57 protein-coding genes and 1 riboswitch (2 of these 58 cut by a window edge) are annotated in these 57,671 nt (G+C 48.2%); of the genes, 4 read left to right on the plus strand and 53 right to left on the minus strand.

Annotated elements, in window-relative coordinates:
• The 4 genes from ACSR9A_RS28740 to ACSR9A_RS28755 all read right to left on the minus strand — a co-directional run.
• A protein-coding gene (locus tag ACSR9A_RS28740; RefSeq protein ID WP_473761698.1) for a cation diffusion facilitator family transporter crosses the window boundary here: on the minus strand, window positions 1–436 show its 5' portion. Its footprint begins 494 nt before the window's first position; the window shows 436 of its 930 coding nt (coding positions 1–436); its start codon is at window positions 434–436; its stop codon lies beyond the left edge, outside the window.
• A gap of 20 nt (window positions 437–456) precedes the next feature.
• Window positions 457–1,377: a protein translocase subunit SecF gene (secF, locus tag ACSR9A_RS28745; RefSeq protein ID WP_473761701.1), complete on the minus strand. Its 921-nt coding sequence runs from the start codon at window positions 1,375–1,377 to the stop codon at window positions 457–459.
• On the minus strand, window positions 1,367–2,599 hold the full coding sequence (gene secD, locus ACSR9A_RS28750) for a protein translocase subunit SecD (RefSeq protein ID WP_341281784.1): 1,233 nt from the start codon (window positions 2,597–2,599) through the stop codon (window positions 1,367–1,369). Before secD ends, secF begins: the two co-directional genes overlap by 11 nt.
• 82 nt (window positions 2,600–2,681) lie before the next feature.
• Window positions 2,682–2,921 (minus strand): post-transcriptional regulator, encoded by a 240-nt coding sequence (locus ACSR9A_RS28755; RefSeq protein ID WP_473761705.1) that lies wholly within the window; start codon window positions 2,919–2,921, stop codon window positions 2,682–2,684.
• Window positions 2,922–3,081: 160 nt separating this feature from the next.
• On the opposite strand from ACSR9A_RS28755, the gene spoVB reads away from it, so the two are divergent.
• A complete protein-coding gene (gene spoVB / locus ACSR9A_RS28760; RefSeq protein WP_473761708.1) occupies window positions 3,082–4,647 on the plus strand; it encodes a stage V sporulation protein B in 1,566 nt (521 codons plus the stop codon).
• Window positions 4,648–4,703: 56 nt separating this feature from the next.
• Here the strand turns inward: spoVB and ACSR9A_RS28765 are convergent, their stop codons facing one another.
• On the minus strand, window positions 4,704–5,468 hold the full coding sequence (locus tag ACSR9A_RS28765; RefSeq protein WP_473762369.1) for a DUF421 domain-containing protein: 765 nt from the start codon (window positions 5,466–5,468) through the stop codon (window positions 4,704–4,706).
• Between the two features lie 197 nt (window positions 5,469–5,665).
• Window positions 5,666–7,003: an ArsB/NhaD family transporter gene (locus tag ACSR9A_RS28770; protein ID WP_473761711.1), complete on the minus strand. Its 1,338-nt coding sequence runs from the start codon at window positions 7,001–7,003 to the stop codon at window positions 5,666–5,668.
• A gap of 132 nt (window positions 7,004–7,135) precedes the next feature.
• Here ACSR9A_RS28770 and ACSR9A_RS28775 point away from each other — a divergent pair, with 132 nt between their 5' ends.
• Entirely contained in the window at window positions 7,136–7,528 is a 393-nt protein-coding gene (locus ACSR9A_RS28775; protein WP_473761714.1) for a TIGR04086 family membrane protein, read from the plus strand.
• A 142-nt stretch (window positions 7,529–7,670) separates the two neighbouring features.
• Here ACSR9A_RS28775 and yajC read toward each other — a convergent pair whose 3' ends face one another.
• The 17 genes from yajC to ACSR9A_RS28860 all read right to left on the minus strand — a co-directional run bounded on the left by yajC (window position 7,671) and on the right by ACSR9A_RS28860 (window position 24,700).
• Window positions 7,671–7,991, minus strand: coding sequence for a preprotein translocase subunit YajC (gene yajC, locus ACSR9A_RS28780; protein WP_341281779.1), 321 nt, complete (start codon window positions 7,989–7,991; stop codon window positions 7,671–7,673).
• Window positions 7,992–8,006: 15 nt separating this feature from the next.
• Entirely contained in the window at window positions 8,007–9,143 is a 1,137-nt protein-coding gene (gene tgt, locus ACSR9A_RS28785) for a tRNA guanosine(34) transglycosylase Tgt (protein ID WP_430164054.1), read from the minus strand.
• Window positions 9,144–9,181: 38 nt separating this feature from the next.
• Window positions 9,182–10,228 (minus strand): tRNA preQ1(34) S-adenosylmethionine ribosyltransferase-isomerase QueA, encoded by a 1,047-nt coding sequence (queA, locus tag ACSR9A_RS28790; protein WP_341281778.1) that lies wholly within the window; start codon window positions 10,226–10,228, stop codon window positions 9,182–9,184.
• A gap of 10 nt (window positions 10,229–10,238) precedes the next feature.
• Window positions 10,239–12,335, minus strand: coding sequence for a SpoIID/LytB domain-containing protein (locus ACSR9A_RS28795; protein WP_473761718.1), 2,097 nt, complete (start codon window positions 12,333–12,335; stop codon window positions 10,239–10,241).
• A gap of 1 nt (window position 12,336) precedes the next feature.
• The gene (locus ACSR9A_RS28800) at window positions 12,337–12,804 is read right to left on the minus strand and encodes a thiol-disulfide oxidoreductase DCC family protein (protein ID WP_473761721.1); all 468 of its coding nucleotides are present in this window, start codon (window positions 12,802–12,804) and stop codon (window positions 12,337–12,339) included.
• Between the two features lies 1 nt (window position 12,805).
• Window positions 12,806–13,810 (minus strand): Holliday junction branch migration DNA helicase RuvB, encoded by a 1,005-nt coding sequence (gene ruvB, locus ACSR9A_RS28805; protein ID WP_341281775.1) that lies wholly within the window; start codon window positions 13,808–13,810, stop codon window positions 12,806–12,808.
• 20 nt (window positions 13,811–13,830) lie between these two features.
• A complete protein-coding gene (gene ruvA / locus ACSR9A_RS28810; RefSeq protein WP_473761724.1) occupies window positions 13,831–14,469 on the minus strand; it encodes a Holliday junction branch migration protein RuvA in 639 nt (212 codons plus the stop codon).
• On the minus strand, window positions 14,466–14,969 hold the full coding sequence (gene ruvC, locus ACSR9A_RS28815; RefSeq protein ID WP_341281773.1) for a crossover junction endodeoxyribonuclease RuvC: 504 nt from the start codon (window positions 14,967–14,969) through the stop codon (window positions 14,466–14,468). Before ruvC ends, ruvA begins: the two co-directional genes overlap by 4 nt.
• Before the next feature lie 254 nt (window positions 14,970–15,223).
• On the minus strand, window positions 15,224–15,847 hold the full coding sequence (locus ACSR9A_RS28820) for an ATP-binding cassette domain-containing protein (protein ID WP_473761728.1): 624 nt from the start codon (window positions 15,845–15,847) through the stop codon (window positions 15,224–15,226).
• Complete coding sequence (locus ACSR9A_RS28825) at window positions 15,844–18,030, minus strand: DUF1430 domain-containing protein (RefSeq protein ID WP_473761731.1); 2,187 nt, start codon at window positions 18,028–18,030, stop codon at window positions 15,844–15,846. The genes ACSR9A_RS28820 and ACSR9A_RS28825 overlap by 4 nt, the downstream gene beginning before the upstream one ends.
• A 67-nt stretch (window positions 18,031–18,097) precedes the next feature.
• On the minus strand, window positions 18,098–18,511 hold the full coding sequence (locus ACSR9A_RS28830) for a lactococcin 972 family bacteriocin (protein WP_473761734.1): 414 nt from the start codon (window positions 18,509–18,511) through the stop codon (window positions 18,098–18,100).
• Between the two features lie 450 nt (window positions 18,512–18,961).
• Entirely contained in the window at window positions 18,962–19,606 is a 645-nt protein-coding gene (locus ACSR9A_RS28835; RefSeq protein WP_473761737.1) for a BofC C-terminal domain-containing protein, read from the minus strand.
• 118 nt (window positions 19,607–19,724) lie between these two features.
• Window positions 19,725–20,558 (minus strand): ABC transporter ATP-binding protein, encoded by an 834-nt coding sequence (locus tag ACSR9A_RS28840; RefSeq protein WP_473761739.1) that lies wholly within the window; start codon window positions 20,556–20,558, stop codon window positions 19,725–19,727.
• Window positions 20,555–21,331 carry an ATP-binding cassette domain-containing protein gene (locus ACSR9A_RS28845; RefSeq protein WP_473761742.1) on the minus strand — a complete coding sequence of 259 codons (777 nt, stop codon included), beginning with the start codon at window positions 21,329–21,331 and terminating at the stop codon, window positions 20,555–20,557. The genes ACSR9A_RS28840 and ACSR9A_RS28845 overlap by 4 nt, the downstream gene beginning before the upstream one ends.
• A 1-nt stretch (window position 21,332) precedes the next feature.
• Window positions 21,333–22,160 (minus strand): nickel transporter permease, encoded by an 828-nt coding sequence (gene nikC / locus ACSR9A_RS28850; protein WP_473761744.1) that lies wholly within the window; start codon window positions 22,158–22,160, stop codon window positions 21,333–21,335.
• A gap of 16 nt (window positions 22,161–22,176) precedes the next feature.
• Window positions 22,177–23,106, minus strand: coding sequence for a nickel ABC transporter permease (gene nikB, locus ACSR9A_RS28855; protein ID WP_473761747.1), 930 nt, complete (start codon window positions 23,104–23,106; stop codon window positions 22,177–22,179).
• Between the two features lie 19 nt (window positions 23,107–23,125).
• Window positions 23,126–24,700: an ABC transporter substrate-binding protein gene (locus tag ACSR9A_RS28860; protein ID WP_473761750.1), complete on the minus strand. Its 1,575-nt coding sequence runs from the start codon at window positions 24,698–24,700 to the stop codon at window positions 23,126–23,128.
• A 283-nt stretch (window positions 24,701–24,983) separates the two neighbouring features.
• Window positions 24,984–25,252, minus strand: a riboswitch (cobalamin riboswitch).
• A gap of 274 nt (window positions 25,253–25,526) precedes the next feature.
• Between ACSR9A_RS28860 and ACSR9A_RS28865 the strand changes: the two genes are divergently transcribed.
• Window positions 25,527–26,558 carry a hypothetical protein gene (locus tag ACSR9A_RS28865; RefSeq protein WP_473761752.1) on the plus strand — a complete coding sequence of 344 codons (1,032 nt, stop codon included), beginning with the start codon at window positions 25,527–25,529 and terminating at the stop codon, window positions 26,556–26,558.
• A gap of 78 nt (window positions 26,559–26,636) precedes the next feature.
• Here the strand turns inward: ACSR9A_RS28865 and ACSR9A_RS28870 are convergent, their stop codons facing one another.
• The 14 genes from ACSR9A_RS28870 to rplU all read right to left on the minus strand — a co-directional run bounded on the left by ACSR9A_RS28870 (window position 26,637) and on the right by rplU (window position 39,976).
• A complete protein-coding gene (locus tag ACSR9A_RS28870; RefSeq protein ID WP_473761755.1) occupies window positions 26,637–27,632 on the minus strand; it encodes an ABC transporter substrate-binding protein in 996 nt (331 codons plus the stop codon).
• Window positions 27,633–27,747: 115 nt separating this feature from the next.
• Entirely contained in the window at window positions 27,748–28,917 is a 1,170-nt protein-coding gene (locus ACSR9A_RS28875; protein WP_473761758.1) for a helix-turn-helix domain-containing protein, read from the minus strand.
• 294 nt (window positions 28,918–29,211) lie between these two features.
• Window positions 29,212–31,164 carry a LysM peptidoglycan-binding domain-containing protein gene (locus ACSR9A_RS28880; protein WP_473761760.1) on the minus strand — a complete coding sequence of 651 codons (1,953 nt, stop codon included), beginning with the start codon at window positions 31,162–31,164 and terminating at the stop codon, window positions 29,212–29,214.
• A 276-nt stretch (window positions 31,165–31,440) separates the two neighbouring features.
• A complete protein-coding gene (gene pheA, locus ACSR9A_RS28885) occupies window positions 31,441–32,334 on the minus strand; it encodes a prephenate dehydratase (protein WP_473761762.1) in 894 nt (297 codons plus the stop codon).
• Window positions 32,331–33,308 (minus strand): homoserine kinase, encoded by a 978-nt coding sequence (gene thrB / locus ACSR9A_RS28890; protein ID WP_473761764.1) that lies wholly within the window; start codon window positions 33,306–33,308, stop codon window positions 32,331–32,333. The genes pheA and thrB overlap by 4 nt, the downstream gene beginning before the upstream one ends.
• Before the next feature lie 35 nt (window positions 33,309–33,343).
• On the minus strand, window positions 33,344–34,630 hold the full coding sequence (locus ACSR9A_RS28895; RefSeq protein WP_473761766.1) for a homoserine dehydrogenase: 1,287 nt from the start codon (window positions 34,628–34,630) through the stop codon (window positions 33,344–33,346).
• Between the two features lie 45 nt (window positions 34,631–34,675).
• Window positions 34,676–35,113, minus strand: coding sequence for an ACT domain-containing protein (locus ACSR9A_RS28900; RefSeq protein WP_341281759.1), 438 nt, complete (start codon window positions 35,111–35,113; stop codon window positions 34,676–34,678).
• A 218-nt stretch (window positions 35,114–35,331) separates the two neighbouring features.
• Window positions 35,332–35,895 carry a hypothetical protein gene (locus ACSR9A_RS28905; protein WP_473761768.1) on the minus strand — a complete coding sequence of 188 codons (564 nt, stop codon included), beginning with the start codon at window positions 35,893–35,895 and terminating at the stop codon, window positions 35,332–35,334.
• Between the two features lie 106 nt (window positions 35,896–36,001).
• The gene (locus tag ACSR9A_RS28910) at window positions 36,002–36,529 is read right to left on the minus strand and encodes a hypothetical protein (RefSeq protein WP_473761771.1); all 528 of its coding nucleotides are present in this window, start codon (window positions 36,527–36,529) and stop codon (window positions 36,002–36,004) included.
• A gap of 266 nt (window positions 36,530–36,795) precedes the next feature.
• Window positions 36,796–38,115, minus strand: coding sequence for a GTPase ObgE (obgE, locus tag ACSR9A_RS28915; RefSeq protein WP_473761772.1), 1,320 nt, complete (start codon window positions 38,113–38,115; stop codon window positions 36,796–36,798).
• 13 nt (window positions 38,116–38,128) lie between these two features.
• Complete coding sequence (locus ACSR9A_RS28920) at window positions 38,129–38,866, minus strand: Spo0B domain-containing protein (protein ID WP_473761775.1); 738 nt, start codon at window positions 38,864–38,866, stop codon at window positions 38,129–38,131.
• 126 nt (window positions 38,867–38,992) lie between these two features.
• Window positions 38,993–39,304, minus strand: coding sequence for a 50S ribosomal protein L27 (gene rpmA / locus ACSR9A_RS28925; RefSeq protein ID WP_046229372.1), 312 nt, complete (start codon window positions 39,302–39,304; stop codon window positions 38,993–38,995).
• A 14-nt stretch (window positions 39,305–39,318) separates the two neighbouring features.
• A complete protein-coding gene (locus ACSR9A_RS28930; RefSeq protein WP_473761777.1) occupies window positions 39,319–39,654 on the minus strand; it encodes a ribosomal-processing cysteine protease Prp in 336 nt (111 codons plus the stop codon).
• 10 nt (window positions 39,655–39,664) lie between these two features.
• Window positions 39,665–39,976: a 50S ribosomal protein L21 gene (gene rplU, locus ACSR9A_RS28935; RefSeq protein ID WP_046229374.1), complete on the minus strand. Its 312-nt coding sequence runs from the start codon at window positions 39,974–39,976 to the stop codon at window positions 39,665–39,667.
• Window positions 39,977–40,345: 369 nt separating this feature from the next.
• Between rplU and ACSR9A_RS28940 the strand changes: the two genes are divergently transcribed.
• On the plus strand, window positions 40,346–41,224 hold the full coding sequence (locus tag ACSR9A_RS28940) for an AraC family transcriptional regulator (RefSeq protein WP_473761780.1): 879 nt from the start codon (window positions 40,346–40,348) through the stop codon (window positions 41,222–41,224).
• 95 nt (window positions 41,225–41,319) lie between these two features.
• Here ACSR9A_RS28940 and ACSR9A_RS28945 read toward each other — a convergent pair whose 3' ends face one another.
• From ACSR9A_RS28945 to ACSR9A_RS29020, 16 genes are all read right to left on the minus strand, one after another.
• Window positions 41,320–42,567, minus strand: a complete 1,248-nt coding sequence (locus ACSR9A_RS28945) for an Rne/Rng family ribonuclease (RefSeq protein ID WP_473761782.1) — start codon at window positions 42,565–42,567, stop codon at window positions 41,320–41,322.
• An 86-nt stretch (window positions 42,568–42,653) separates the two neighbouring features.
• Window positions 42,654–43,535, minus strand: coding sequence for a M50 family metallopeptidase (locus tag ACSR9A_RS28950; RefSeq protein WP_473761785.1), 882 nt, complete (start codon window positions 43,533–43,535; stop codon window positions 42,654–42,656).
• A complete protein-coding gene (locus tag ACSR9A_RS28955) occupies window positions 43,528–44,463 on the minus strand; it encodes a peptidoglycan DD-metalloendopeptidase family protein (RefSeq protein ID WP_473761787.1) in 936 nt (311 codons plus the stop codon). The genes ACSR9A_RS28950 and ACSR9A_RS28955 overlap by 8 nt, the downstream gene beginning before the upstream one ends.
• A 157-nt stretch (window positions 44,464–44,620) precedes the next feature.
• Complete coding sequence (locus ACSR9A_RS28960; protein WP_473761789.1) at window positions 44,621–45,766, minus strand: FtsW/RodA/SpoVE family cell cycle protein; 1,146 nt, start codon at window positions 45,764–45,766, stop codon at window positions 44,621–44,623.
• A gap of 7 nt (window positions 45,767–45,773) precedes the next feature.
• The gene (minD, locus tag ACSR9A_RS28965) at window positions 45,774–46,565 is read right to left on the minus strand and encodes a septum site-determining protein MinD (RefSeq protein WP_473761791.1); all 792 of its coding nucleotides are present in this window, start codon (window positions 46,563–46,565) and stop codon (window positions 45,774–45,776) included.
• A 3-nt stretch (window positions 46,566–46,568) separates the two neighbouring features.
• Window positions 46,569–47,237 carry a septum site-determining protein MinC gene (locus tag ACSR9A_RS28970; protein WP_473762371.1) on the minus strand — a complete coding sequence of 223 codons (669 nt, stop codon included), beginning with the start codon at window positions 47,235–47,237 and terminating at the stop codon, window positions 46,569–46,571.
• A 62-nt stretch (window positions 47,238–47,299) separates the two neighbouring features.
• Window positions 47,300–47,833, minus strand: coding sequence for a rod shape-determining protein MreD (mreD, locus tag ACSR9A_RS28975; protein ID WP_341281747.1), 534 nt, complete (start codon window positions 47,831–47,833; stop codon window positions 47,300–47,302).
• Window positions 47,830–48,711 (minus strand): rod shape-determining protein MreC, encoded by an 882-nt coding sequence (mreC, locus tag ACSR9A_RS28980; RefSeq protein ID WP_473761793.1) that lies wholly within the window; start codon window positions 48,709–48,711, stop codon window positions 47,830–47,832. The genes mreD and mreC overlap by 4 nt, the downstream gene beginning before the upstream one ends.
• A gap of 52 nt (window positions 48,712–48,763) precedes the next feature.
• Window positions 48,764–49,798 (minus strand): rod shape-determining protein, encoded by a 1,035-nt coding sequence (locus tag ACSR9A_RS28985; RefSeq protein ID WP_473761795.1) that lies wholly within the window; start codon window positions 49,796–49,798, stop codon window positions 48,764–48,766.
• Window positions 49,799–49,840: 42 nt separating this feature from the next.
• On the minus strand, window positions 49,841–50,530 hold the full coding sequence (radC, locus tag ACSR9A_RS28990; RefSeq protein ID WP_341281745.1) for a RadC family protein: 690 nt from the start codon (window positions 50,528–50,530) through the stop codon (window positions 49,841–49,843).
• A gap of 40 nt (window positions 50,531–50,570) precedes the next feature.
• Entirely contained in the window at window positions 50,571–51,179 is a 609-nt protein-coding gene (locus tag ACSR9A_RS28995) for a Maf family protein (protein WP_473761797.1), read from the minus strand.
• A 25-nt stretch (window positions 51,180–51,204) separates the two neighbouring features.
• Window positions 51,205–51,447 carry a DUF4321 domain-containing protein gene (locus ACSR9A_RS29000; RefSeq protein WP_338555257.1) on the minus strand — a complete coding sequence of 81 codons (243 nt, stop codon included), beginning with the start codon at window positions 51,445–51,447 and terminating at the stop codon, window positions 51,205–51,207.
• Window positions 51,448–51,510: 63 nt separating this feature from the next.
• Entirely contained in the window at window positions 51,511–53,016 is a 1,506-nt protein-coding gene (locus ACSR9A_RS29005) for a hypothetical protein (RefSeq protein WP_473761800.1), read from the minus strand.
• A 435-nt stretch (window positions 53,017–53,451) separates the two neighbouring features.
• Window positions 53,452–54,852: a UDP-N-acetylmuramate--L-alanine ligase gene (murC, locus tag ACSR9A_RS29010; RefSeq protein ID WP_341281742.1), complete on the minus strand. Its 1,401-nt coding sequence runs from the start codon at window positions 54,850–54,852 to the stop codon at window positions 53,452–53,454.
• A 7-nt stretch (window positions 54,853–54,859) separates the two neighbouring features.
• Window positions 54,860–56,233, minus strand: a complete 1,374-nt coding sequence (locus ACSR9A_RS29015; RefSeq protein ID WP_473761802.1) for a bifunctional folylpolyglutamate synthase/dihydrofolate synthase — start codon at window positions 56,231–56,233, stop codon at window positions 54,860–54,862.
• Window positions 56,234–56,263: 30 nt separating this feature from the next.
• A protein-coding gene (locus ACSR9A_RS29020; protein ID WP_473761804.1) for a valine--tRNA ligase crosses the window boundary here: on the minus strand, window positions 56,264–57,671 show its 3' portion. Its footprint extends 1,253 nt past the window's final position; only the last 1,408 of its 2,661 coding nucleotides appear in the window; the start codon falls outside the window, past its right edge; it ends in the stop codon at window positions 56,264–56,266.

A 57,671-nucleotide genomic window follows, 5' to 3' on the forward strand; every position in this document is an offset into this window, starting at 1 on the left:
CATGCTCCCTTTGTTTCCAGATGAGCTCCTTCACAAGCAGGCAACTAGCCAAAGCAGCAAGCGCGCTCCAATGAGGCGGCTTGCTGATCCCCTCAGCAATGTCGCGAACGGCCGAAATGCCAATCTCCAAACCAATTAGAAGCAGGGCTGCTGCTAAAACAACATTCATGAAGGTTTCTGTCTTCCTTGTTTCCTTGTGCTTTATAGCAGCAGCGCTGCCAGAAGATGTTTCGCTGCCATTGCCACCGCGCTGCGAAACGACCTTTTCCGCGAAAATAGCCGCCGCCTCCGCAGCAGATCGGCAACCATCTGCAAGCAATGCTTTGCTGCCGGACAGCCAGCCTGCTGCCCCTTTCAACAACGCCAACGCCGCATTACCCCATATTCCTGACCAGCTGGCCGGTTCTGCTTTTGTATATCGTTGGTTCATTGTCATGACTGCCTCCTCCTACGCTGTTAGACCGCAGTCTTGGCAGGCTGCTTTGCTTTAGGCTTTTGTTTGCTTTTAAGAAGAAGCCAAAGCGGGCTCGCAATACAGATAGACGAGTATGCGCCGCTTGTCAGACCGATAATTTTTGCCAAGGCAAACAGCTTGATCGACTCGCTTCCGAACAGGAACAAACAGACCGCGATAACGAGAACGGCAAGCACCGTATAAATATTACGCGCCATCGTCTGCCATAGGCTCTGATTGACCATTTCTGCGAGCTGGTCACGCGTTTTCAGCTTGCCAAAACGAAGATTTTCACGAATTCGGTCGAAAATAACGATTTTATCATTAATCGAATAACCGATTGTCGTGAGCACCGCCGCAATAAATGGCAGGTCGACTTCCAGACGGAAAATGGAAAACACAGCGACTACAACAAAAGCGTCATATAAAATGGCAATGTTCGCTGCTAAAGCAAAGCGCCATTCGAAACGGATCATCACATAAATCATGATCGCAATACTTGCAATAATAACAGCATAAATCGTCTTAAAGCCTAGCTCACGCGCCATATCTGGAGATACGACACTGACCTCTGCCGATACTTGATCGCCAAATTTTGCTTTAAAGGCATTTTGAATTTCTGTTACCTTCGCTTGCTCCAATACTTCTTCAAACCGAGCAGAAACGCGGTCCCCGTTCGTGCCGCCAACCGTCGGTGTAACATTCGTAATGCCAGCTGTGGCCAAAACTTCCTTCGCATCCGCCTGAGTAAGGGCTTTGCCGACTACGATATCCATATTCGTACCCGCTTTAAAATCGACGCCATAGTTCAGATTGAACAGGAACAGCGAAATAATCCCTATTACCGTTAAAATAATAGAAGCCATGAAAAACTTTTTGCTATGCTTGATAAAGTCAAAATGCACCGTTGTTTTAAAGTTCACGGATGTCCGCCTCCTTCACGCCGAAATAGCTAGGTTTAGTAAACAGGTTGCTGCGAATCAGCAAATGAATCAGCAGGCGTGAGAAGAAAATGTTTGTAACGATACTGACCAAAATACTCAAAATCATCGTCAGTGCAAAGCCTCTGATCGCACCGTTTCCGATGTAATAAAGCACGCCGCAGGAAATCATGTTTGTAATATTCGCATCCATAATTGTGCGGAACGAGTTTTTGGAGCCGGCTTTAAGCGAGGAAAGCAAGCTTTTTCCGCTGCGAATTTCCTCTTTAATCCGTTCATACATAATAATATTCGCGTCAACCGCCATCCCGATCCCGAGAACAAATGCGGCAATACCCGGCAGCGTTAAAGTCACATTCAACATCTCAAATACGAGAACCAGCATCCAAGTAAAGGTAATAACCGTAATACCTGCTACAACGCCCGGTATGCGGAACAAAATAATCAGGAACACCAAAATAATCGCCGAGCCGATGATGCCGGCACGAACGGTATCTTCAAGAGACTGCTGCCCAAGCTTTGCGCCTACGCTTTGCGTGTATTTCTCAGTCAGCTTAAGCGGCAGTGCGCCCAAATTAATCGTATCTTTCAAGTTATTTGCCTCATCAAGCGTGAAGTTACCACTAATTTGCGCGCTTCCGCCGCTGATTGGCTGGTTGACGTTCGGATTCGACAGCATTTCATCGTCGAGATAAATCGCTAGCGTCTTGCCTGTCAGTCTCCTCGTAACATCCTCAAACTTCTTTGCATCTTTCAGCTTAATCGAAACGACCGGATTATTCAGCGAATCATATTCGACCGTAGCTGCATTTTGCACAAAATCATCACCTTGAAGCTCTACCGTGCCATCTGGCGCTTTAAACGTCAGATTAACCGGCTTCTTGATGATGTCTCTTACCTCATCCTCATTCGTCACGCCAGCAAGCCTGACGCGAATGCGGTTCGTTCCTTCAGTCGTAATCTCCGGCTCGGAAATACCGATCTTGTCGGCACGAGCCTCCAGGCTTTTCGCCGTATCCTTCAGCAAAGTAGGCGTTACTTTATCGCCGGCCGTAAGCGGTTCAGCCTCATAAAGCACCTCGAATCCGCCCTTCAAATCCAGGCCTAGCCGAATGCCGTTTACCAGCGATGGGCTTGTCCAAGCGATCACGCCAAACATGATGACTACGATCCCAAGGAAGGCAAATAATCTTTTCCCGTTCATATTTCCTAAGTCCCCCTTATGATCTCAATATTCCTATTATACTTGCGAGCAATTTTTGAGTCAAAAAAAAGAAACCCTTCCCTTAGAAATGGGTTCCCCGGTAAGCGCTAATCGTCAAAAAGTTCATAAAGCTCGTCACCTTCAGCGACAAAATGTCGTTGACCAGCTTGTGCAGCTCCGGCTGCCCGCTCTTTTTATAACCCGCGCTTACGCATGCCCAAATATCTTTGCCATTCGCATGTTCATAGCCAATAAGCTGAAACTCCTCTGCCTTGCTGTTGCACAGCTGTTCAATTACCTGAGCCAGGTCCTGTTCCTCCATAGCCGCGCCTCCCGTGCTTTTTCGCCTTGACTGCTACTATTCGCTGCCTAGGGCGCATATTCCTGCACACGGAGCGATGTTCATAATCCAATCATGATTCGGACATGCCGTGCATAACTATGATACTGCAACAATACGGCTAATGGAATGAGGGGCGAGTATGACCAAGCAAACGTTTATAAAAGGGGCCATGATTTTACTTGCGGCGGGTGTCATCAATCGAATTCTCGGCTTCATCCCGCGCATCGCGCTGCCGCGCATTATAGGCGCCGAAGGCGTGGGGCTGTATCAGCTGAGCTATCCGTTTTTGGCCGTCATGCTGACAATTATTACCGGCGGCATTCCGCTCGCCGTTGCCAAATGGATTGCCGAAGCCCAGTCAAACGGGGACGAGGGACGGATCCGCCATATTTTTCGCAGTGCGATGCTGCTTACGATCTTTCTTGCCATTACGCTGACCAGCCTGCTGCTGCTATTCTCGCCTTGGATAACCGCGCATTTGCTGCCGGACAAGCGTGTACAGCGCACGTTTCTGTTCATGACTCCGATGCTGCTGATCGTCGGGATTTCATCTGTATTTCGCGGCTACTTCCAGGGCAAGCAAAATATGATTCCATCTGCGGCCTCCCAAATTGTGGAGACGGTGCTGCGCATTATTTTCTCGCTTGGTTTCGCGATGCTCCTCATGCCCAAAGGCTTGGAATGGGCAGCGGCTGGCGCCATGCTTGGCGTTGTGGTTGGAGAAATAGGAGGCCTAGCTGTACTGCTATGGAAATACGCAAGGGAAAAAAGAACTCCCGCTCAGTTGACTGAGGCAAGCAAGCCATCTACAACTGAAGATAAGGCACCCATTATGGGCAAGCTGCTTAGCCTTTCCATACCCGTTACAGCCAGCCGCCTTGTCGGCTCGCTCTCCTATTTGCTGGAATCCATTTTCACCGCTCGCAGTCTGGCTACAGCAGGTATCGCTACAGGCATTGCTACAGCGCAATACGGGGCGCTGCAAGGAATGGTCATACCGCTCATCCTGCTGCCTACCGCTTTGACCTACTCCCTTGCCTCCTCGCTTATTCCGTCGCTTTCCGAAGCGGCGTCAAGGGGGGATATGGCTACAATACATAAGCGTTTGCATCAATCCATGAGGCTGGCACTTGTCGCAGGAGCACCCTTCGTCGTTATTCTTGGCCTATTTGCCGAGCCGATCTGTCGGATGCTGTACAACCACAGTGAAATTGCTCCTATGCTGCAACTGCTTGCCCCTGTCGGCCTTTTTATTTATTTGCAGGCTCCACTGCAAGCCACTCTCCAGGCGCTGGATAAACCGGGAAAGGCGCTTATGAACACGTTAATAGGGGCCGCTATTAAGCTGGTCTTAATTATTTATCTCGCCTCCAAGCCCGAATTTGGCATATACGGCGCTTTGATTGCGATTAATTTGAATATTGTACTAGTCACTGCGCTGCATGGCATTAGCGTTCTCAAGCTGATCGGCTTCCGCATGAAGCTGCGCGATTTTATGAAGGTCATCTCTGCTATGGTGATTATGGGGGCTGCTGCTCGCTTCGTCATGAACCGTGAGCCGCTCGCCGCGGAATGGGTGAATTTGCTCGTTGCCTGTGCATGCGGGGCTATTGTATATTTGGCGCTAATGGTATGGACCAACATTATTGACCGGCATGACCTCACCCGCCTGCCCAAAATTGGTCATTGGTTTTCACGGACCTAGCGGCATACATGTACAAAAAAAAGCCGCGAGCAGGTTGGGACATTATGGCTCCCAAACTACCTTCGCGGCTTTTTCGTTTTATCCAAAAACAGCTTGCCTTTATGGTCTATTGTACACAGGAATACTTCCTTGAAGTCGGTCACACCTTCATCCTGCAGCACATTTTTCAACCAAAAACGGGTTTTCTCCAGCTTCTCTAAATTTTCATCCTGTACTTTGCCATCCATAATGAGCGGAATGGGCAAAATTTCAAAACGATATTTAGGCGGAATGACTTTAGAATCTTGCCTCGTGCTAAGCTTGCTTGTTAATTCCGAAATTTGCTCAGTCCTAGTGCCTTCTTCCATCTGCTGCTGTTGCTCTGCTTCGCTGCTGCTCAGCTGCGGCTCAGCAAACAAATGCTCCTCCGACATTTCCGGCGGGGCCTCATCGGTATTTTTAGGAATAACCGACAGCTTGCCGCTCGTCTCCAAAATCGCAAATTCCACATCCGAGATCCTTGTAATTTGATTTTCTCTAAGCTGGAGCATAAAATCATCCAGATTGTAGCGCTGCTTGCGCATCACATCGCGATTGAGCTTGCCCTTCGCCATAATGATGCTGGGCTTTCCGTCAAACAAGAGCCGCAGCTTGCGATTTTTCAGCGCCACAAAAGCCATGCCCACCTGCACGAGCATTAAAATAACCATCGGCACAATGCCTTCCCACATCGTTCGATCCAAATCCTCTATAACGATCACGGCTATTTCGGCAATCATGACCGAGATAACCAGGTCAAAAACCGACAGCTTGCCGATTTCCCGCTTCCCCATAAACCGCATAATGAGAAATACGATGAAATAAATCAATACGGTACGCAGCACAAGGGTCAGAAATTCCAAGTGATCCCGCCTCCTTCATCGCTCGCGCCTGCTGCATTTTGGCCTGAGCAGTCTGTACACGTATTCTCACCTGCCGCCATGTCCCTCATACGAAACGGCCAGGCACGAATTTATGGTAAAGGCGGGAAAACATAAAATTATGGAATCAGAATAAAATACACGTAAGCTGTGGAGACGAGCAGCGACATGAATGCAATCGGCGCTCCAACTTTAAGAAAAGCTCTAAAATGAAAGCTTTTGCCTTCCCGCAGAGCAAGGCCAGCGGCAATTACGTTTGCGGAGGCGCCAATGAGCGTGCCGTTGCTGCCGAGATTTGCACCAAGCGACAGCGACCACCACAGCGGCTCCATTTGACTCGCGCTCAGTCCAAGCTCAGCACCCATCGCGTGAATGACTGGCACCATTGCTGTCACAAACGGCACATTATCCATCGTAGCGGAGGCTATACCGGAAATCCACAATAGCAGCACTGATGCTATATCCGCATTACCGGAAGTCATTTGCAGCAGAACCAAAGCGATTTGGCTTGTCCAATTCGTCGCCGAAAGCCCCGCTACCATAATAAATAAGCCGATAAAAAATAAAATCGTGCCCCAATCCACCATGCGGAAGGCGATTTCTGCCTCCTTGCGCTTTAGACCGATAACCATGAGCAATGCCGCGCTGCCGAGCGCAATAGCCGCCGGCTCTATGCCTAATAAGGAATGGAGCGTAAAGGCAATGATGGTTAGCAAAAATACGATGACTGATTTGATCATCAGCGGGCGATTTTTAATATAGGAGCTGGCGGAAAGCTTCATCAGCTCGCTAGCTTCCTTGCTTTTATGCGTAGGCTTAAAATGCTTGCGGTACACAAACAAAAATAAACCAATAGTAACGATCAAAATAAACAACGAAACGGGTCCTAAATGGACGATAAAGGCATTAAACGTCAGCTGCTTGTTGGCAGCGCCAATAATCATATTAACCGGATCACCGATTAAAGTAGCAGCTCCACCGATGTTCGAAGCCGCAATTTCTGCAAAAATAAACGGGTAGGGATTCAGCTTCAGCAATTTTGTAATCGACATCGTTACCGGAATAACGAGCAGCATAATCGTTACATTGTCCAAAAACGCTGAGCTAATGCCAGTTAAGGCAATAAGCAGTATAAATATTTTCCACGAGCTTCCTTTGACCCACTGGGCCAGCTTAATCGCTATGTATGGGATGACGCCTGCCCGGTTCAAAATGCCGACAAGCAGCATCATGCCGATGAGCAGCATAATAACGCGCCAGCCGACCGCCTCCGTAAATGCATACCGCAGATCCAATATGCCCAGCACCAATATGAGAAATGCGCCTGCCAGCGCCGCCGCTGCCCGATTGATTTTATCCGTAATGACAAAGGCATAGGTTACCAAAAAAATAACTGCTACTGCGATAACCTGCCAAGCCGCCGGATTGTAAAGCATTCCTGCTGCCTTGGTTTCCATCTCGCTTCACCCTTTCTTATCCCTCACATTATACGTAATTGGATAGAATTTCGTCCACCCTCCCACTTGTTTGTACTATTCCACACAGCCTGGCCATATGGTTTAAGTAAAAGGAATTTAAGGAGGAAATCGATGAATCCCATTAAACATGTGCCGCGGCCGCCCCAGATCGCTTCGCCTATGCTGGCGGGTCTCCTTTATGCCATCGTTTGGCTTGCTTTAGGCGCTTTGCTGCTCTCGCTTCTGCTGCACTTCGGCAATATGAAGGAAAGCAGCCTGCCGACCTTCGCAACGTGTATTCATGGCTTGTCCGCTTTTGCCGGCGGATTAACATCGGGCAAGCGTTCTGGTATGAAAGGCTGGTACCAGGGCGGATTGCTGGGGCTGCTCTATGGTGTGACCATACTGTTAATCGGCTTTCTTGCTGCCGATGCCGGCTTTTCCCTGCATACCGCGATTGTGCTTGGCATTACTTTGCTGCTTGGTGCTTTCGGGGGCGTTATTGGCGTCAATCTCAAGAAGTAATTCGGTGGCTGGCAATGCTAACGTTTCGAGGATGAAATATAAGCCCATTATAAGGGAGTAACTTATACTTGCTTATATCTTAAAAAAAGCTTGCGCCTTGAAGGTTAGACCTTCAAGGCGCAAGCTTTGTGGAGCTATCCTACTAATCTTTCGAAATCGTAGGCGCACTGCTAACGACCGAGCTAATTGCGCTGCGTTCAAACGTCAGCTTAACCGTATCACTGACGCGAAGTACGACTGTGTCATCCGTCAATTCTGTGATTGTACCGTGCATACCGCCGATTGTTGAAATTTTATCGCCTTTTTTCAGCTGCGACAACAGCGCTGTACGCTGCTTCTGTTTCTTCTGTTGCGGACGAATAAGCAAGAAGTAGAACACGGCGAACATGAGTAGTATCGGCCATGCCATTCCCCAAATGCTATTCGTTGGCGCTCCAGCTGCATCTGCTAACCATAGTGACATTGAAATCCCCCCTTTCTAAAATCCTTTATCGTTATCCCGCAACCCATAGCTGTCAAAAAACTCATCGCGAAAATCAAGGAGCCGATCTTCGGTAATCGCCTGACGCACATCCCTCATGAGTTGAAGCAGGAAATGTAGATTATGATAAGTCGTCAATCTCATACCGAATGTTTCATCGGCCTTCATCAAGTGGCGAATATAAGCGCGTGAATAATTCGTGCATGTGTAGCAAGAGCATTTTGGATCAAGTGGCCCAAAGTCCTCTGCATACTTGGCATTGCGAATAACGAGTCTTCCCTCGCTTGTCATCGTAGTTCCGTTGCGCGCAATTCTCGTAGGAAGCACACAGTCGAACATATCGATGCCGCGAATGGAACCTTCCAGCAGCGCATCGGGCGAACCAACTCCCATTAAATACCTTGGCTTGCCGGTTGGAAGCAGCGGTACCGTATACTCAAGTGCTTGATACATCAAGTGTTTCGGCTCTCCGACACTTAGTCCTCCAATAGCATACCCCGGGAAATCCATGGAAGTCAAATCTTTCGCGCTCTGGATGCGCAGGTCCTCATACATGCCTCCCTGGACGATTGCGAACAGACCTTGGTCATGTGGACGAGCATGGGATTCAAGGCAGCGCTCAGCCCAGCGTGTCGTGCGCTCAAGCGACTGTTTTACATAAGCATGCTCAGCCGGATATGGCGGGCATTCGTCAAATGCCATCATAATATCAGAGCCGAGCGCATTTTGAATTTCCATCGCCTTTTCCGGTGACAAAAACATCTTATCTCCGTTCAAATGGGAACGGAACTGGACGCCTTCCTCGGTAATTTTACGCATTTCGCTCAAGCTGAACACCTGAAAGCCGCCGCTGTCAGTCAGAATCGGACGGTCCCAGTTCATAAACTTATGCAATCCGCCTGCGCGTTTAATCAAATCATGTCCGGGACGCAAAAACAGATGGTACGTATTGCTCAAAATAATATGAGCATCCATCGTCTTCAGCTCTTCCGGGCTCATTGTCTTTACCGTCGCCTGGGTTCCCACCGGCATAAAAGCCGGCGTCTCGATTACGCCATGGGGCGTATGGACGCGGCCGAGCCGCGCTCCAGACTGCTTGCACACTTTTAACAATTCATAGGTTACAGCCACAATTCACGCTTCCTGTCCTCTTTAATTTTGTTGCTCTACTATTAATAAATAAACATCGCATCGCCGAAGCTGAAAAAGCGGTATTCCTCACGAATCGCTTCCGCATACGCGCCCATCACCGCATCGCGCCCAGCAAGCGCGCTGACGAGCATAACCAGCGTCGACTTAGGCAAATGAAAATTGGTCAGCAGCGCATTAACAAGCTTGAAGGAATAGCCCGGAAAAATAAAAATATCAGTCCAGCCGCTGCATGCCTGAATGAATTCATTCTCAAAGCGGGTCGCAACGGTTTCCAGCGTCCGCGCAGAGGTTGTCCCCACCGCAACGATTCGCGCGCCCTCGGCCTTCGCCTGATTCAGCAGCGCCGCCGTCTCCTCGCTAAGCTCGTAATATTCCGAATGCATGACATGCTCTTCCACAACGTCTACCGACATCGGCCGAAACGTTCCGAGTCCTACATGCAGCGTCACATAGGCAATTCGCACACCTTTATCTGCAAGCTGCTTCAAAAAATCGGCTGTAAAATGCAGCCCTGCCGTTGGTGCGGCTGCCGAGCCATCATGCTTGGCATAAACGGTCTGATAGCGCTCACGCTCCTCCAGACGTTCCCGAATGTAGGGGGGAAGCGGCATTTCGCCAAGCCGCTCCAGCAGCTCCTGAAAAATGCCGGAATAGGCAAACCGAATCGTGCGGCCGCCCATATCGCCTTCCTCTTCTACAAAGGCACGCAGCAGAGGCTGGCCGCTGCCATCGTCGCCAAACCAAACCTCTGTACCGATCTTCATGCGTTTGGCTGGCTTCGCGAGCGCCTCCCAGCGGTCTCCTTCGAGCTGCTTAAGCAGCAGAAGCTCGATCTTCGCCCCCGTATCCGCCTTTGCGCCAATTAAACGAGCAGGCAGTACCCTAGTGTCATTAAGCACCAGCACATCGCCGGCATGCAAATGCTGCGCCAGATCAGTGAAGCTTTCATGGTTCACCGCGCCGTTGCTGCGATCCAGCGTCAAGAGTCTTGATGAGGTCCGCTGCAGCAGCGGCGTCTGGGCGATTAAATGCTCCGGCAGTTCAAAATCAAACATTTCTACGTTCATCTGTCAGTCATCATTCCTTAGCGATAGTTACATCATTATAATAGTATTTCAGAATATAAGAGTAGTCATACCCTTGCTCGGCAAGGCCTAGCGCTCCATATTGGGACAAACCGATGCCATGACCGAAGCCTGTGCCAACGAAACGGAAGCTCGGCGTCTTGGTTGCTTCACGGACTTGGCCTTTGCCGCCCATAATATACAGCTTGGCATCCATTTGCTTCACTTCGCCGCCTGCCCCAACCGTATAGACCGCACCTGCGCTCTCCGGCTTTGTTGTCGTTTTCTTATTCGCTCCAAGTACGGTCACACGTGCCGTCTCATCGATTTGGAACAGGGTGCTTGGCAAGCTCCCAAGCGCCGTCCTCAGCATATCTGGATATTTGACCTCAAGCTTTTTGCCGTTTGCCAGCAATTCCGTAGCGCGTCCAGACTGTCCTGTCTTGCTCACTTGAAGCGAATAAATCGGTCCGGATATCGTGGTGACGCTCTTGAGTGAAGCGACCAGCTCTTCTGAGCTGAACGGGCCTCGTACCCAAGACATCGGGCCCGATTGCACCGATTTTTCCAAAACGACAACCTTAGCGCCCGAATTAACCTGGCCTACTAGCGGAACCTCATCCTGAATGAGCGGTATTTTCCGTACCTTTACGCCGTCCGTGTTAACCTTCATCAGCTTAATTCCTGCGGGATTCGTTTCGCTTGTTGCCGTAAGCAAATCCTCGCGAATATAGCCTGTCAAGCCGCTTGGGAGCACGACGCGGTACCAGCTGAACAGCCCTTTTTCCGCCGAGCTGTCGGTCGGGCTTTTGACGCTGGTCAAATAGGGGACTGCATTGCCCCATACTTCCTTCGCATCCGCTGTAGCCCCACCGCCATTAGAGGAATATAGCGCTTCGATCAGCTTACCCTTGTACAGTATAACCTCACCTTGCGTCGCATCTACCGCTTGAATCGTTGATTGCTTCTCCGTGCTTGTGCCAGCATAGGCTTGGCTGCTCACACTATCAACCACATGGGCAATTTGAAAACCTGAGCCCTGATAGAGTGCATACGTTCTAGCGGCTACCGCCTGGGCTTTCAAAGCCTCCTGCGGCCAAGAGGAAACCATTTCCGCACCTACAACCGAATACAAATACTGCTCAAACGGAAGTTCATTTACGACTGCAAGCTTGCCATTAAAATCACTGAATTCAAACGCCCCGCGATACGTGCGGCTGTAACGCTCCGTCAGCTTAATGGTTTCTTTGCCTGCCGGCTCTACCCACACTTTGGCGCTTGTTACAGGGAACGTGTACATCGTAAGCGGGCTTCCCGCCTTGCCTGTCAGCGTGTGATCACTCTTCAGCAGCAAATACGGCGTTTTGACATCGGCCTGCAGCAGGCTGACTCCAGCTGCTCCAGTCGCTACCTTAATAAGGTCTAAGTCAGCACTGCTGGCAGCAGCACCTACCATAACCGAATAACGCAGCCCGCTTGCAGGCTTGCGTACAGCGATATACGTATCAATACCTGCTGCCTCGAATGCTGCGGCCGCCTTGACAGCCTCAGCTTTAGAAGCGTAGCCTGTGCTTTCCAGATGAAGCGGACCTTGCAGCTCCGGCTGGGAGCCGCCTGCAAGCTTCGTTAGCTCGCTGTCTGACTTCCATTTGCTTAGCGCTGTTTTTGCTTCGTCAACGGTTTTGTAGGTACCTTCTGTTACCTGGTACACCGTCTTGCTTTTCTTCGTTAAGGAAGTAATAAAACCGCTGCCCTTGGCCGCTTGCACTCGTTTATATGCGCTTAGGGCCGTTTCGAAGCTGGTCGTTTCCAGCACCTTGACCTTATAATCATCCTTCGCAAAGCGGGCCTGTACATTGGCTGATTCCCGCAGCCATTCCTCCGCGCCGGACGGCTGCTTCATGCCAATGGACAAGCCGCCCGCTGAGCTGAGTGTAGCCGCGGCCGTATTCACCTGATATTTCCCCGGAAATTGCAAAAAAATAGCGACTCGTATCGAATCAAGCTGAGGTACTGCTCCTTGAGAAGGCTGTACATGCCACATTGAAATGAGCAATAACCCAGCTAAAGTTAGAAGCGACAGCCGTCTGATCGAAAAGCGGGTGTTCATCTCACCTTCCCCCTTCTGGGTGATTATTGTTCTGCCTTGGCGGCTTCCACTCGCAGCCGTCCACCGAGCAGCTTTGCTCCGTTCTGCCAAACCATTCATAACGCCGGCTCGCAATAATGCGATAAATAGCATCCGCTATTCGGCTCATGCCTGGTATTCGGTAAAGCAGAGAAAGTACGCCCAGGCCTTTAACCGTGCGCAGCACACGAATAACGCCTGCTGCTCCGGCATAAAGCGCGCCATTGCTGTCCGCAACATGCATTTTCTCATAAAGCTGCTGCACACTCACCTGCTGAATGCCGGGGACGCTCACCGTCCCTTGCTGCTCCAATTGCTGAATTTGCACAAATTGCAAATCAGCCCGCGACGGTAGCTCCTTGAGCCTTGCAACCGTCGCAATGCAGAGATTGCACTCGCCATCATAGATGACAAACAGCTTTTCTGCTGAACTCTGCCTTGCACCAGCCATTCTAATTTCTCTCCGGATAAGGGATGCCTAAATGGCGATAAGCCTGTTCGGTTGCCATCCGTCCGCGCGGTGTCCGCTGGAGGAAACCGATCTGCATTAAATAAGGCTCATACACATCTTCTATCGTCTGGCTTTCCTCGCCAATGGTAGCCGCAATTGTATCCAAGCCTACCGGGCGCCCGGCAAATGTCGTCATCATGGATTGCAGCATTTTATGGTCGATGCTGTCCAGGCCCATCGGATCCACCTGCAGCAGCTCCAGAGCTGAGCTTGCTATTTCGTCTGTTATAATGCCATCGCCGCGCACTTGGGCAAAATCCCTTACCCGCTTAAGCAGGCGGTTGGCAATCCGCGGTGTTCCACGGGAGCGCAGCGCAATTTCCTGAGAGGCTTCGCCTACGATGGAAATATCAAAAATTTCCGCCGAGCGCGAAATAATATAAGCAAGCTCATCAACCGTATAAAACTCCAGCCGGCTGATGACGCCGAAGCGATCCCGCAGTGGAGCGGAAAGCAGCCCCGCCCTTGTCGTCGCGCCAATCAGTGTAAATGGCGGCAAATCAAGCCGTACGGACCTTGCGCTTGGGCCTTTGCCAATCATAATGTCAAGCGCGTAATCCTCCATTGCCGGGTAAAGCACTTCCTCCACTGTACGGTGCAGCCTATGGATCTCATCGATAAACAGCACGTCGCCCTCCTGCAAATTCGTCAGCAGAGCAGCGAGATCGCCTGGGCGCTCAATGGCTGGTCCCGATGTCGTGCGCAGGTTTACGCCAAGCTCATTGGCGATGATGTTCGACAGCGTTGTTTTCCCAAGTCCGGGCGGTCCGTAGAGCAATACATGATCGAGCGCTTCCTTGCGAAGCTTTGCTGCGTCTATGTACACTTTCAAATTTTCCTTCGCCTTCGATTGACCGATATATTCAGCCAAATAACGAGGACGCAGACTTAGCTCCACCGCCTGATCATCCATCATAAGGTTGGCGGAAATAATTCTTTCGTCCATCCGTGCTCAGCTCCTTTTCGTCAACCTTTAAACAGCTGCTGCAAAGCGCGCTTCATGAGGGAATCGACCGTCTCCTCTGGAACCACCGTCTGCTGCAAGCCATGCCAAGCCCGATCAAGCTCCGCAGCTGTATAACCGAGCGCTGCGAGCGCCTCACGCGCCTCTTCCCATGCGGTTCCCGCTCCCTGGCCGCTGCCGCTTTGGAATAAATCGGGCTCCAGGTAAGCGCCCGCCGCCGACAGCACCGCCGCATCGCTTGCGATGCCCGCAAGCTTGTCCTTCAAGTCCAAAATCATCCGCTGCGCCGTCTTCTTGCCGATTCCGGGCAGCTTCGTAAGAAACGTAATATTTTCCTGCTGAATGGCAGCAATAACCGTTTCCGGCTTGCCTCCTGCGAGTATGCCCAGCGCCACGCGCGGACCAATGCCCGATACTTCCAGCAGCTTGCGGAACAGCGTCTGTTCCTCGCGCGTTGCAAACCCGTACAATAAAATCGCATCCTCACGGACGGAATGATGAATATAAAGGGTGACGGCTTCTTCCTTTTTCGCTAACGCATACGGATTCGGCGTAAACACCCGGTAACCGACATCCCGTACATCCAGCACCACATACTCCAGCTCGACATGGGACACTATACCTCGTAAAAAATCAATCATGATCGTCCCGCCTCATTTATTTTTTGGACTAAAACCGCCGAATGGGCATGGCAAATAGCCACTGCCAGCGCATCTGCTACATCATCGGGTTTCGGAATGGCCGATAAATTCAAGAACATTTTAACCATCTCCTGCACTTGGCGCTTCTCCGCCTTGCCATAGCCTACAACGGCCTGCTTGACTTGCAGCGGCGTATATTCCGCAACCGGAAGCCCGCGCTGCGCCGCCGCCAAAATAATAACTCCACGCGCCTGCCCAACCGCAAACGCCGTTGATACGTTCCGGTTAAAGAACAGCTTCTCCACCGCAACCGAATCGGGCTTGTACTTATCCATTAGAGCGACAGCCGAATCATAAATTTGAATGAGCCGCTCCTCGGGCGGCGTATGCGCCTCCGTCTGAATACAGCCATACTGAACGGGCTTAAGCTTATGACCCTCTTTATCAATGAAACCAAAACCCGCTATCGCAATACCGGGATCTATGCCTAGAACGCGCAAACCGCCAACTCCTTATTCCTGCTGTTTATTTCTCCTATTATACCAAAAGACAGAAAGGATGAGAACATGCGTTTGAGGAAAGTGCTTAGGAGCAGTCGCTTTTCTTTGCACCATCATCCATTATACAACAAGAAGAGGACGTCCTCTATAAGAACGTCCTCTTCCTTCGCTAATAAAATAAATGCATTGACCAAAAGAACAATTACTGTATGAAATTGTTTAAACGAATTTACCCCGAATTATAACTAGACCCCTTAATGTGTTATCTCGATTATTCTATCCGATTTGCTCGCAACTTCTTTATCATGAGTTACACAAACAATTGTTTTACCGAAACTCTGTAATTCACGGAACAAGGAAATAACAATTTCCTTGTTTATATTATCCAAATTACCTGTGGGCTCATCTGCTAATATAATTTTACAAGGCTTTAATATAACTCTGGCAATAGCAACTCTTTGTTGTTCTCCACCACTTAATTGATATATCTTTTTATTCAAAAATGTAGCACTTAATCCTACCCTATTCAAAGTGTTTTTCATTAACTCCTCACTGAATTCATTATTATATGTTTTTGAGAGTAGTAAGTTTTCAGACACAGTTTCATTGTCCATTAGAACGTAGTTTTGAAAAATATAACCCAATGTATACCTTCTTAAATACATAGTTTCTTTTTTAGTAGGATTGATTGTGTTAGCAATTATAACACTACCCTTGTCGGGTTTATCTAATAGACCTATTAGATTCAAAGCTGTTGTTTTGCCCGCACCACTCGAGCCTATTATAGACACAATCTCATTATCATTTATTTTCAGTGAAAAATTCGTTAATACAGGCTTTCCGTCAAAGCCTTTACTCACATTGTTGAGTTCAATCATAAACGTTCTCCTTTTAACACCTTATTCATGTGCCTTCTACTTAAGTAACTACTTAGACTATTTATAACAAGCAAATCAATAATTAATACAAAAACGACCAAAGGGATAATAAAATTGATACCATAAATAAAGTATATTAAAAATCCAGAAATAATATTAGTAATCACAGTAGATATAATTATTTGTCTATTAATTACCCAGTAAGAATATCCGAATAAGTATTTAAGATTCAAACGATAAATATTAGCATTGTAATAAGCCCAAACAAAGATAATAATAAGTATTACCGAGAAGATCATTGTTATGGTCAATCCAATAATCTGTTGGAATAACAGCCATTGTTGTTCAACAATTTGATCATTTGCTTCACTATAGACAGACAGAGCATTGTTTATTTCAAATACCCCGGCCTCGCGTATAGACGAAGAAATACTTTCAAAAGCATTTCCTTGAGTATTGTCTATAAAGAATAGTGAAGTGGTAGCATACGCTCCTAAATTTGAAGTATCTACACTATCATTATATATTACCGCAATTGGATCTATAATTTTATTTTGACTGTCTCCAGTATAACTGTCAAAAGTAAAATAACTCTGTCCCTCCTTCGTATATATAATATTAACCATTAGATCCTCTATTTTCTTTTCGTTTAAGGGATGTCCAAGTTCCTTCCTATATATATTATCCACACTTACTTTTTGAAAATAGAACCAATCTTTATACGATTGAATAATTTGATTTTCAAAGTATCTAAACTGCACAGGCACTAATAAATTCAAGGTATTTTCGTTATCTCGCACATATGCATTCACAGATAAATCATTAATTGCATATATAGGATTAATATTTAAATAATTACAATTAATAGTAACTCTTCTTCCGTAAGGAGAATATATTTCATCTTCATTTGTTGTATTTCGAGTGTAACTATATGTAATTTCACCCTTATTGTATTCAATCACTTGAAAATTCTCAGATAGCATTAAGAACGCATTGTTATTCATCTCAATCTTTTTATAGAAGTCAAATAATTTATTATTTAAATTTCTATCCAACTCTAAATTACTATATATCTCTTTTCCTAATGGTCCTAATTGAATCTTGTATACGTTTTGCGTTTGATTCCAATAATCCAAAGCCTCAACCTTATTTTTTAAATAATACAAATTAGACAATGAAGAACTGACAATAGATAATAAAAATACAGAAACCACAAATTTCAATGTAATAGATATCCATTTAATTTTATCAAAAGGCATCTTTCTTTTTAGTAAAACAGTATTATCATTGAATTTTTGGATGAACCAAGTACCTATCAAAGCAAACAAAAAAAGAAAAATGGTGGCAATAATGTTTATAATTATATAAAAAACCATGTATTCTATCAGAGAATACATCTGATTGAAACATACAGAAAATATCAAGATTAGAAAGAATAATAAGGATACTAAAACGATTATATAACTTAAAAACATTTTCGGGTAAGAAAATAACACCTGCCACTTTGAATACCCCCAAAGCTCTTTCAGCAATATTTTTTTTGCATTTTGCATAAGAAAATAAAAAAATACAATTAAAAATATTACAAACGAAAACACAACAACCATCAATAAATTAACGTTCGCAAAAAAAATATTATTTATAGTCTTATTTACGAACGTTATTTTACCATATACTGAGAATTTTTTAACAAATGCATTTATTGTATCATTGTCAGTTTTACTAAAATAAAATTCTTCCCCGAGCCCAACATTTTTCACTTCCTGCATATTGTATATTCGGATCTCCCAATTCGATAGTGGGAATAAAAAAACACCCGACTGGTTTGTTTGAATTGAATCTTGAGCTTTACTAGATATATATGCATTCCCTTTAGGTAGATCACCTATTTTCAACTTTATATTGGGATTATTTTTCATGTTAGTGGAATATATATTCAAATCATGTTCACTTATAAAATTATACTGAGAAATGTTTACATCATTATCATTAGAAAATTCAATCATATCATTTATTAACTCACTATTATTAAAATCCAATCTTGCCTTGCTATAATCAAATTCCACCATTTGATTATTTTCATATAAAAAGTCAAATGTTTGCTTGTTATTCATAAAAAAATATCCAAATAAGTTGACTGAAATAATAACTAATACTAATAGTGCGTAAAGCAATTTTTTCACAAAAAAATACCCCTTTAAATTAACTACCATAATGCAGTTTAAACCTGCACTATGGTAGTTTTTATTATTAGCGAGTCTGCCAGTTAGCTTTGTTACCTGATACCGTAGATTTTATCCAAGCCGAAGCCTCAATAGATGGAGTTTTCCACTCACTCCGTATTGTTGAATGACTATTAGATACACTTGCTAAATGTTCTTTTGTTTGATGATTATAATAAGCAGTATGACGATCTCCACCTCTTACCACCGTAAAAGTACCTCCGCCGTTTTCGTCATCATCAGCTAATAAAGAGATAGCCTGGTTCCCAATTACATTTTTACTTTGCACAGTTTTAAACGCCGATTCTTGAGCAATATAGGAATCTAAATCAATTCCACCACTATTTTGATTTTCTGAGGAAGCAGCTGATGCACTCAATGCAGTCCCCACAAGACAAGCTCCTAGAACAAGAGATACAGTTAAACTTTTAATTTTCTTCAAAATAAAAACTCCTTTTCAAAAATTTATTTTAACACAGCTATTATATTAACATAATCATTTTAAGTTTTCCATATTTTTTTTCCAAACCAATAGATACCCAGTTAGAATGGTACAAAAACAATATTTGTTATGAATGTTTATAATTCAAGTGACCAAGTTTCGGCCAGTATCATCGTCATGTACCGCTGCCTTTCCGCATTCTATTTACCTAGTGGTTTATAACTTACTCGCCTCGTTTTGTATTCTGCACTCTATTTGCACAGTAGGACGCTTACTATATAGTATCAATACTCGATCATAAACAAAAACCGTTTTAAACTAAATAAACATTATATTTTTCCTGAATAAATAAGTAAATCCACATTATGGACAGCACTTGATCCATAATGTGGATTTACTTATTAAACAGAAATTACATGTCACTTTCTCTTACATTCACCTTAATCTTACTTAATTAGCAGATTTGCCATGTCCCAGCTCATAGTCGCTAAAGGTAGACAGGACGCTGTTAAATTCATCGATGTCATTAATTTTAATCCCGTGTGACAGCTGTTCTACTTTATCGCGAGGCAAGCTGCTTTCCAAATACCGAATATCCAGTTGAAAAAAAGTTCGCAGCACCTTCTCCTGCTGGGGCGCCCCTTCAAACAGCGATAAATTCCCCTGCTTATCCACGCCCATATACGCTTCATTCTGGCAATGCTTCGAAAACTCATCCACCGTCTGCTCCACCAGCACCCGGTTGTTCGTTTTATCGAAGGTGGCATGCCAACTGCTATTTGCCTCCAACAGCCGAATCAGCTGGAGCGAGGTCATGCGTCCGAGCGGCCTGCTCTCCTGCCCGCATAAATAGTAGCGGCGCAGCATGACGCTCACTGGCTCCTGCTGCTCTCGCAGCTCGCGAAGCAAGTCAGTAGAGGGGCGGGTGACGGCTCCTGAACGAAAAGCTTCACCTACGACATTAGCGGCAGCCGCTTTTCCAGGCTGCCAGACAGCACACGCTAGCGTTACGGCAAGCAAGGCGATACTGCCCAGCGTCCATAGCGGACGGCGGCGAAGCTTTCTTTTTAGCTGCTTCCATAAGCTCATTAGCATTATGATTGAACCCCTTTGTGCTCTTTTATTGCATAGGGTTCCACTGAGCTTCCAATATTATGCGCGTAAGAGAAACGTTGCGGGCAAGCTAGCTTCTATTCATTCTACCGACAACCTTCTACTCAGCGTTTTTCGCGTTTTCAGCAGATCCCACATTTACAGCCTCAGCAAGCGTCGCAAATAAAGCTTGGGTATACGGATGCTTTAGCGCCCCTTCCTCCCACTGGCTAAACGTTTCTACGATTTCTCCCTGATACATGACGGCAACTCGGTCGCACAGCTGACGGGCAAGCCCCAGATCATGCGTAATGAATAAGTAGGATAGCTCTTGCTCTCGCTGAATTTGCTCGAGCATCTCCACAATAGATGACTGTGATAATGGATCGAGACTGGCTAACGACTCGTCGAAAATAATCAAATCCGGCTGCACGGCCAGCGCTCTTGCGATGCATACACGCTGCTTCTGTCCGCCGCTTAGCTGATGCGGCAGCTTCTCCAAGAAGCTTTCATCCAAGCCGACGGCACGTATAAGCTGCACGCTGGCCTCCCGAATTTCCGGCGGACGCTTCGCGTCAAAATTGCGCAGCGGCTCCGCAAGCACTTCCTTCACAAGCATTCGGGGATGCAGCGAGGATGCAGAATCCTGAAGCACAAGCTGTACGCTTTTGTATACCTGCAGATCCTTCATATGAGGTCCATGAATAGACTGGCCGCCGAGCAAAATTTGCCCGGAGCTCAGCGTTTCAAGCTTCATAATGAGCTTGGCTAATGTGCTTTTCCCGCTGCCGCTTTCTCCAACAAGCCCAAGCGTTTCACCAAGGTGCAGCGCAAGATCTACCTGCTTCACAGCTTGAACGGACGCCTTGCCGTCCTGCGTCTTGAGCCCTCTTCGCCTTCTCAGCAACCGCAGCGGATATGCCTTGGACACCTGACGCAACTCCAACACGATCATAGGGCGCTTCCTCTCGCTTGGACTGAGGTTATCCCGCTGGGCTGCATCGTAATCACACGATCCGCGAATTTGCGGACGCTTTGCTCGTCATGCGAAATGAGCAGCACCGTCAGGCCAAAATCCGCCTGCAGCTGCTTTAGCAAAGCTAAAACCCGGTCGCGATTGAGGGCATCCAGCGCCGTCGTTGGCTCATCGGCAATAAACAGCGTCGGCTCCGTGCTCAGCATCATCGCAAGCAGCACCCTCTGGCGCATGCCTCCGCTTAGCTCAAAAGGGTATGCGTCCAATATCAGTTCCGGGTCCGCAAAGCCAATACGTTGCAGCAGCATATACAAATACGATTCCATTTCTTTGCGCGATCGCTTCGCCTGCAGCTTCAGCGTCTCGACCATCTGCTTGCGCACCGTGCGGATCGGATCAAGTCCGCTAAGCGAATGCTGAATGAGCAAGGCGATTTCCTCTCGGCGAAGCTGCTGCATGCGGCGCTCATCATAACGGGAAATATCATCGCCCCCGTAAAAAATTTGCCCGCCTGTCAGGCGCAGCCCGGTTTCCAGCAGCCCGACAAGCGCATGGGCCGTCATGCTTTTGCCACAGCCGCTTGGCCCTACAAGCGCAGCCATTTCACCAGCATGAAGCTCCAAGGAAACATTTTCGACGATAGGGCACCATTTTCCAGCCTGCTGCCGGGAAATTTCTATATTTTGAACGCAGAGCAGCGGTGCATCGTTAAGGTTGGCGCTGCTGATAATGTTCGTGCTGCTTTCCGCCATCTTACACCTCTTTCGGAACGTAAGCGTTCTGCTCTTTAAATCGGTCGCCAATTAATTGGCATGATAACACGAAGCTCACGATCGCAAGCCCCGGAAAAATCATGACATGCGGCGCCAGCTGGAAATAACGCGTAGCATCATGCAGCATGACGCCCCACTCAGGAGTCGGCGGCTGCACGCCTAGGCCGAGAAAAGATAGACCGGCGATGAGCAGCACGATTTTGCCAATGTCCAGCGTACTAAATACAGCAATTGGCGCTGCAATCTGCGGCAAAATATAACGTCGCATAATTCGCAAATGAGAATTACCGGACATGCGGGCTGTAATTAAGTAATCCTCTTTGCTTACCTTAAGCACAAGCCCGCGGATAAGCCGGACATAATTGGCCCACCTCACGATAACAATCGCAAGGATCATATTCGTAAACCCGGGTCCGAGAATGCCCACAATCGCAATCGTCAGCACAAAATCGGGAAAAGCGAGCGTGCCGTCCATCAGCCGCATGAAAAAATGATCGGTGCGTCCGCCAAAATAGCCGGTCAACAGCCCGATCGGCAAGCTAATGCATAAGCTCAATCCCAAAATAACAAAAGCAATCGAAACAGTCGTCCGAATGCCGTACAAAATACGAGATAAAATACAGCGCCCCAAATGATCGGTGCCAAAAGGGTATTCGCCGCTCGGCGACAGAAGCCGATTGGATAAATTGACCTGCAGCGGGTTATGAGGCGCGAGCCACGGGGCAAGCACGCCCAGCAGTATTATGACTGCAAATAGGCCGATGCCAAGCAGCAGGCTTGTATTCTTTTTCTGAAAAAGGGTCCGCATAAAAAAAGGGTACCTCCTAGCTTGCCCGCAGCCGCGGGTCCAAGCGCACATAAAAAACTTCAACCGCCAAATGGATCGCGACAAACAAGAAGGAGGTGAATACCACATAACCTTGAATGACCGGATAATCCCGCGCCGTTATCGCTTCAATAATATATTTGCCTACGCCGGGCCAGGAGAAGATCGTCTCAACGATCACATTCCCCCCCAGCATAAAAGCAAAGCTTGTCCCCAGCATCGATAAAATCGGCAAAAACGCATGCTTAAACACTTGGAAGATTAAAATCCTTCCCTTGGACAAGCCTCGCGCACGCGATGCCTTGACGAAGTTCTGGCTGTTCATCTCGAGCATATTCGTCCGCAAAACCCGGGCATATACCGCACCAAGTCCGAGCCCAAGCGTAACCGCCGGCATTAAGAGGTGAGCAAGGCCGCCGCGTCCCATGGAAGGCAGCCAGCCAAGACGGACCGAGAAAAAATAAATCAATAAAAAACCGAGCCAAAAGGAGGGGATCGAGGCGCCAAGCAGCGCCAGCAATCGGCCCATCCGGTCAAGCAGCCCTGTTGAAAAGATTGCGGTGGCGAGGCCGATGAGGCAGGTTGCCAGCAGCATGACAAATGCACCAGCAGAGGCCAGCTCCAGTGTGGCGGGCAGCCTTTTAAGCAGTTCGCCTGCAACTGGCTCTTTGGACATATAAGATGTCCCCCACTGCCATGTAAATACATCGCCGAGCCAGCGTATATATTGGCTCCACAAGGAATCCGTCAGTCCCATTTCCTCCCGCAGCGCGTCAATCGCCTCCTGTGAAGCCGGGATATTGTGCGTGGTCAGCAATATTCTCGCCGGATCGCCAGGAGACACCCTCATTAAAATGAAGGTCAGCGTCGCTACGCAAAAAATAACCAAAAGCATTTGCGCGATGCGTTCAAGCCAAAAACGAAGCATACTTAGGTACACCCTTTACTTAGGTGATATCGACTTCAGCTGTCACATAATAATATTCAATCGGATGCGGAATAAAGCCCGTTACCCCTTTTTTCACACCAAATACATTATCGGGGTGTACGATAAACGACTGCGGCAAATCTTCATTAATAATGTCCTGAGCTTCTATCGCAAGCGCATTGCGTGCTTCTGTAGCAGACGTTTCGTTCAGCTTGTTAATAACCGTCTCAAGCGGCTTCGATACATAATGGCTGACATTCGATTCGCTAGCTGATTGATAGAAAATGTTCAAGAAATATTGAGGATCGCCCGTGTGTGCCGTCAGCATGCTGTACATAGCAAGATCCCAATCGGACTTCGCAAGCTCAGCATCAATATTTTCAACCTTGCGAATTTTCACGGTAATGCCTTCATTAAGCAGTTGGTTCTGAATCACCTCTGCCATTACGGACAGCTCTGGGCGGTGCGGGAACGTAAGGAGCGTCGCCTCGAATGGCTTGCCTTCCTTCTCCCACATGCCTGCAGCATTTTTCTGCCAGCCGCCAGCGCTCAGCAATTGCTCCGTCGTTTCCCCTGCTGCTTGCTCCGCTACTTTGCCAAATGGCAAAATTTCCGGGAATGGGCTTTTCGCTTTCGTGCCATAGCCACGCATAACAGATTCAATAATCGCCTCGCGTGGAATGGCTTGATCTACAACCTCGCGGTTCGCCTTTTCTTTAAACAAAGCAGAATTCATATTAAATAATACCATATGTGTACGAACCGATGGTGCAGACAGCACTTCCAGCTTGCTGTCCTTCTCTACCAACTCAATGCTGTCAATCGGAATGTCCGTAGCAACATCTACTTCGCCAGCTTGCAGCGCCATCAGGCGGGTATTGCCATCGGTTACAAACTTCATTGTCACTTCCTTAAGCTTCGCCGGTTGTCCCCAATAACCATCATAACGCTCAACAACAAGCGATACGTCTTTCGTAAACTGCTTGATTTTGAAAGCTCCCGTCATGGCCGGGTAGCTGCCCGCTTCCTTCATGCTGTCGACATCAAGAATAATCGTGCTTGGATCAGCCAAGCTGGAAATGATAGCCGAGTTCGGCTGTGTTGTTATAAGTTTCAGCTCATCCGGTGCAACCACTTCTATATCTTTCACCAGCAGCAAATCCTTCGCCAAATGGCTATTTTCAATGGAACGAAGCAGCGAAGCTTTCACGCTTTCTGCATCCATCTTTTTGCCGTCGTGAAACGTTACGTTGTTCTCCAGCTTGAGCGTCCACGTGTTAGCATCCTCCTGCTTCCACTCCTTCGCAAGCCAAGCGGCCGGCTGCAGCTGCTCATTCAATTTAATAAGCGTTTCCCCTGCGCCAGAGCGCATAACGTCCCAGCTGTCATCGCCATGCGGATCAACGCCTGCCGGGTTCCAGGTGTACGCCATTGTCAGTGTTTTATTTGCGGCAGAAGCGTTGTTTTCCCCGGCAGCATTGGTGCCCTTCCCTGCGTTTGAGTCAGCATTCGTGCTGCATCCTGCAAGCACCAGCATCAGGCAAACGATCATCATTCCAAGTGACAAGCTAAATGGCTTCTTCGTGTTGTTCATTTTTCTTTTGTCTCCCCTTCTAGTAAGCGTAAACGGCCGAAAGCCGTCCTGTGGCGGCAAAGCTACCGTTTCGCGTAGAAATATAGAGAAAGGATAGAAAAATCATATCCTTTCCTACATTTTAAAAAAAGCATCCCCGACCCTTAAGAAAGCAGTCAGAAATGCTTTTATGATAAATAACTAAACCTTATCTGCCTCTGCTCGTCATGGAGCAGCAAATAATCGTTAGACATTTTGCAATAAATGGGCATAACCAACCACCTCCCTAAGCACCGTAGGTCAAACAGTGATGTTAAAACAGGCAGGTCTCCTGACTTGGGGCCTCCCTCTCTTCCCTTCCCGGCTAGGGCGAGCATCTGCAATTCGTTCTGCGACGAAAAGAAGCTCATCAGCCAGTGGTTTATTTGTGAGGGGAGCGCAGCTTGCTCATTGATTAGCTGCTGCCCTTTACAGTGGCGGGTCCGTGTCGGCCTTTAACCGAACTTCCCTTTTAAGCGAACTAAGGCCTATATGTCCTTGCCTTCGTACCGCACCTATTTTCATACAATTATGAAGTTTTGCAGGCTAATCAGCCTGTCTTGTCCGTAATCCACTCTTAATCTTAGGGAGGAAGTGCTGATCTGTCAACATTTTGATTTAGATAAGCTTTAGTTCCATCATAATGCACACGCCCCAGTGTCTTAAACAAGCTAAATGAAAGGTTTTTCAATATAAAACTTTCATATTTTTTCCAGTAATGATATATTGAAAATACTTCACGCATGATGAGCTTATTTATTAAGTTAGTCCAATAGATACTCTATCAAATAGAAAAGGAATGATCACATTGCCGGTGAAAATCCTTCCAGTCGAAGTAAAACAAATTATTGATTCCTATTGGTTTTACAGTGATTTTTATTCGATTATATCTCGCGTAGATTCGAAAAAAATGTGGTTTATGAATAATTATATTAATTTATTCGATATTCCCGATCCAAACCAATTATATACTTTTTTCTACAATGGTTATTATAGAGATAAAATGGTTGAGTTTTATGACTGCCCTTTTATTGATTTTCAGCGGATAGCGATAGACAGGCGAAGCTCGACTATTTTGAATAATGACCTGCTTGATTTTATTAAAGCATCGATTGACGGCGGCTATTATGTGATCGTTATGATCGACCGTTTTTATATAAAAGAATATGAAATTTCTGCGAAATCCCCACATGAAGTCATGATAAATGGGTATGATGATGCCAATAAAAAGCTGTATTTCTGCGACAATAATGCCAATGGAAAATACTCAACGAATATCACCTGTGATTACGAGGCTTTTAGCAAAGCGTTTCATTTATTAGAAATCGAAGCCCATGATTTTAAACAGCATCTTTATTTATTGAAGCCTCTCGAAAATAACGACTATGCTTTTTCTCTAAAATACGTGAAAAATACGATGAAAGCCTATCTCTTATCTAGGGCACATACGGATGAATATTACAACGAAGCTACAGGCACACCCGGGCTAACCTTCGGCATTAATGTATACGACAAGGCCTCCGATTATTTAAAATATTTGGCTCAAGAGGAGGTTGTATTTGATATTAGATCGTTTCACCTGCTTTACGACCATAAGAAATGTATGACTATGCGATTAGACTACATGATTAATAACAAGCATTTGATTGATGATAATCAAATTTTGAACAGATGGAGAAAGCTGGAGGCGGCTGTGCATGCTGTAAGAAATTCCATTTTAAAATATTGGCTTACTCGAAGCTCGGATGCTTTGTACAAGCAAATGGAGCAATTGCATAAATTAAAGGAGACGGAAATGGGTTTGCTGCAGGAGGTTGTGGACCAGTTGAAGGATGGTTAATAGAAGCCATACCGTTTATGGTGACTGCATGGCTTCTCTTGACGCTTTAGGCAAAGTGAATGTTGAGCATGGACGAGTTTACTTTTTTCCACCAGAAGCTAGCAAGTCAGCCACTTCTTTCATCGTTTCTCTAATTGTAATACTGTCTGCTAGATAATATTTGTCTTGGTCGAGTAGATGTACCTTTCCATTCTTGACTGCCGGCAATCCTTGCCATAAGCCTGATTTCTGAAGCTCATTGTAGTCTTCCTCATCCTCTACAATGAGCAGTAGATGATCCCCTACATACTCTGGAAGCAGCTCCTGCGAGACGACAACCGCATTTTTCCAACGATCCTTATTCATTTCTGCCTGAACCTTATCGACTGCTTTGGCTTGTAAGGCTGTCCTCACGACATACCCACCAAAGTTAGTACTCAAATAAATTCGCAGTCCGCCTTCCTCGATAAGGAGAATAGAAACCGATTCATCTCCAATGGCTTGCTTCACCTTCGCTCGCGAAACATCCCTTTCTGTCTCGTAATCTTTAATCCAACCACTCGCTAATGACTTCTTTCCCAATACATCCGCAACTTTAGGAAAAACATCATAAATTGGATCGCTGAACTTAATGTACACAATCGGAGATACTTTTTCTAATTTATCCATAATATCAGGATAGATTTCCGGATAGACAGAACTAAAAATCATTAAATCCGGTGAAAGCTCTACTATTTTCTCAACATTTGGCGGATCACCGATAGAATCAACGCCTGCCAGTGATGGTTTTATGAACGAGTTAAGAAAATCATTATCGCAAACCGCAATCGGCTGAATGCCAACCGTTATGGCCACCGAAGAAAACTCGCATACAGCAACCTTTTGCGGCGAGACTGGAATTTCCACAGCCCTCCCCATATCGTCGGTGAATATTCTTGTCCCCGCAGTCACATCGGCTTGTTCTGCGTTCAGAGCCATGTTGCTTCCTCCGTCCTCCAACGGCTTGTCTGCCATTGAACCACATGCCGCAATAACGAATAAAATGACCAGCATTCCTGCCATGTACAATCCTCTGCTGCTGCCTATCTGTTTCATTTTTCTTATTCCCCTTCAGCCCTATAATTAAGAATGATTATCATAATCGATTATAGGGCTTCCTTCTTAATAATATCCATACACTATCATGATTGCTGATGGATTGTTATGTATCTTATTCATATTCTTCTCCCTCAATTCCTGCGCCTAGCAACACAGCCGCTTCTTCCATTTGCGCCATAATGGACAACGGATCATAAGCCAGCCACTGGTGTACATCAACTAGATAAATATTGCCGCTGCGCACGGCGGGGAAGGATGACCATACAGAAGACTCTTGAATGTCGGCCCATACTTGGCGAGTCTCCTCATCAGGCTGCACGACGACGATAAGGTGATCCGCCCTGAAAAAAGGCAGCTCATCCAGAGTTATGACTGTGGAGTGATAGCTATCATTTATTTCGAATTGCTTCGCAAGCTTATAAGGTGGTGTCAAACCAAGCGAACGGTACAACGAATAGCCCATAATTTGGTTTCCATACATTTGAAGAAAATCAGCCCGAACACGGAAAACCGCAATCGTCTGCCCTTCCATCTTCCTAAATAACCTGTTTCTAAGCTCAAGAGCTCTCCCTTCATAATTCCGCAGCCATTCCTCTACTTGTAGCTCCAAACCTAAAGCACTTCCAATTGCTTTAAATTGAACATATAAAGGATCTTTTTTGTCATCCACCTCTATAACCTTCGCTCCGCACTGCCCACGCTGCAGCCAGGAAGTTGGACCTACAACAATATCGGGCTTTAATTGATCTGTTACATCAGAGTCATAATAGGGGAATTCATCTATTCCTACATCTAGAGCATCATCAGACCAGTCCGCAAGCAGCCCTCTAAGTCCGACCATGCCTGCACTGACACCTACAGGACGAATACCAAGCGCTCGTATATGTCCATAGTAGTCAACCGCTACAACACGCAATGGCTTTTCTTGTTTGTACGCTGAAGGTGCGGCGCCCGTATTTAACTTAAAGCGGCGGCTAAAATAATAGGGATCGTCGAAGCCAACCATTCGTCCAACCTGTTTGACTGTGATGCCCGGACGCTGCAGCAGCAGCTTGGCTGCCTGAATTCGCAGTTCCGTCAAAAAGTCAACGGGAGATTGTCCCTTATATGTTTTGAATAATCTTGAATAATGCTCTGGATTTAGACCAGCCATTTGTGCAAGTTGATTCCTTGTCAATCTATCGCCAAAATGCGCTTCCATATACAGAGCCGTTTCCTCAATTCTATCCTTTAACAATCTTTTTGTTCCTGTCGTTTTTTCACCTTTATTCATTGCAACCATGCTAACCTCCAAGTCAACGAAGCTTCTGTCAGTTGTCCAAGTAGAATGCCGCCATTTACAATGGTTTGAGCTTTCTAATGACTTGATTATAGCATCAACCTCATGAACAGAATCAAATAAATGAAACTAAGCATAAACGAAAATGACATGCGCTTCTCAACCGTTGTGGTCCGCAAAGAAAATGAAACAAGCTGTCTTCGGTTCGATACCGAAGACAGCTTATTGGGCAGCGCTCTTGTTAATTATCTGCCAGCTGTAGACTTGACTAGGAGACAAGGTGCTTTATTACGTTTTTTAACGGCTAATCCAAGGGCTGCTGTTTTGCTTGCTCGTTCTCGAGCGAGGGGCAACGGTGCGAATAACCGCTTTTTTATTGGATTTGCGCTGCGTATTGTTTTTGCCGTTTTTCACATTGATTCTCGTTATTTCTTTTACTTCCTCATCTTCTTCGCGCTTATCCTTGCAGCCGCAATTGCATGGTTTTTGTGTCTCTACTCCAGCGGTTTGCATAGGATAATATCCGTACGGCGGGAACGGAGGAAATGCTGAAACGGGATAGCCGTTGCAGTTGTTGCCAATTGGCGATACCATTCCGCCATAGCCATAGCCTTGCGTGTTCGCTGGCGATACGGCTCCACCATAGCCGTAGCCCTGTGTTTCTGCTGGCGATACCATTCCGCCGTAACCTTGCGTGCTTGCTGGCGATACGGCTCCACCATAGCCGTAGCCTTGCGTTTCTGCTGGCGATACCATTCCGCCGTAACCTTGCGTGCTTGCTGGCGATACGGCTCCACCATAGCCGTAGCCTTGCGTTTCTGCTGGCGATACCATTCCGCCATAACCTTGCGTGCTTGCTGGCGATACGGCTCCACCATAGCCGTAGCCCTGCGTTTCTGCTGGCGATACCATTCCGCCATAACCTTGCGTGCTTGCTGGCGATACGGCTCCACCATAGCCGTAGCCCTGCGTTTCTGCTGGCGATACCATTCCGCCGTAACCTTGCGTGCTTGCTGGCGATACGGCTCCACCATAGCCGTAGCCCTGCGTTTCTGCTGGCGATACCATTCCGCCGTAACCTTGCGACTCCGCAGGTGATACCATTCCACCATAGCCGTAGCCTTGCGTTTCTGCAGGCAATACCATTCCGCCGTAACCTTGCGACTCCGCAGGTGATACCATTCCACCGTAGCCGTAGCCTTGTGTTTCTGCCGGCGATACCATTCCGCCATAACCGTAACCATGCGTCTCAGCTGGCGACACTTGACCGCCATAACCGTAGCCACCAGCGCCGATACCACCTATCGGATACATGCCTGGAGGACATGGATTATAGCCTCCTCCATGGCTTGCAGGGCTAACCATAGTTGGCTGCTCCCAATGACCGTAACCGCCTGTTTGGGCAGGTGATACCATCGTAGGCATGCCGTAGCCACCGTATTGCGGCCAAGTAGGAGCAGTTGCAGCGGGAGATACAGTCGTAGTCGGATAAGTCGATGAGGCTTCTACCGCAGGCGTGCCATATTGCATAAACAAGTCAACGCTTTGCTGATGATGGGAATAAACCGGGTACGTCTTTTTCTCCACTGGCTTCTCAATTGGCAGCGGTTTTGGTTTTGGCTGTGGCGCAGGTGCTGCCTCCGGCAATGTAGGCGTCACAATGGGAGCGGTTGGCGTCTTCGTTATTGGCGCGGTTGGCGTCTTCGCAATAGGAGCGGTTGGCGTTTTTTCGGTTACTGGCGCAGTCGGCGTTTTGCCAGGTATTTGCCCTGTCGGTTTTTTACCGCCAACCCATTGCTGTACCCCTTGCATGACCGACAGCGGATGCAGGGCATGATGTCCTGCATGACCGCCGGTTCCAGCTGCAGTCGTCCCTGCTCCCGTAGTCCCCGCGCCTGTAGTCGGTGTAGTCGTCATATGGCCCGCTTTTGGCACATTGACAATTTCGCCTGTCATAAGCACATTGGGATTTTTAAGTTGAGGATTCGCTTTGATCATATCGGCGAGCGGAACTCCCCATGCCTTGGACAGCTTCCACAGCGTATCCCCCTGCTTCACCACATATTGGTGCATAATGTCCATTCCACCAGTTCCATGGGATGAGGATGGGATTTTAATTTTCATGCCCACCTCAATGACGTCTGGATTCGTAATGGAAGGATTAAGCTTCAAAATCTCCTCAACCGTAACATGATGCTTCTGACCGATTAAGTAGAGGGAATCGCCTTTCTTCACTACATAAATTTTCACTTGCCGACAACCTCCTGTCACGTTCTTTAAATAACAAGCATAAATACTGCCGTGCATGTTTGCTTGCTATCAATCTTTATATCCTATGCAGCACATGGGCAGGTGTCCCCAATTTTGCAAAAAAAATAGCGAGCCGCAGCCAGCTTCCCAGAAGCTGTGCGTCTCGCTATTAGCAAAAATCAATTCCCTCGGCCTAATTCAGCCATTTAATCTATCCTTACAGCTAAGAAGAGATGCGGTAACTTGCCGCATTCCCCATATCTGTTACCCGAGCTATTATCCTTTCGACTGCTGGAGCTGCTCATACGTAAAGCTTGGATAACAGCCCAGCACGCGTACCTGACAACCGATAGCTTCAATTTCAGAAATCGCAGCTGGAAGCAGCACGGTATCAAGCGACATCTCAATGTCGATATAAAAATAGGAATTACCCAGCTTTTTCTTCGTCGGACGCGATTCAATACGCGACAGATTGATGCGGCGCCATGCGAAAGCTGACAACACCTGATGCAGCGCACCTGGATAGTCATCCGGCAAATTCACCAAAATACTCGTCTTCTTGAAATCCGACTGCCGCGCCGTATAAGGCTGCTCACCCACGAGTAAAAATCGCGTATAGTTGTTGCTGTGGTCGGTAATGCTTGCCTGCAAAATATCAAGCTCATTGTTTGCTGCCGCTCTTGACGTACCAATCGCCAGCCAGCCTGCTCCCGGATTGTCGCGTACGATACGCACCGCTTCAGATGTACTGCCAACATGCTCGGTATCAGCATGCGGAATTTCGCTTCTAAGAAACTGCAAGCACTGCGCCATTGCCACCGGGTGGCTGATTACCTTTTTCACACGGGAATAATCTACAGCGCCATACTCATTCGTCAGCTCTGAACGCCTGCCGATTAAATTTTGAATGGAAGGATACACCCATTCGGCCTGAATCGGCAAGTCCACTTCATGAACCATCCAGTCCATATGCAGACTAACCGAGCCTTCAATTGTGTTCTCAATCGGAATAATGCTATAGCCGCTTTCCCCTTTAACCGTCGACAGAAACACATCGGCAATGAGTCGATGATGCTTCCACGCTACTTCTTCTCCAGCAAAAAACTGCCGTGCCGCTTCGTCTGATACAGAACCCGCTGGCAGTAAAGCAACCGATTTAGTCGTACTCATACGGCCTCTCCTCTAATCCGCTCAAGCAAGCCCAGCGATTCTGTGCCAGCCTCTGCCTGCTCTATCGTTACTACCGGCCCTTCCGCACATGGCTTCAGCCATAGCGTCTGCGCCTCAATCCCTTCCTGCTTCAACGTTCCCAGCAGAAAATGCTCCAGCTCCTGCTTGCGAGGGCTGTCCGACTCTACAAAAGCGATGAGCGTCGGGCCTGCGCCGCTTAAAGCTGCTCCCAGCGCGCCATAATCGGCCGCTTTGGCCAAAATTTCCGCCATGCCGGGAATAAGCGCTGCCCGGTATGGCTGATGCAGGCGATCCCGCATCGCATGGCGAATGAGCCCTAGCTCGCCGCTGGCAAGAGCCGCAACGAGCAGCGAGCTGCGGCTCACATTAAATACCGCATCCTGCATGCTGATTTGTTTCGGCAGCGCATGACGCGCCTTCTCCGTAGACAGCTGGAATGCGGGAATTGCAACGAGCGCTTCCAGCTTCTCATGCGGCGCCAGACGAACATAATCTGCCCGCTCTCCATCCCAAGCGGACACGACAATGCCGCCAAACAGCGACGCGCCAACATTGTCCGGGTGGCCCTCCAGCGCTGTCGCCATCTGAAACAGCTTATCATCAGACAGCGGACTGCCGATTAACGCATTGGCGGCAACCAGCGCACCTACGATTGCCGAAGCGCTGCTGCCAAGTCCGCGTGTAAGCGGAATATTGCTGTACATCGCAATGTCCAGCTCTGGTACCTGTACACCCGCTTCCTTGAATACAAGCTGCGCCACTTTATAGATCAAGTTCGACTTATCCTCAGGGATGCCTGTCATTTCGTCTCCATATAGGCGCAGCACCGTACGCTCGGCAACTGACATTTCAACCCAGGCATAAAGGGATAGCGCCATGCCCAGCGTATCGAAGCCTGGACCCAAATTAGCGGTGCTCGCAGGCACCTTTACGATTACACGACGGTTATTCATAACGTTATAAAGCTCCTTCGATTACTAGTGTTGGCTTAACCTTCAACGCGATACACGCTCTTCACCTTGCGGATAACATCGAGCTCTTCAAAGGTTTGCAACACCTTCTGCATCGCTGCTTTATTCGCATCATGCGTAATGACGATAATTTCTGCTTCTGGATTGACGGGGTTCGGCTGCTGCAGCACCGATTCCAAGCTCACCTCAAAGTCCGCAAATACTTGAGTAATACGGGCAAGCACGCCTGCGCGATCTGCTACATGGAGGAGCAGGAAATATTTTGAGGAAATTTGCTCATCGGTTTTGAGCTTCTTCTCCTTATACGTCATAATGCCTTGCTTGCCGTTAACGCCAAGCTTCAAGTTTTTCACAACTGCCACGAGATCGGCAACAATCGAGGTAGCCGTAGGCATGCCGCCAGCGCCCGGGCCATAAAACATCGTTTCTCCAACTGCTTCGCCATGTACATATACGGCGTTGAATACGCCATTAACCGACGCGATAGGGTGCGTTTGCTTCACCATCGTTGGCTGTACACTAATGCTGAATTCATCATCTTGACGCTCTGCGATGCCAAGCAGCTTAAGCTCATAACCCAGACGCTTCGCATATTGGATGTCTTCACGGCTGACCGATGAAATTCCTTGAACGGATACATCATCCAAGGCCACTTTGGCGCGGAAGCCAAGCGTCGCCAAAATCGTCATTTTGCGCGCAGCATCCAGTCCCTCAACGTCAGAGGTCGGATCGGACTCCGCATAGCCGAGTGCTTGAGCTTCCTTAAGCACATCGGAGTACGAAGCACCTTCCTGGCTCATTTTCGTCAAAATATAGTTCGTCGTGCCGTTAACGATACCCATAATTTTAGTAATCCGGTCGGAGGAGAAGCCTTCGATCAAAGTACGGATAATTGGAATGCCGCCAGCTACGCTCGCCTCATAAAGCACATCGCAGCCATGCTCCTGAGCAACTGCCAAAATTTCCGTGCCATGCAGCGCCATCAAATCTTTATTGGCAGTCACGACGTGCTTGCCGCGAGATAAAGCTTCAATAATATATGGCTTCGTCTGTTCAATTCCGCCCATGACTTCGACGATTACATCAATTTCGGGATTGTGGATAATTTCCCAAGGATCCTCTGTCAGCTTGGATGGATCGATTGAAATATCGCGCGCTTTGTTTTTGTTGCTGACGAGCACCTTCGCAATTTCAATTGCCGAACCGGTCTGGCTTTGCAGATCCTCCTGATGTCCTTCCACGATGCGGACGACACCTGTTCCTACTGTTCCAAGCCCTAGCAAGCCTACTTTAATTGGTTTCATATGATTCCCTCCATTTATACTTCAATAAAATAACGTTCTATTTCATCAGCCTTGCCCGATTACGGCGGCTTTACGCACACCCTGCTGGCTGCGAATAACATCCATTAAAGAGTCCAAATCCCCGCTGAGCTGGGAAACGTCAACTGAAATGACCACATGGGCAAGTCCTTGCAGGGGAATGCTTTGGTTGATCGTCAGCACATTGCCTTCATGCGCCGCCACGAGCGACAGCACCTTTGACAGCACACCCGATCGATGCTCCAGCTCCATGGAAATGGTTACTAGCCGCTCACGGTTAATTTGATGCATCGCATAAACGCCATCTTTATACTTGTAAAAAGCGCTCCTGCTCAGGTTCGCCTTCTCGGCCGCCTCATGCACCGTTGCCGCTTCGCCTCTGGCAAGCATCTCCTTCACCTGCAATGTCTTGAGAATGGCTTCCGGCAGCATATCCTCCCGTACAGCAAAATACCGCTGCGTCACTTCCGTCCCCCCTAAAAAGACATTTGTTCTTCTATAAAGGACATTATAGCGGAATCATAGGGCTGGGGCAATAGGTTTAAATGATAATCCGCTTTTTATCTCGAATCGTCCTCAAAAAAAACGTTCCCCGCAAAGTTAAGCTTCGCAGGGAACGCTTTCAATTTCATCATTACTTTGTGGTTATCACGGCAAAGCGTCCGCCTCGCGCGCTGCGCAGCCTACTGCTCTGTCCAAGTGATAGTCAGCTCGGAAATGCCTTCCTCAGAAGCCAGCTTGCCGCCGATGATCGATATGAATTCAGAGCCGGAAATCGTTCCCTGAATCACAATATTTTTATCATCTATCGTCTGGGCACCGTCCTTCAGCTTCTTTTCATTTACATAATCTTTATACAATTGGCCAAGCTTGTCGAAGCTTTCCTTCGTCTTGAAAACAAGCAAAACCGATTTTTTGCCGTCATCGATATTTTCCGTCGAATTTATAATAACCGCATCATCGGGAATCGGGAAATCGGCGGGCAAATAGCCGGGTCTCACGCTTTCAGACGATTCTCCTCCGCCTTTACCCTCATCCGAAGGAGATGGAGATGGGGATGACGCAGCAGCATCGCTTGGCGTCGCTTCCACTCCAGGGCTTGTGCTTTCCGCTGTATATCCCGGAGCTGCACTCATTGTTTCCTGAGGAGCTGTATTTGTCCCGTTCTCGGCATTATCGCCGCAGGCGCTTACGACACCCGCTATAATAACGACCGACAATAAAGAAAACCATTTATTTTTTTTCATGTTTTAACATCCTCTCACTAAAAGTAAAAATCATCATCACAGCAGCTCATGCAAGGAATCTTCAAGCAGGGCTGCATCCAGCTTAATAATTGCTGCTAAACGCTAGTCAATTTTCCGACCAGGTTACTGTAATTTGTGAAACGCCCGCTTCTGAAAGTGTGGTGCCCAGCAGCCATATCGAATGCGTTTTATCTATCGAGCCCTCAATCATAAGCTTCGAATCCGTAAAAGTCACGCTGCCATTTTCCAGCTTTTTATCTATCGCATAGGCTTGATAAAGCTTAGCAAGCTCATCCATCGACTTTTTTGTCGTAAAATTGAGCAATATCACTTTCTTGCCCTCATTTACCGAATTGGAGGAGGTCATGATAACAGCGTCATCAGGAATCGGAAAATCGTTTGGCAGATCAGCCGGTCTTGCAAGAGCCGAAGACGGTTCACTGCCATCTGGCAGCTCGGTTTGCTTCGGTTCTGCCTGTCTCTCGTGCTGACCCGCCACTGCCTGCTCAGGCCATGTCCGGTCCATCGCTGCTGGGGCGCCACTGCCTCCATCCCCCGCATCGTCGCTGCAAGCACTGAGCCATACGGAAATACTCACCATCGTAATTAAGGAGAGTACTTTGCTTCTTCTCATTACGTTAAACATCCTTTCAACTGCAGTTTTCCATAGCCTCGCAGTCTCTGCTGCCTAAGCCATGCTCGCTACTGATTCAGCATACCTCCTAACCCTTATCTCCACTTGTTTATGCCTTAGATAGGCCGAATCAATAAGCTGCTCTGTATAGCTATTACACCTTTTTCAGCAGGTTATAACAGTTTTTGCGCCATTTTGTGAAAATAGTGCTGGTTGAGCATATAAAAAAAGACGGCTTGCGCCGTCTCCTTGTGCTGCATATTTGATTAAGCCATATAGTCGCTGCCTTCGAAAAATTCAAAGGTGAAATCGCCAATTTGCACCGTATCGCCATCTTTAGCGCCGTGCTTGCGCAGCGCTGCATCAACGCCCATTTTCCGCATAATTTGGGCAAATCGCATGACCGAGTCATACGAAGTAACCTTCATACGCTTCAAATATTTCTCGATGCTTTCGCTTTCGACAACATACAGCTCGTTCTCTTTGCGAATCGTATAGCTGGATTCTTCGCGTTTCTCGAACGTAAACACCTTACGCTCCGTGACATCCTTCACTTCTTCGATTTCCAGTTCATCTGGAACCGACTCCAGCGTATCCATCGCCTTGTACAATAGCTCCTGTACACCCTGTTTCGTTAAAGAAGACATCGGCACGATAAGGTATTCCTTCTCGCCGCGCACCTCATCCAACTGCTGCTTAAACATCTCAAGATGCTCTGCCGCTTCCGGCATATCCATCTTGTTAGCCGCAATAATTTGCGGACGGTCGGCCAACTTCTCATTGTAGAGCACAAGCTCTTCATTGATTTGCAACCAATCCTCAAAAGGATCGCGACCCTCGGAGCCGGACATATCCAGCACGTGGACGATGACGCGGGTCCGCTCGACATGGCGTAAAAACTCATGTCCCAGACCAACGCCTTCATGCGCACCTTCGATTAATCCCGGTAAATCCGCCATCACGAAGCTGCGGTCATCGCCAACGTCTACAACCCCTAAATTCGGCGTTAACGTTGTAAAATGATACGCGCCAATTTTCGGCTTGGCCCCGGATACGACCGACAGCAATGTGGACTTGCCTACGCTTGGAAATCCGACAAGACCTACGTCTGCCATTACCTTAAGCTCAAGCACAATCCAGCGTTCTTGGCCTTCTTCACCAGTCTCGGCAATATCCGGAGCGGGGTTGTTAATCGTTGCAAAACGCGTATTGCCGCGTCCGCCGCGTCCGCCCTTTGCTACTATAATTTCCTGGCCATGACGTGTCATGTCAGCAATGATTTCCTGCGAGTCATCGTCAATAATGATCGTGCCTGGAGGAATGCGTACAATCATATCATCCGCACCCGCACCATGCATGCTTTTCACTTTGCCGCGCTCGCCGCGCTCGCCTTTAAAATGCTTCTGATAGCGGAAATCCATCAGCGTACGCAAGCCTTCATCCACGCGGAAAATAATATTTCCGCCTTTACCGCCATCGCCACCGGCAGGTCCGCCCTCCGGTACATACTTCTCACGGCGATAGGAAACGATTCCGTCGCCACCGTTGCCGCCTTTTACAAATATTTTCGCTTTATCGACAAACATGTTGTGCCCCCGTTCAAGCGCGCTTTTCCGCCTTAAGCCGTATTTCCTCCTGCGGATGTTCAATATCGACCGCCTGCAGAGTCGCGCCTTTCAACTGCTGTTTTATTTGATCCTTCAATTGTTGCTCATCCATTAGCTCGCCCTCAAGTTCGAAAGCAACGTGAAGCTGCTGCCCATCCCAATCAAGTACCAGTGTAAGCACGGCGACTTCGCCAAAACCAGGCTTAACCGCCAGACGATAGCTATTCATTATGCCAATTAATGCTTCGGAAATTTCGTGGCTGGCAAGCGGCAGCTCATTTAAATTCAAGTCCTGCTCTATGTCCACCTTCAGCTCAAGGCAGCTTGTCAGTGTACGGAAGCCTTGAATGTAGCTGACGAGCGCTGGCTCCCCCAGCTTAGAAATTTGACTCTCCGTTAGCATCTTTGCCCTTATTTTCTCCACATATTCCACCGTTTTATCCGGTTTCTGCATCCGCGTGTAGCCATATATCACTTGCAGGTCGTTCATCCAGTCATGCCGATGATGGTTTAGCGTCCTCATCCCTGCGGCCTGGAGGCTGTGTATCGTAAGTGCAAGCTGCTCTGCATGCTCACGCCGCTCCGAGCGAATCCAGATGACTGCAGCAGCCGTAAGCCAAAGCATGAAAAGCACTAGCAGCCAGACTGACGAAGGCCATACAAGCATAGCCACAGCCGGTAGCACAATAGAAAAAGCTGCGATGTGCTTTGCCGATTTAATGCGATCCATTTATTGATCCCACTTTCTTCCGCATGTTTCCCAGCTAATTCAGTATAACATGTCGCTGCATTAGCCGATAGGTCTTTAAGCAGCAAATGCCCCGGCCTACACGCGAGGCCGGGGCATTTGCTGCTATTATGCTTCTACTGCTGCGGCTACTGGAGCCAGGTCCACTGGATACACGCTCACTTTTTTGCGATCGCGTCCCCAACGCTCAAACTTCACAACGCCTTCGACTTTCGCATAAAGCGTATCGTCTTTGCCGATGCCTACGTTAGTTCCTGGGTGAATTTTTGTTCCGCGTTGACGGAACAAGATGCTTCCAGCAGATACGGTTTGACCGTCAGCACGTTTAGCGCCAAGACGCTTCGATTGACTGTCACGTCCGTTCTTTGTGGAACCTACACCTTTCTTCGAAGCGAAAAGCTGAAGATTCAGTTTCAACATGAGATTTCCCTCCCTCATTCAAGAGATTGTTGTTTAATCACAACATATTTTCCGTAGGACTGTGCGATCGTATTAAGCATCACGATCATCGACTCCAGCAGCAGCTGCACCTTATGATCGGTTTCCTGATCAGCTAACACCGGAATATCCGATGATAACCATCCATTGTCCATTACATAAGGAAGCTTCACATCTGCCAAAGCTTCAACCGAGTTGACCGTACCGACTGATATAGCCGACACGCCAGCGCAGACAATGTCTTTGCCGAGCTTCGCATACTTCGCATGTCCTTTAATCTTAAACGATGTAATCCGCTTGTCAGCATTTCGTACAATCGTAACCGTGATCATAATAATCCTCTTATGCTTGGATTTTGCCGATCGTTACTTTTGTGTACGGTTGACGATGACCTTGCTTACGACGGTAGTTCTTTTTGGCTTTGTATTTGTAAACGATGATCTTTTGGCCTCTGCCTTGTTTTTCAACAGTAGCAGAAACAGTAGCGCCGGAAAGAACTGGAGTACCAGTTACAAGACCGTCTGCACCGGATACAGCCAACACGCGATCAAACGTTACGCTTTCGCCTGCATTGGCGTTCAGTTTTTCGATGAAAAGCACATCGCCTTCCTGAACTTTGTATTGCTTGCCGCCAGTTTCGATAATTGCGAACATTGTGAGTGCACCTCCTTATTGTCGAAGACTCGCCTAATCCAGGTGAATTGCAGCATGGGCTGCCATTGCTTGTACCCGATCGGAGCGGTATCTGCAAGTCCGCTGTATAAAACAATCAGACATACTTGAACATTCTAGCATACAAAATGGAATCAAGCAACCTCTTTTCCACACGATTGTCTATAGCATACCCTCTTGCAGCACATTCCATTGTCTCTATTTTTTTTATTTTGTATAATAAGGCCAGTCTTACGGAACGGATTACGACGATCACCATTTAATCTAATCTGTCTGAAGTCAGCACGCAATGACAGGCAGCCCTCTGTTAAATGATGCTACAATATTGAGAGCAAAGGAAGTTGATGCGGCATGGAAGCTATTCTTCGAATGAAGGATGCACTCGACCTGATGGAGCAAAAAATGGAGGAACGCCTCGACATCGCCGATATCGCCAAGGCCGCCTATGTGTCGCCGTTTCATTTTCAGCGCATGTTCCACATGCTTACTGGAATGACAGTCGCGGAATATATCCGTAAGCGCAAGCTGACACTTGCGGCGCAGGAGCTGACGTCAAGCACCATAAAGGTCGCAGACGTTGCCTTTAAATACGGTTATGATACTCCCGAGTCATTCTCCAAGGCCTTTCGCCGCATTCATGGCATTTCGCCTTCGGAAGCGAGAGCACCCGGCGTTACATTGAAAGCATTCCCCCGCATTTCATTCCAGCTATCGTTGAAGGGAGACAAGGACATGGATTATCGTATTGAGGAAAAAGAAGCTTTTCAAATTGCAGGCTTGTCCTATGAAGTGAGCTGTAAGGACGGACAAAATTTCATCGATATTCCTAAGCTGTGGGAGGCATTCAACCAAAGCGAAGCGCCCGCCGAGCTTTATGCCAAAGGGGATGGGGCAATTATTGGCGTCTGTCTTGACGGCCAGCCCGATAAGGAGACATTCACCTATATGATTGCTACCTCTGTTGATGCCAATGTGGCTGACAAGGAAGAGAAATATACGGTCCGTACCGTTCCCGCAGCTACCTGGGCCATATTCACCTCGACAGGCCCATTACCTGATTCGCTTCAAAATGTATTTCGCCGGATTTTCCAAGAGTGGTTTCCCGGAACCGGCTATGAGCATGCCGGAGGCCCTGAGCTGGAGGTTTATTACGAAGGGGATACTTGCGCTGAAGATTACCGCAGCGAAGTATGGATTCCGATTTTGAAAAAAGAAGCAACCGGCGCTTAGCTCGCCAAACCTAAGCAAAAACGACCGATGAAGGCTCCTCTTCATCGGTCGTTCTATTTGTCGCGCACCCAAACGCTATCCCACTTTTTGCACAGCTAGACTTTAACTTGCCCCTGCCTGCCGCTTCCTCCGCAGCACGGACAGCGCTCCGTTAGCTGGCCCGCAGCACCCTCCCGCGCTTTTTTGCGGGTCACTTCCATAAGCCCTAGTCTTGTCCAGCCAACGACCGAGCATTTTGTCGGGTCCAGCCTCGCCCATTCATTCAGGCGCGCGATAATCCGCTCGCGGTTTGGTTCATTTTCCATATCGATAAAATCAATAATAATGATGCCGCCCACATCACGCAGCCGCAGCAGCCGGGCGATTTCATCAGCCGCCTCCATATTCGTACGGAAGACGGTATCCTCTAAATTCGTAGCGCCTGTGAATTTGCCCGTATTTACATCAATAACGGTCAGAGCTTCCGTCTCTCCCCATACTAGCGAGCCGCCGCTTGCCAGCCGAATATTCGGTTGAAACGCTTCATGCACCTGCCGAGTGACGTCAAAAGCATCAAATAGAGTAAGCGAAGCACCCCGGTCATACAGCTTGAGCCGTTTTTCGAGCTGCGGCGTCATTTCCCGCAGCAGCGCAGCCGCTTCCTGCAGGCGGGATGCATCATCAATCCATACCTCTTCCACTTTCATATCTAGCGTATCGCGGACAATTCGCCGCAGCAGACCCGCCTCCATATGTAGGCCTGCTGGTGCTTTCGCTTTCGCGGCCTGGCTTATTATACGCTCCCAGCTGGCGCGAAGCTGGGCAACATCAGCCGCAAGCGACTGCTCGGACTCACCTGAGGCAGCCGTCCGGAGGATGATGCCTTCCTCGCCTTGAAGCAGCTGCTCGCCTACATCGCGCAGTCTGGCACGCTCGCTGTCGGCAGCGATTTTTCGTGAAACGCCTACATATCCAGCCTGGGGCATGAGCACCAGCCAGCGCCCCGGCAATGTAAAGTGGGTCGTCACCCTGGCTCCCTTGCCGCCAAGCGGCTCCTTCATCACCTGTACCATCAGCTCTTGACCTGGCCGCACCAGCTCTTCAATTGAAGGCTTTATCTCCGGCTGCTTCTCCAAATTGGGATGCAATAAATCATCTATATAGAGAAAAGCGTTTTTGCCTAGACCAATATCTACGAACGCCGCCTGCATGCCAGGCAGCACATTAATGACACGCCCTTTGTAGACGTTGCCTACGAGGCCGCTTTTCTCCGACCGTTCCATAAAAAATTCCATGAGCCGGCCATCCTGCAAAACAGCTGTTTGAAGCATTTCTCCGTCACTGTGCATCAACATTTGCTTCATCTCTCAAACATCACCCGCCAGCTCTCACGTTTTCTTTTATATTAACACAAGTCGCAGCGGGAGTTCCTTATCTGTTTTTTGTCCCCTTAAGGAAGAAGCTCAATAACAGGACGGTTCGGATTGCGCTCAAGCAAATAACGGTCAACAACACGCTGCTCTGGAGCTATCATGGCAATGCTGGAGCCTCGCTCCATAATATAAAACAAGTGATACCGCTCGCGCCAAAGCAAACGAACGGCATATACCGCAGATTGCCTGCCATCCACCACGATAGGGCTGGCAAGCACGCCTTGCGCCATTTTGCGGATAGCTACCTGGTCGCGATGCATGAGAAACCGAATGAATAAATACGGAATGCTCCGATTATAGGTCCAGTTCGTCATAAACAGAAACGTTCCAATGATGAGCAGATTGAATTGAATAGCGCCGCCGGGACGCAGCAGCCCTAGCAGTGAAACGCCGATCATTAAGCTGCTGAGCACAAGGCTGATGCGTGCCGTCCAGCGCATAACGTTGAAAAAGTTCAAGCTATAGCTAAGGGCCGCTTGCAGCAGCTTCCCGCCATCAAGCGGATAAATCGGCAATAAATTAAATAAGCCAATCATCATATTTGCCTGAACGACATAGGCTGACCATTCGGGATCCCATAGTCCCAGCTGACCGAGGCCCCAAGCAGCTAGTCCCATCCATACATTTTGCAGCGGTCCGGCTATCGCTACAAGCGCATCCTCTCCCGCTGGAAGGCTGCCCGCATCCTCCACTTCAGCCACACCGCCGAAAGGCAGCAGCTTAACCTCGCGAATATGCCAGCCGAAATAACGCGCCACCAGCACATGGCCAGCCTCATGGACAATTACGATTAAAAACAAGGTGAACAGCTCGACAAAATAACCTGTTAATACGGAGGCCGCCATTACCAGCACAAACAACGGATGCACCGACCAGCGAATGCCCCTCCATTTAACCAAGCGGGATCACGCTTACCGGATCAATATAGCGGTCGTTTTGCTTAATTGCAAAATAAAGCAGGCTCGGCTCCTCACCGCTTGCTCTGCGCAGGCTTCCGACCTGATCGCCCGCTTCCACCCAATCATTCACGCCAACTGATGCATACCCTAGCTTGCCATATACGCTGACTCGTTCATCCGCATGCTGGACTACGACGGTTACTCCATTATCCGATGGCTCTGAGACAACAAGTACTCTGCCTGTCTCTACCGCATTTACCGCTTCCTCCGATGAGCCAGCAAGCTCGACACCGTTTAACAGCTCGGCAAAGGTACGTACGATAGCACCGCCTTCAAGCGGAGCAACGATAGGCAGCTTAACTGCACCTTCCGCAGCAGTTGCCTCCTTCTGCTCCTCTTGGAAAATCGGAATAAACGTCGGCGCTCCGGCAAACGTTTCTTTATACCATTTTGCCGCACTGGCAAAATCCAGCTCATCATGAAGCGCCTGCGCTACATAAGCTCGGCTCTCCATTGCCCACTTCTCATCAATCTGATATAAGCCCCATATGCCAGCGAACAACACAGCAGCCACCACTATTTTCCAACGCAGCTCGCGAAAGAAGGGATGTGGTTGTCCACCCTTTGGCGGCTCCGTATACGGCGGTTCTCCTGACGGATGTCCATAACGATAATCCATGCGGCTCGTCCGGCTTCGCTGATCGTCCTGTATCTGCGTCCATCCATCCCAAGGATTCGGGCTTTCCTTCCACAATTTCTCGGGGTCCCGCTCCTCCTCATCCAATGGTGGATAGTGCGGAGGCACAGTAGGTACGCTGTATTCCGCCCTTGAAAGCCGCTCTTGCATGAATCCATCCCGAACGGGCTGCTCCATTAATCGTCTAATTTTCTCTTCACGGCGCCTTCGCACCGCTTCCTTCGTATCCATCAACCGTTCCTCCCCCTCTCGCTTATCAGAGAGCTTGTTTCCTTCTACATCCTTATGAGGAAAAACGGACAAGTATGCAAATTCAGCAGGCAAAAAGAAAAAGAACGCTGCTTTCTCTTCCCAGAGAATTGCAGCGCCCTTCCAAGCAGCTAGGTGGTTATTCAGCCAGCTCATAAACTTCCTGATGAGCCTTTATACTGAATACTATGCCAATACTAATCATATTCAGGAGTAGAGAAGTACCGCCGTAGCTGATAAATGGCAGCGTGATGCCGGTAATCGGCATTAGTCCGATCATCATGCCGATATTTTGGAATATCTGAAATACGAACATAGAAGCAATGCCTATCGTCATATAGGCAGCGCGCAAATCATGACATTTGAAGGCGATTATTATAATTCGGTAAATGAGCAGGAAATACAGCAGCAGCAGCACGGCTGCACCCTGAAAACCAAATTCCTCGCCGATAACAGCAAAGATGGAATCGGAGTACGGATAAGGGATGAACTTCCCGTTTTTCATCTCACCCTGCAGATAACCGTCACCCGTAAGTCCACCTGAGCCTATGGCAATTTTGGCATTTTGAGATTGATAACTTTGATTAGCAGTTGCAGTATCCGGATGTAAAAAGGTATTAATCCTTGCATACCAGTGCTGTTTTTCTTGCGCTTCTAAAAACGTTTTAATCTCCGTGTTAAAAATATTAAATAAGGAAACAAACAAAATAGTACCGCCAATTGCTAACCCTAGCCCGATAAGAACATGTTTGTATTTAATATTCCCAATCCATAACATGCCGAGCAAGATAACTAAATAAATAATCGCATTACCTAAATCAGGCTGCATCATAACTAAAGCAAAGGGCAAAAAGGCAAAAGCACCAATAGGCAATAAATCCTGCATAAAACCTAAACGGTCACCTTTTTTACGTCCCATTATATAGGCTATTCCAACAATAAGAAAAATTTTCATTATTTCGGCAGGTTGAAAAGAAAATGAACCGAATCTAAACCAGCCCTTTGCCTTATTTATCTCAGATCCGAAAAAATAAACCAAGATGAGCAGTGTAACACCAAATCCATATAATACATGCCAACTCTTCAGCAAAATCCGATAATCAAAAACAGCAGCAAAAATAGCAATTAAAAATCCAGCAACATAAAAATAAACCATTTTTTTAGTTGAAGTGTCGTATTGAGAATTATCCCAAGTCGCACTATAAACAACTAGCAAACTAATCGCCATCAGGCAAACCAGGATTGCAACGATACCCCAGTCAATTTTTTTAAATTTATTCAGCACAATACAATCATCCTATTCCCAAAAACTTGCGGAACCGTTTGAAGGCGCCTGCCTTCTCATCTAGCAGCATAAGTGGAACCATATCGCCCAAAATGCGGCGGGCAATGTTGCGGTAAGCAATTGCCGCGCGCGACGAAGGGTCCATCACCGTCGGCTCGCCTGTGTTCGCGGATTTGATAACCTTCTCATCATCCGGCACGATACCGAGCAAATCAACGGCAAGCACCTGACAAATTTCATCAATATCAAGCATTTCCCCGCTCTTCACCATGTTCTGACGAATACGGTTAATGATGATTTTGGCAGCGATGCCCTCTTTCTCAAGCAGGCCGATGACTCGGTCTGCATCGCGAACCGCAGCATTTTCTGGCGTCGTAATAACAATAGCCCGATCTGCGCCGGCTATCGCATTGCGGAAGCCCTGTTCAATTCCGGCTGGGCAATCAATAATGACATAATCAAATTCCTTCTTCAGCTCCAGCACCATCTCTTTAACCTGTTCGGGCGATACATCATTTTTGTCCTTCGTTTGGGCAGCCGGCAGCATGTACAGCTCATCAAAGCGCTTGTCCTTGATCAGCGCTTGATTCAAGCGGCAGCGGCCTTCAGCCACATCGATGAGATCATAAATAATGCGATTTTCCAGCCCCATAACAACATCCAAATTACGCAGTCCGATGTCGGTGTCAACCATACATACCTTCTTGCCAAGCAGAGCCAATGCCGTTCCTAGATTGGCAGACGTAGTCGTTTTGCCAACGCCGCCTTTTCCAGATGTGACAACAATCGCTTCTCCCATAAGTTACACCCCTCTCAACATAATCGGATTATTGCGTAAACGGTATAATTGCGAAATTTTATCCATCTGCATCGTTCCCTCATTCAAAAAGGCAAACTCCATTGCTGGATCGCCCGACATCCATTCCTCTGGCGGCCTGCTAATGATATCTGCTATGCGCAATTGTGTCGGTCGCATCAGTGATGCCGCAATAATAACATCCGTTCGTCCGTTAACACCAGCATGAGCGACACCACGCAGCGCGCCCATCACATAAATATCGCCGGTGCTGATAATCGTTCCTCCCGGGTTCACATCCCCCGTCAGCAGCAAATCGCCTTCACGCTCTATCGTTTGACCCGATCGGATAATTCCACTGATGAGCTGAATGCCAGGTGGCGGAGCCGGCGGCTGGCTGCCAGCCGCCGGCTCCGATTCTACCGATTGTACAATCAGATTGCCCTGTGCGCGAATAACCGATCGAATCCGTTCTTTATCCTCATCGTCAAGCTGCCTGCTTCCTAGCTTGACATGGACGTGCACGAGCGGGCCGGTGAGCAGCTGCTGATGGGTTTTCTCCAGCTTGTAGTGCAGCTCATCGAGTAATAATTCAAGCTCACAACTATCGTCGAGAAGGAACACGAGACCTTCCTTGACGCCTTTAATCATAATATGCTGCTTTTCGGCCACGATTGTCCCTCCCCAACGTATTGCATTCTTTTCGAAACAATCGAATTCCTGCTTTAACCGCCAATTTATTCCTCATCCTGGTCCTGATTTAGCTTCGCATCCTGCTCATACAGCTTGCGAACTGGCACGTAAATAACCAAAGCAAAGGCAAGCTGCAAAAATAAGCTAGGCAAAATATGATCCAGCAGCGCGAAAGCATACGACTCCTCCGTCAACCGGAAAAGCGAATAAATAAAATAAACGGCTGAATCGTACGCAATGCACGCAAAGCCAATGACGGACAGGCAAGTAAGCAGTGTGCTGCGGCGGCGATCGAACAGAAGTCCGGCAAAATAACCGATTAGCCCCATCATGAACGTATGTACACCGAGCAAATGACCATAGTAGACGATATCCTGAATAAGTCCAATACCTATGCCAAACATCAGTGCCCGATGGCGACCGCTATACAGAGCAGCATATAATACAAAGACAAAGCTAAAATGCGGAATAATTTTGCCAGCATAATCGACCGGAATGATCCACGGCATGACGCTGCCCTCAATAACAAAAAGGAAAAACAACAGCAGGATAAGCCGATTCGTGCTCATCATACTCATTTCCCCGCATCCTCCGATGCAGACACCTCGACTACAAAAACCTCTTTAAGCTGGTTCAAATTTGCCGCCATCTCAATTGAAGCTGTGTACGTCAAGCCAAAATTGCCTACTTCCTTTGTCTCTACCGTTCCAATAACAAGACCGCGCGGGTAAACACTGTCACTCCCTGAGGTAACGACCAGATCACCGACGATCATTTTGTCGTTTTCGCCGATTCTCGTCATAATCAATCGCTGCGTCTCATCATCGTAGCTGGTAACCATTCCGAAAGAGTCGCTCTTGCCAAGAATAGTCGCCGCAATCGCATTTGAAGTGGGCGACTTTTCATCTAGCTCCGTAATCGGCATTACCGTTGCCGTATTCGGCCTTACCTGGCTGACAATACCGATAATGCCGTCAATGGTTGTAACCGCCATGTTCTGCTTGATGCCATTCAGCGAGCCTAAATTGATTTCCAGCGTCTTGCTGTACGGATTATTGTCAACGGCAATGACATGAGCAATGCGGTAGTTGTAATTGTTTATTCTTTTCTGCTGCTCTGTAAAATTCAGCTTTTTCTGCAAACTCTCATTCTCTTCCTGCAGAAAGTTATAGCCGATTTTGTCGCGGGCATAAGCCGCTGCTGTCAGTCTAAGCTGTTCATTCTCCTCATAAATCTCCCGGAGATTGCCAATATCCTCAAAGAAACCCGCTATTGAAGCAGCGGGCACATAAAACCATTGCTGAACGAATCCGACTGAATCTCCGATAAACTTCTCCGGTATACTCAGCTCCTTACGGTCACTTAGCGAGAAGCCGATAACCACAATGAACAGAATAAACCCGAACATAAGCATAAACATGCGCTTATTTCTAAACAGCTTAAACAGCTCGATCACCTGCCTGTTCTAATCACATTTTCATTTTTTGCCAAATTGGCAGGAAGCTCTTCTAGCGTTTCGAACGGCCGCCTGAGCCGCCTCTGCTCTTGAATAAATGAATATGGTCAAGCGAACGGCCGGTGCCAATGGCTACGCAGTCCAGCGGGTTTTCCGCTACAATGACTGGCATGCCGGTCTCGCGCTGCAGCAGCTTGTCCAAATTACGAAGCAGTGCTCCGCCGCCTGTAAGTACAATGCCGCGATCCATAATATCGGCCGACAGCTCTGGCGGGCATTTTTCAAGCGTGATTTTAACGGCATCCACAATAGCGGTCACCGTATCCGCAAGCGCTTCGCTTACTTCATCCGATGTTATGGCGAGTGTCTTAGGCAAGCCGGAAACGAGATCGCGGCCTCTAATTTCCACCGATTCCGGCGGATCAAGCGGCAGTGCTGTACCCAAATCCATCTTAAGCTGCTCTGCCGTACGTTCCCCAATCATTAGATTGTAGAAGCGTTTAATATATTGGATAATGGACTCATCCATTTCATCCCCAGCGACGCGAATCGAACGGCTTGTTACAATCCCGCCGAGCGAAATCACTGCAACCTCTGTCGTTCCGCCGCCAATATCAACGACCATGCTGCCCGTAGGCTCCCAAACCGGAAGATCGGCGCCAATCGCTGCTGCGAACGGTTCTTCAATCGTATAAGCTTCACGTGCACCTGCTTGCTTCGCTGCATCTTCAACCGCGCGCTTCTCAACTGCAGTAATGCCAGACGGCACGCAAATCATGACGTTCGGATGACGCGGAAACAAAGATTTTTGCTTTTGTGCTGAACGAATAAAATATTTAATCATCGTTGCTGTCGTTTCAAAGTCAGCAATGACGCCATCCTTCATTGGACGTACGGCGCGAATATTGCCCGGCGTTCTGCCGATCATTTTTTTCGCTTGCTCGCCAACTGCTTCTATCGTTTTCGTATCGGTACGCAGGGCTACCACAGACGGCTCCCTCACGACAATTCCTTTTCCTTTTACGTATACAAGAGTATTAGCTGTTCCCAAGTCAATGCCAAGATCTTTCGATAAACCACCAAACATGTTAGTGCTCCCTTCTGAAATGCCACAATCCTTCTTATTATATTACATGTAGCCTTGTTCCTTCAAACTAATAAACCTTCCATCACCTATAACGAGATGATCCAACACTTCAATGCCTACCAGCTCTCCAGCAGAAACGAGCCGCTTCGTCAGCGCGATGTCTTCAGGACTTGGTGTAGGATCGCCGCTCGGATGATTATGCACACAAATGAGCGAGGCGCTGCTGCATTTAATAGCCGCACGAAATACTTCCCTTGGATGAACGAGCGAGGCATTCAGCGTTCCCATCGAAAGCGTCTCTTGAGCAATAATGTGATTTTTCGTATTGAGAAAAAGACAGACGAAATGCTCTTTTTTCAAATGACGAAGCTCATCCATGACATAATTCGCCGCATCCTCTGGTCTCTTCACCGTAACAACCTCGCCATTGCCCGTACGAGATACTCTGCGTCCAAGCTCAAGTCCCGCACGCAATTGAATCGCTTTCGCCGGACCGATGCCGCGAATGGCCGTCAGCTCCTCCAGACTCATATCCATCAAGTTGCGCAAATTGCCGCATTCCTTCATGATATTACCCGCAAGATGGACAACTGATTCCTTTTTCGTGCCTGTTCGCAAAAGAATGGCCAGTAATTCCGTGTGACTGAGCGCTTCGGCCCCATATTTCATTAATCGCTCTCTTGGACGTTCTTCCTGTGGGACATCACGTATGAATTGGCGCTGCGGCTCCATGCCCATCCCTGCTTTCGTAAGTTAGCTTGAAATACGCGGATCAAAATACATGTATGCGATACGCTGCGAGCATATCTGACAGCAGTGACAGCGGCAAGCCGACAACGTTGAAATAACAGCCCTCGATTCCCTCAACAAGCGTGGCCCCATAACCTTGAATGCCATAAGACCCAGCTTTGTCATACGATTCCCCGGTAGCTATATAACGATGAATCTGTTCATCCTTAAGCGGCCTCATATGCACCTTCGTCATGCGATGAGCCGAAGATTGTTCACCATTATACGTTAAAACACAAGCAACACCTGTATATACTTCATGAGCTCTGCCTTGTAGGCTGCTCAACATAGCAAAAGCATCTGCCTCATCCACTGGCTTGCCCAGTACATGGCCATCCACAACGACAATCGTGTCCGCGCCTACGACGATAGAGGATTCAGTACTCCCCTGTTTCCGCAAAAGCTCAGCCGTTGCCCGCGCCTTGCGCAAGGAAAGCTGTTCCACAATTTGCTGAGGGCTCCAATCGGACGGCACACTTTCGTCCGCTTCTGAGGACAAAATATAAACCGGCAAGGAAAGGTCAAGAGAGGCGACCAGTTCCTTCCGGCGCGGAGACGACGATGCCAGCACAAACTGGCTGATCGGATTCATAGGTATAGCTCTCCTTCGTTTAAGCTTACATTTTGCGATAAAGCCATATAGCCACTATAACACCAATAATACTGAATAAGCTAATTTGGAAGTTAATCGTCATTGTAAAGCTCAGCACATATAAATCAACGGCAGGAGACCATGAAGCTTGAATCGCTTTGGTCAAGAAAGTTATTCCCGGAATCGACTCCAGCCAGCGTGCCACCAATGCCCCCGCAAGCAGACCGAGCACTAGGAAAAGCAATAACATCCAGCCATTTTTCTTCATCGTTCAACGCCTCTCGCCAAGTAATGACAACTGCACTCTATTATACCTTAGTATGATTTCCGTTTACAATGCGCGTATAGTCTCAAACCATGTTTTTTGTGTCAGGATCGCTTCCATTAAAGCTCGCTGTACCGACCACAAGTGTGCCTGGGAAGGGTTTTTATCATATTCCGTAAGCGACGAAGCTGCCGTATTTACCGCTTGGACAACCGCCCCCATCGACGCTTTACCCGCCTCGCCTTGAATGCCGGACTCCATCGCCTTTATGCTGAGCGTCCATTTTTGATGCTCCGCCCTCCAAGCCTTCGCCGCGTTCTCGCCAAGTGGTGCAAGAACTGGCTGCTCCAGCTGGGCCAGCGCCAAATCATCGAGCATGCTTATCAAGGCATTCGTCTGTTCAAAAAAGCGGTTTGCCTCTGCTGCATCCCCTTTAAATGGAAATTGCTGCGGCGCCTGAATGATCAGCTCCTTCACATATACCTCGGTGCCAGGCAGCATTTTGCTCAGCGCAATTGCCCTGCTGCGGTCACCCGCCATCCCCGCATATACCCGGTAGTCGTCTGCTGTTGTCGCAGCAGCAGCTGCAAGCCCCTTGCTAGCCAGCTCCTCCATGGCGGCATCCTTGCCTTCTGAGTTGCTAAATACGCCATATTGCAGCAAATGGTAGGCCTGTGGCTGGATAGCCACTTCTACCGTTTCAAGCGGCGCAGCTGAACTTGCCCCATTCCCCGCACCTGCTTCCGTGCCCAAGCCATTTTCCGCACTTTGCGAAGCTGGATTCCCGCTAACCGCGCTCGACTGCCCGCCCGAATTAGAGGGGTCTGCCGAGGAGGAATCCAAAAATAAAGACAGCAGCAAATACCCGAATAATGCTCCCGTTGCCAGCGCCCCAGCGACAGATAAAAAAACATTGATCCATGATGGCGAATGTCCAAGCTTGCGAATAGAGCGAACCGGATGGTTGCCCAGCTCAAGCTCAGGCGAATGCCGCTCGCTGTCATTTGCCCATCCATAGTGGGCATTTTCTGGCCCATGCTCCGCTCCATTGCCATTCCATTTTGAGCCGCTGAAAGAAGGTGCCTGCTGCTGGTGAGGATCATTGGATAGCGGGACCCCTTCCTGCTCGTCCATCTGAGACTGCTCTTCAGAAATATGAACAGGCGGCTCTTTATCTACTATATGTTTCGGCGATTTCGACGAAATGGGCGAATCGGCATGCGAACGGATTCGACTAGCCGTCTTTGTCTTAGATTCTTCAGGCAAGTGAGGATCCGACCCGCGAATCAATTGCTCCAGCTGATCCATATCCTCCCCGGCCTGGCTGCTCCATGGACTGAACTGCTCATCTGAATAAGTGGCTGCATTTTTGTATAAGGGGATGACTTCAGCAAAACCTCCCTGCTTCGAAGCACCTGGCTGCGCAGAAGCAGCCGGGATTTTCACAACAGGCTGCGCAGAAGCAGCCGGGATTTTCACAACAGGCTGCGCCGCGGCCATCTGCTTGTTTTCGGAGCGCGAAGCTTGTCCGGCTTGGTCGAAACGGTACGTAATGCGGTTTTTTGAGTTCATGTCATTCTCTCCTTGTCTCATTCTTCTATTCCTACTCTATGAGACAATTAAGAGATTTATGATTATGAACAAACGGATACGCAAGCAAAAACGACTTCGTCGTCCTTTGGCGGCGCGGCTCGTTTCATTCCGAGAAATATAAGCCCATTTATAAGTGCAGAACTTATAAATTCTTATATTTTAAATAACATTCGCAGCTTACCTCAAGTTTCGTACAGTCGACAACCTTTTTTGCTATAAAAAGCTAAGGGAATTGTATCCATCATATAAAAGCTGTGCTAGCTCATTTGAATGCATGATGTAAATATCTTCAAAGACATTTCCATAGTTTGGGCACAGCTCCTTTTTGCAACGAAACAAAAAACGCTGGAAAACGATTTTAACGTTTTCCAGCGTTTAATGGAGTCCATATGCCCTTAGCAAGGGATACCAGCTTTATTTACGGCCTGCCTTCAGCCATTTAGCCAAAGCATCCGCTGTTTTCCAAATATCGCCGGCTCCCATCGTAATGACAAGATCGCCAGCAGAAGCAGCTGTCTTCAAATACTCCAGCACTTCTTCCTTTGTCGCAATAAACGTCGTATTCGCATTGCTGTTCGTCTTAATCAGCTCGACCAGCCTCTCCGAATTGACGCCCTCAATTTGCTGTTCGCCAGCTGGCGAATAGATATCGGTAATGATGACCTCGTCCGCTTCCGGAAACGCCCGGCTGAACTGGTCGAGAAGGAAATAGGTACGCGTGTAACGCTGCGGCTGGAACACGGCTACAATCCGTTTGCCTGTCGCTTTGGCAGCACTGATCGTTGCGCTGATCTCGGTAGGATGATGGGCATAGTCGTCAATAACGAGAATGTCCTCTACTTCGCCGAGCACTTGGAAACGACGCTTCGCCCCAATGAATTCACGAATAGCGCCCGCAATTTGCGCAAATGGCAGCCCTGCTTCCAGGCAGGTAATAATGGTAGCCATCGCGTTATATACATTATGTTTACCTGGTACAGACAGTTCTACCTGGCCCAGCAGCTTCCCTTGGTGGGTAAGCTCGAACGATACTTTGCGGTCACCAAGCACGACTTTCTCTGCCTTGTACTGGGCTTCACCATCAATGCCGTAAGTAACGAGCTGTGATGGGTCGAGCGATTGGCTTGCATACAGCTTGCTGATGATCTCGTCAATATTGTCATCGTCCGCGCATACGATAGCTTTGCCATCCGGCTTTACCTGCGACAGAAACTGAACGTAGGCAGCCTTCAGCTTGCCGAAATCCCCGTCATAGTTTTCCAGATGATCCGGTTCAATATTGGTTACAATCGCAATAGACGGGTGATAATGCAGGAAAGAGCCATCACTCTCGTCGGCTTCCGCTACGACGTATTCCCCTTTTCCCGCTTTTGCATTCGTGCCGACGTTTACAATCTCGCCGCCAATGATATACGTCGGATCGGTTCCGCAGTTTTCCATAACGAGCGCGATCATCGACGAGGTCGTCGTCTTGCCATGAGCGCCGGCAACAGCGACGCCCTTGCCTTCATTCATAAGCTGAGCCAGCATTTGCGAACGATGCAGCACCGGAATATTGAGAGCTTCCGCGGCGCGGCGCTCTACATTATCCTTCGTTAGTGCAGTGGAGTAAACCACCAGCTCCGCACCTTTAATATTTTCCGGCTCATGACCGATATAGATTTTTGCGCCTTTCGCCGCCAGCTTCTCTGTGAGTTCCTGACGAGCGACATCAGAACCAGTTACAGTATAGCCCTTCTCCAGCATAACGCGGGCGATAGCACTCATCCCGTAACCGCCTATTCCGATGAAATGAACATGTTTTGCTGTATTCAAAGACGGTTCACCAACCTTTTTCAGAATCAGAGTTGTACAATAAGCGGGCGCGAACGTCCGCTATTAAATAAAGCGTTCCGGTCACAACCCCAAGGTCTGTTTCCCCGGTCAAATGCTGCAGCTGCTCAAGCGCTGCTTTCCAGTCAGGCTCCACAATCAACTCAAAAGCCTCGTCCCCCTGTACAGCACGTACTAGATCAGCCAGCGCCTGCGCATCTTTTTTGTTGCGAAAATCAGGCTCGGTCACAATTAGCGTATCTACTATTGGCAGTATATGCTTCATAACCTCGCGATGATTCTTATTATCCAGCATACCCATCATTAGGATTAAACGATCATAACGATAGGTTGATTTTAATGCGGCAGCAAGCGTCTGTGCTCCCTCAGGATTATGCGCGCCATCAATAAGAATACGCGGGGAATGCGACACCATTTCCAGGCGCCCAGGCCATGCAGCAAGGCGCAGCCCCTCCTCCAGCGCATCATCCTCCACAATAAGAGCCGCATATTGGCGAAGCACCTCAAGGGCCATCACTGCGACCGCTGCATTCGTGCGCTGATGGGCGCCGTTCAGCGTGATCGTCAGTGGATGAATCGGACGGAAAAGCCCATCAAAACGGAACGTTTGCTCATCCTCGCGAACCGAAAGCGCCGTCTCGCTGAACTGCTCGCCTAACAAATACAGCGAGCTTTTGCTGTCGATCGCTTTTTGCCGAATAACTTCGACCACTTCTGGCTGCGTAACCGCACTCACGACGGGAACGCCAGGCTTAATAATGCCTGCCTTTTCCGCCGCTACCTTCTCCAGCGTATCGCCAAGGCGATCCATATGGTCATGCCCGACATTGGTAATGATGGAGAGAACAGGCGTCACAATATTCGTAACGTCCATTCGTCCGCCAAGCCCCGTTTCCCATACGACATAATCGGGATAGGTTACCTTAGCGAAATACAAGATAGCCAGCGCCGTAGACACCTCGAACATCGTTGGAGAGCCCAGCTCAGTTGCCGCAATTTCCTCAACGATAGGCTTTAGCACATTCGACAGCTCAAGCAGTGTCTGCTCTTCAATATCAGCGTTATTATATTGAAAACGATTCGTAAACTTCGTAATGTATGGCGATGTAAACGTACCTACATCATAACCGCATTTAATGAGCGTGCTCGTCAAAAAAGCACAGGTAGAACCTTTGCCGTTCGTTCCAGCGACATGGATAAACTTCAGTCTGCGATGCGGATTGCCCAGCCGCTCCATCAAGACTAGGGCCCGCTCAAGACCAGGCCTTATTCCGAATGGAATAAGACCATTTATCCAATCTACTGCTTCCTGGTAAGACTGCAGCCCGCCGCTTTCCGGCTGGCCTGAGAGCTGATTTGTCATCGTAGAAACGCCTTCTTTCTTCCCGGTGTCTTATCCGCGCAAATCCGCGATTCTAGCTTGAACCTTATCGCGTTTGTCCGCATAATCCTTCATTTTGGAGCGTTCCTCTTCGATGACCTTCGCAGGCGCCTTCGCTACAAAGCCCTCATTGCCCAGCTTCTTCTCAATGCGGGTTACTTCGCCGTTCAGCGTCGCAAGCTCCTTCTCAAGTCGGGCGATTTCCTGCGAAATATCAATCAGCCCTGCAAGCGGGAAGTACAGCTCCGCGCCCGTTACAATACCGCTCATCGCCTTATCCGGAGCCAATAAATCAAGACCAGTCTCAAGCTTCGAGGTTCCGCAGAACCGGCGGACAAACTCTTCATTGCGAGTCAGAATTACCGCTTCGGCTTCGCTCGTTGGCTTAATCAATAGCTCGATTTTTTTGCTCATCGGTACGTTTACTTCCGCGCGGACATTACGCACTGAACGGATGATATCCATCAGCAGCTCCATTTCCTTCACTGCTTCCGGCGCTTCAAGCGCAGTATCGTACTGTGGCCATGCGGCAAGCGTAATCGTCTCGCCTTCATGCGGCAGATGCTGCCAAATTTCCTCACTAATGTAAGGCATAAACGGATGAATCAGGCGCTGCGTGCGGTCAAGCACATATGCGAGTACCGACTTTGTCGCTTGTTTCGCTTCTTCATCGTTGCCATAGAGGTTAAGCTTGGCAAACTCGATATACCAGTCGCAAAGGTCATCCCAGATGAAATTGTACAGCTGGCGTCCAGTCTCCCCAAACTCGTAGCTGTCCATCAAACGGGTTACTTCGCGAACCGTTTCATTCAGGCGGTGCAAAATCCAGCGATCCGCCGTACCCAGCTTGCCGCTTATATCAATGTCGCTCGCTGCGAAACCTTCCAGATTCATCAGCGCAAAACGCGACGCATTCCAAATTTTATTCGCAAAGTTGCGTGCCTGCTCGACCTTCTCAAAGCGGAAGCGCAAATCCTGCCCCGGTGTGCTGCCTGTCGAAAGCATATAGCGCATCGCATCGGCGCCGTACTGTTCAATGACTTCGAGCGGATTGATGCCATTGCCAAGCGACTTGGACATTTTGTTGCCGTTCGCATCGCGTACGAGACCGTGAATCAGCACGTCCTTGAACGGCTTTTGCTCCGTAAACTCCAGCGCGGTAAAAATCATCCGGGATACCCAGAAGAAAATAATATCGTAGCCCGTCACCAAAACATTCGTTGGGTAGAAGCGTTTTAAGTCCTCGGTCTGCTCCGGCCAGCCAAGCGTCGAGAACGGCCACAGACCCGAGCTGAACCATGTATCCAAAACATCCTCATCCTGGCGCAGCTCCGTGCCACCACAAGACGAACAGCTCGTTACTTCTTTATGGTCTACATGCATTTCACCGCAGGCGTCGCAATACCAGGCCGGAATACGA

The organism is Paenibacillus sp. R-74696 (assembly GCF_055814915.1).

What these genes read in the sequence shown, in the direction of transcription:
- ACSR9A_RS28765 (WP_473762369.1), bottom strand. Translation starts at nt 5,468, where the DNA reads ATGCGGTTTATGGGGAAGCGGGAAATCGGCAAGCTGTCGGTTTTTGAC.
- ACSR9A_RS28775 (WP_473761714.1), top strand. Translation starts at nt 7,136, where the DNA reads ATGAATCCCATTAAACATGTGCCGCGGCCGCCCCAGATCGCTTCGCCT.
- ACSR9A_RS28840 (WP_473761739.1), bottom strand. Translation starts at nt 20,558, where the DNA reads ATGATCGTGTTGGAGTTGCGTCAGGTGTCCAAGGCATATCCGCTGCGG.
- ruvA (WP_473761724.1), bottom strand. Translation starts at nt 14,469, where the DNA reads ATGATTGATTTTTTACGAGGTATAGTGTCCCATGTCGAGCTGGAGTAT.
- ACSR9A_RS28875 (WP_473761758.1), bottom strand. Translation starts at nt 28,917, where the DNA reads ATGGTTGCAATGAATAAAGGTGAAAAAACGACAGGAACAAAAAGATTG.
- ACSR9A_RS28910 (WP_473761771.1), bottom strand. Translation starts at nt 36,529, where the DNA reads ATGAGAAGAAGCAAAGTACTCTCCTTAATTACGATGGTGAGTATTTCC.
- ACSR9A_RS29015 (WP_473761802.1), bottom strand. Translation starts at nt 56,233, where the DNA reads ATGACAAATCAGCTCTCAGGCCAGCCGGAAAGCGGCGGGCTGCAGTCT.
- ACSR9A_RS28930 (WP_473761777.1), bottom strand. Translation starts at nt 39,654, where the DNA reads ATGATCACGGTTACGATTGTACGAAATGCTGACAAGCGGATTACATCG.
- queA (WP_341281778.1), bottom strand. Translation starts at nt 10,228, where the DNA reads ATGAACGTAGAAATGTTTGATTTTGAACTGCCGGAGCATTTAATCGCC.
- minD (WP_473761791.1), bottom strand. Translation starts at nt 46,565, where the DNA reads ATGGGAGAAGCGATTGTTGTCACATCTGGAAAAGGCGGCGTTGGCAAA.
- ACSR9A_RS28920 (WP_473761775.1), bottom strand. Translation starts at nt 38,866, where the DNA reads ATGGATCGCATTAAATCGGCAAAGCACATCGCAGCTTTTTCTATTGTG.
- ACSR9A_RS28895 (WP_473761766.1), bottom strand. Translation starts at nt 34,630, where the DNA reads ATGAAACCAATTAAAGTAGGCTTGCTAGGGCTTGGAACAGTAGGAACA.
- ACSR9A_RS28835 (WP_473761737.1), bottom strand. Translation starts at nt 19,606, where the DNA reads ATGCTAATGAGCTTATGGAAGCAGCTAAAAAGAAAGCTTCGCCGCCGT.
- ACSR9A_RS28985 (WP_473761795.1), bottom strand. Translation starts at nt 49,798, where the DNA reads ATGTTTGGTGGTTTATCGAAAGATCTTGGCATTGACTTGGGAACAGCT.
- ACSR9A_RS28940 (WP_473761780.1), top strand. Translation starts at nt 40,346, where the DNA reads ATGGAAGCTATTCTTCGAATGAAGGATGCACTCGACCTGATGGAGCAA.
- rpmA (WP_046229372.1), bottom strand. Translation starts at nt 39,304, where the DNA reads ATGTTGAAACTGAATCTTCAGCTTTTCGCTTCGAAGAAAGGTGTAGGT.
- ACSR9A_RS28860 (WP_473761750.1), bottom strand. Translation starts at nt 24,700, where the DNA reads ATGAACAACACGAAGAAGCCATTTAGCTTGTCACTTGGAATGATGATC.
- ACSR9A_RS28955 (WP_473761787.1), bottom strand. Translation starts at nt 44,463, where the DNA reads ATGGATACGAAGGAAGCGGTGCGAAGGCGCCGTGAAGAGAAAATTAGA.
- rplU (WP_046229374.1), bottom strand. Translation starts at nt 39,976, where the DNA reads ATGTTCGCAATTATCGAAACTGGCGGCAAGCAATACAAAGTTCAGGAA.
- ACSR9A_RS29000 (WP_338555257.1), bottom strand. Translation starts at nt 51,447, where the DNA reads ATGAAGAAAAATGGCTGGATGTTATTGCTTTTCCTAGTGCTCGGTCTG.
- ACSR9A_RS28905 (WP_473761768.1), bottom strand. Translation starts at nt 35,895, where the DNA reads ATGAAAAAAAATAAATGGTTTTCTTTATTGTCGGTCGTTATTATAGCG.
- ACSR9A_RS29005 (WP_473761800.1), bottom strand. Translation starts at nt 53,016, where the DNA reads ATGAACTCAAAAAACCGCATTACGTACCGTTTCGACCAAGCCGGACAA.
- nikB (WP_473761747.1), bottom strand. Translation starts at nt 23,106, where the DNA reads ATGCTTCGTTTTTGGCTTGAACGCATCGCGCAAATGCTTTTGGTTATT.
- mreD (WP_341281747.1), bottom strand. Translation starts at nt 47,833, where the DNA reads ATGAGTATGATGAGCACGAATCGGCTTATCCTGCTGTTGTTTTTCCTT.
- ACSR9A_RS28770 (WP_473761711.1), bottom strand. Translation starts at nt 7,003, where the DNA reads ATGGAAACCAAGGCAGCAGGAATGCTTTACAATCCGGCGGCTTGGCAG.
- pheA (WP_473761762.1), bottom strand. Translation starts at nt 32,334, where the DNA reads ATGAGTACGACTAAATCGGTTGCTTTACTGCCAGCGGGTTCTGTATCA.
- ACSR9A_RS28755 (WP_473761705.1), bottom strand. Translation starts at nt 2,921, where the DNA reads ATGGAGGAACAGGACCTGGCTCAGGTAATTGAACAGCTGTGCAACAGC.
- ruvB (WP_341281775.1), bottom strand. Translation starts at nt 13,810, where the DNA reads ATGGACGAAAGAATTATTTCCGCCAACCTTATGATGGATGATCAGGCG.
- ACSR9A_RS28945 (WP_473761782.1), bottom strand. Translation starts at nt 42,567, where the DNA reads ATGAAGCAAATGTTGATGCACAGTGACGGAGAAATGCTTCAAACAGCT.
- thrB (WP_473761764.1), bottom strand. Translation starts at nt 33,308, where the DNA reads ATGAATAACCGTCGTGTAATCGTAAAGGTGCCTGCGAGCACCGCTAAT.
- ACSR9A_RS28995 (WP_473761797.1), bottom strand. Translation starts at nt 51,179, where the DNA reads ATGAATCCGATCAGCCAGTTTGTGCTGGCATCGTCGTCTCCGCGCCGG.
- obgE (WP_473761772.1), bottom strand. Translation starts at nt 38,115, where the DNA reads ATGTTTGTCGATAAAGCGAAAATATTTGTAAAAGGCGGCAACGGTGGC.
- ACSR9A_RS28870 (WP_473761755.1), bottom strand. Translation starts at nt 27,632, where the DNA reads ATGAAACAGATAGGCAGCAGCAGAGGATTGTACATGGCAGGAATGCTG.
- spoVB (WP_473761708.1), top strand. Translation starts at nt 3,082, where the DNA reads ATGACCAAGCAAACGTTTATAAAAGGGGCCATGATTTTACTTGCGGCG.
- radC (WP_341281745.1), bottom strand. Translation starts at nt 50,530, where the DNA reads ATGGAGCCGCAGCGCCAATTCATACGTGATGTCCCACAGGAAGAACGT.
- secD (WP_341281784.1), bottom strand. Translation starts at nt 2,599, where the DNA reads ATGAACGGGAAAAGATTATTTGCCTTCCTTGGGATCGTAGTCATCATG.
- yajC (WP_341281779.1), bottom strand. Translation starts at nt 7,991, where the DNA reads ATGTCACTATGGTTAGCAGATGCAGCTGGAGCGCCAACGAATAGCATT.
- nikC (WP_473761744.1), bottom strand. Translation starts at nt 22,160, where the DNA reads ATGCGGACCCTTTTTCAGAAAAAGAATACAAGCCTGCTGCTTGGCATC.
- ACSR9A_RS28795 (WP_473761718.1), bottom strand. Translation starts at nt 12,335, where the DNA reads ATGAACACCCGCTTTTCGATCAGACGGCTGTCGCTTCTAACTTTAGCT.
- ACSR9A_RS28820 (WP_473761728.1), bottom strand. Translation starts at nt 15,847, where the DNA reads ATGATTGAACTCAACAATGTGAGTAAAGGCTTTGACGGAAAGCCTGTA.
- ACSR9A_RS28800 (WP_473761721.1), bottom strand. Translation starts at nt 12,804, where the DNA reads ATGGCTGGTGCAAGGCAGAGTTCAGCAGAAAAGCTGTTTGTCATCTAT.
- ACSR9A_RS28845 (WP_473761742.1), bottom strand. Translation starts at nt 21,331, where the DNA reads ATGGCGGAAAGCAGCACGAACATTATCAGCAGCGCCAACCTTAACGAT.